Origin of the sequence: Vibrio ostreae (genome assembly GCF_019226825.1) — a bacterium.
In the GTDB taxonomy this organism is placed as follows: Bacteria; Pseudomonadota; Gammaproteobacteria; order Enterobacterales; family Vibrionaceae; genus Vibrio; species Vibrio ostreae.
This window is the reverse complement of the sequence record NZ_CP076642.1, coordinates 345,605-403,275: the sequence shown is the minus strand read 5'-3', so window position 1 is coordinate 403,275 and position 57,671 is coordinate 345,605. Positions and strand designations below refer to the sequence as shown.

Sequence of the window (57,671 nt, the reverse complement as noted above, 5' to 3'; positions counted from 1 at the left end):
TTGGTGATCAGGCCCCGTCGCCGGCCGGTGAATGCGCAGCAGTTTAGTCTGGCGAGTTCGCTCCAGATCGATGGCCGTTTAATCGGCGGCGCCGCACTGTTTGGTCTCGGCTGGGGCTTGGCGGGAGTCTGCCCGGGCCCGGCATTGGCAAGTCTGGCGCTCGGAAACGCTGATGTGTGGGGATTTTTTATCGCCATGCTGGCCGGACTCGGAGCAGGTAATGTATTTATATGGGCCAAAAATGCTCGATAGAGTAAAACGCAGCCCGCTAACCTCGTTACGCTTTGTTGATGCGGATGTCAACGATCATGTCAGTCAGGGGCAGATGTTATTAGAAATCAGTGCAGTGCAGCCAGGGGCAGAGTTTGGCGAAGCTGTCATACAGTCAGCGGCCGTACGGGCCAAGCCCATCATGCTCACTGCATTGGCTGCGATGATCGGCGCGATGTTTATACTCGACGATCCTATCTTTAATGGCTTGGCTATCAGTCTGATTTTCGGAATTTTTATTTCAACAATATTAACCTTGTTGGTTATTCCGGTTCTATACTATGTAGTGATGAGAAAACGCTTGGTACCCGCCGTTAACGATAAGACCGAATGACGCAAGCGTTGACACGATAAATCATAAAAACAGAGTACACTTCTTTTACTTGTGTCTGCCCCGCCATTCTGGCGGGGCTTTTTTTCACTTTAGTATCTCGTCGCTCAGTTTGTTGCGATGCTGAGGGTTAGCTCATTTGCGACTTAGCGGGTTAACACCGCCCGCACCGGACAGTGATCACTGAGCTTGTATGTCAGGACCAGCGGCGGGTCAAACGTGATCTGTTGTGGTTGCGGTAGCGCAAGATCCGGGCTGGCGATGACGTGATCGATCAGTGAGCGGAACTGATGCAGCTTGTTGGTTTGGTTACGTGAGCGCACTTTGCACTCTGCGCGCGTTTGCCTGGTGGTCAGTTGTGGTGCTTGTGGTAGCCCGGCTCCGATTTCCTGCCAAAGCCAGTCACCCTGATAGGCCAGGTTGTGGTTGAAATCACCGACGATCAGGTAACTTTGTTGGAGCCCTGCTCGGGCGCTCAACCATTGATTGAGCGCTTCGCCCTGCTGCCGTACGGTGCGGCAACTGCGGTTCGATGCGGAAAACTTGCCGCTGCAACCGGCTTTGAGGTGCACATTAAGAACATGCAGCGGCTGTTTGCTGTCTGGATACAGCACGATATAAGTAGCAAAGCGTAATTTGTTGTGTTGCTGTGGCGTCAGGTCGATATCGGCCGGATCGGCAAACGGCACACCACGGCGTATTGCAAATCCGGTGTATTGATTGCTATCTGAAAACTGACGCTTCTGATTGCGAGCCAGGCTGCGATCCGACATGACTATCTGGTAATGATTACCGGCGATGCGCTGCATCGCTTGCGCACTGTCGACTTCCTGAAAGGCAACCACGTCGCTGTTGAGTCGTGAAAAATGGCCGGCCAGAGCGTCGAGATCCTGCGCGGTTCGTTTACCACGATTGGCAGAAACGGCCGGGTTAAGCGTCAGCCACTCCAGATTCCAGCTGCTGATCACGGTATTTTCGGCCTGAGCGGTTACTGAGGATCCCAACAATATCAGTGCCAGCAGGCGTGATGTGACAAGTTTTAGTCTCATATCGGTCGGTTATCGGAAGAATGATACGTTGAGTGTTTCACATAAAAGTCACGCAAGGGGGCATAAATTTGCTTTCTTAGCGGTTTTTTTCTCTCTTTGCGATCGGTTCTACAGATCGATTTGTTTCTGCTCATAGACGGATTTTGCTTGATCCAAATCAATACGGATATGTAGGGCATCTCGTTTAATACCGCACTATATATAGTGTTGTTGGTCGCTAGGTTGACCCAATATGGTGTATTTGCAGATAACTCTGTGAGTATGCTGGGTAAGGAGAAAAAGTGAAACCTGTCGTAATCAAGCGTGACGGCTCCAAAGCCCCGTTTAGCCGTGATCGTATCCAGTCTGCAGTAGAAAGCGCTGCACAAGAAGTCAGCAGTGAAATGGCTATATACGCGCTTAATGTGGCGCTGGCCGTCGAGCTGAAGCTGAAAGAGCACCAAGAAGTTCACATTGCCGAGATCCAGACTCTGGTAGAGAACGAGCTAATGCAAGGCCCATATAAAGCATTAGCTCGTTCATACATTGAATACCGCCATGACCGCGATATTGCGCGTGAAAAGCAAAGTAAGCTGACGCACGAAATTGAAGGTTTGATTCAGGAGAGCAACGCCGACTTACTCAATGAAAACGCCAATAAAGATGGTAAGGTGATCCCGACCCAGCGTGACCTGCTGGCCGGTATTGTCGCCAAGCATTATGCCAAAACCCGTATTCTGCCACGCGATGTGGTGCAGGCCCATGAAGAGGGCGATCTGCATTATCACGACCTGGACTACGCACCGTTCTTCCCGATGTTTAACTGCATGCTGATTGATCTGCAGGGCATGCTGACTCACGGTTTCAAGATGGGGAATGCGGAGATTGATACACCGAAATCCATCTCTACTGCCACCGCGGTTACTGCCCAGATCATTGCTCAGGTTGCGAGCCATATTTACGGTGGCACGACTATCAACCGCATTGATGAAGTGCTGGCACCCTATGTCACGGCCAGTTACCTCAAACACCTTAATGTTGCACGTGAGTGGGACATTCACGACCCGCGTGCGTTTGCTAAAGCGCGCACCGAGAAAGAGTGTTTTGATGCCTTTCAATCGCTCGAATATGAAGTGAATACTCTGCATACCGCCAACGGACAAACGCCGTTCGTGACACTGGGCTTTGGCCTGGGAACCAGTTGGGAATCACGCCTGATCCAGACCTCGATTCTGAAAAACCGGATTGCCGGCTTGGGCAAGAACCACAAAACCGCGGTCTTTCCGAAGCTGGTGTTCGCGATTAAAGACGGCCTTAACCATCGCGTCGGGGACCCTAACTACGACATCAAACAACTGGCGCTGGAATGTGCGTCGAAACGCATGTATCCGGATATCCTCAACTACGACAAAGTGGTGGAAGTAACCGGCTCATTCAAAACGCCGATGGGCTGTCGCAGTTTCCTTAATACCTATGAAGAAAACGGCGAGTTAATTCACGAAGGGCGCAATAACCTCGGAGTGGTCAGCCTCAACCTGCCGCGCATTGCGCTCAAGGCTGAAGGTAATCTCGAGCGCTTTTACCAGTTGCTGGATGAAAAGCTCAAGCTGGCACGCCGCGCGCTGGAAACGCGAATTCACCGTCTGGAGAACGTTAAAGCCCGTGTGGCGCCGATCTTATACATGGAAGGGGCCTGTGGCGTAAGGCTGAAAGCCAATGATTCCATTGCCGACATCTTCAAAAACGGCCGCGCGTCGATTTCGCTTGGTTACATCGGCGTGCACGAAACCATTAATGCCCTGTTTGGCGCGCAGCAGCATGTTTATGACAGCAATGAACTGCGTGAGCAGGCGGTGAAAATCATCGCTAAGCTGCGTGAAGCGGTCGATTGCTGGAAAGCGGAAACCGGTTATGCGTTCAGCCTGTATGGCACACCAAGCGAAAACCTGTGTAGCCGTTTTTGCCGGATTGACGCCACCGAGTTTGGCGTGATTGAGGGCGTCACAGACAAAGGCTACTACACCAATAGTTTTCATCTCGATGTCGAAAAGAAGGTCAATCCGTACGACAAGATTGATTTTGAAATGCCGTATCCGGATGTATCGAACGGCGGATTTATCTGTTACGGCGAGTTCCCGAATATGCAGCGCAATGTAGAAGCACTGGAAAATGTCTGGGATTACAGTTACAGCCGGGTGCCTTATTACGGGACTAATACACCGATTGATGAGTGCTACGAATGTGGCTTCAGCGGTGAGTTTGATTGTACCAGTAAAGGATTTACCTGCCCGAAATGCGGTAATCACGACTCCAGTAAGGTATCGGTTACACGCCGTGTGTGCGGCTATCTTGGCAGCCCGGATGCGCGTCCGTTTAACTTCGGTAAGCAGGAAGAGGTCAAACGCCGGGTGAAGCACTTATGATGCACACGAGCCAACCATGAATTATCAGCAATATTATCCGGTCGATGTGGTCAACGGGCCGGGAACACGCTGCACACTGTTTGTTTCCGGCTGCGAACATCAGTGTCGCGGCTGTTACAATCAGAGTACCTGGCGTTTGGACTCTGGTCATCTGTTCACGCCGCAACTCGCAGACCAAATCATTGCTGATTTGAATGACAGCCGTATTTATCGGCGCGGCTTGTCCTTGTCGGGGGGCGATCCGCTGCACCCGGCGAATCTGAGCGGGGTGCTCAAACTGGTAAAGCGAGTGCGTGCCGAGTGCCCGGATAAAGACATCTGGCTATGGAGTGGCTATCAACTGAGTGAGCTGACGGACGCTCAGCGCGACATCGTCAGGCTGGTGGATGTGCTGATTGACGGTAAGTTTGAGCAAGCGCTGGCCGACCCGGCACTCGAGTGGCGTGGCAGTAGTAACCAGGTAATTCATCGCTTTGCACTCTAAGCCGTTCTTCAACAGGCATAATACAGGTATTCGAAAGGCGACAAGTGCCTGACAGGGCCGGATGTTGTCATTGCTGCCGTAAACCCTGCACGAGCAGGCTGGCACAGCAAAAATCCCTTTCGGTTTGAGCCTGATTGGTGTTTACTGAAAGCCACATATGAATTTCAAAGGGTTGTGGCTTTCATGTTATCCCAATTACCAACACCAGTTTTAGATCCCATTCTTTCTCTCTCCGTTGCTTATCGTAACGATCCTCGTCCGGAAAAAAGTCGATCTTGGTATCGGCGTTTACAAAAACAGCGCTGGCGTTACGCCAATTATGCAGGCTGTAAAACAGGCTCAGGATATCGTGGTCGCGACTCAGACCAGCAAATCTTATGTCGGCCTTGCCGGGTGTGAAGAGTTCAATCGTGGCATGCTGAATCTGGTGATGGGTGAGGCTGCCCAACTTGAGCGTACTATTGCGATTCAGACCCCTGGCGCCAGCGGCGCGCTGCGTATGCTGGGCGATCTGATTCAGGTTGCCCAGCCGGGCAGTACCATTTGGCTGACTGACCCGAGCTATGTTAACCACAAGCCAGTAATGGAAGCGGCGGGTCTGACCGTGAAATTCTATTCTTACTTCAGTCGCGACAGCAAAATGGTGGATACCGAGCGCATGCTGGCCGATTTATCCAAGGCAGGGCCAAAGGATGTCGTTTTGCTGCATGGCTGCTGTCATAACCCGACCGGTGCTGATATCGATTTCGCGGCTTGGCAGGCCATTACCGAACTGGCGTTGAAAAATGGTTTCACTCCTTTTGTCGATATTGCTTACCAGGGTTTTGGTGACGGACTGGAACAAGACGCACAAGGCCTGCGTTATATGGCAGATCAGGTAGAAGAAATGCTGGTTACGGCATCGTGTTCGAAGAACTTTGGCCTGTACCGTGAACGCACCGGTGTGGCGATCGTGATGGGCAAAAATGCCCGTGAAGCCGCCAATGCAAAAGGTAAGTTACTGACCCTGGCACGTTCCACGTACACCATGCCGCCTGACCACGGTGCAGCGCTGGTGAAGACCGTGCTGCAGGACCAAACGTTGACCGCTTTATGGAAACAAGAGCTGTCAGAGATGCAACAGCGTTTGTTAAACCTTCGTCAAACCTTATGCAATGAGTTGAGAAATCAACACAATACGGCACAATTTGATTTCATCAAAAGTCACAAAGGGATGTTTACTGTGTTAGGCTTCGCTCCGGAGCAAATGACACGTTTACGTGAAGAGTATGGAATTTATGGAGTTGGCGATGGTCGTATCAATATCGCCGGTCTGACAGAGAAAGATATTCCTTACGTGGCAGATGCGATTGTTAACGTCTCATAAAGTTAGAGCACCCGTTTTTAAACAGAGATCCAGCAAGTTGATTAGGTGAATGCATGAAACAACAATGGAAAATCCTGATTCCTTTAATGCTTAGTGGCGGTATCGTGGCTTGTGCCTCGTCTCCGGCAGATAAGGAAGCCGCGACTCAAGTTGAACAACCTACAAACTCGCAGGAAGCGAATAATAGTGCAAAGGATAGCAACACGCCAAAACAAGACACAGTTGTGCTCAAAGCCACCAAAACATCGGATGGCAAACTGATTCTTGGCTCTCAGGAGTGGGTTTATGTCCCTGGTGTAAAAGAGAATTTCCGTGCCCGGGTTGATACTGGGGCGACCACCTCGTCGATTAGTGCGGTGGATATTGAACCGTTTGAACGCGACGGCAAAGACTGGGTTAAGTTTCGTATCGAGCACGAAGGGATTAAAAGTGAAGAAATGAGTGTACCGGTTGAGCGTTGGGTTAAGATCCGCCAGTCGACCTCAGACACCACTCACCGCCGTCCGGTCATCCTGTCCTGGATTCAAATTGGTGACGTGAAAGAGCAGACCGAGTTTACGCTGGCAGACCGTACTCATCTGAGTTATCCGCTGCTACTGGGACGCAGTTTCTTCAAAGATGTGGCTGTGGTCGATGTTGGTCGTAAATACGTGCAGGAAAAGCACAAAAAGGACTGATTATCCTCGAGGAATGAACATCTTCCGGATACGATCCTTATCCAGGTAATTAACAAAAAGCCAGCACATGCTGGCTTTTACTTTGGCTGCGATTCAACAGCCTGAATCGAAAGTCATATAAAAAAGCCAGTGAGAATACACTCACTGGCAAGAGTCACGGGGGACTTTACGAGGGGAGCCAAGATCGGTAGTTAGCTCCAATTTGCTTTCGCAATTTATTACTTTCGTAATTTACTACTTGAGTAACTTACTACTTGCGTAACTTATGCGGTCACAGCTTGTTTGCTCTGTGCACGTGATTTCAGGAATGCGTAGCTGACACCTGTCACGACAGTACCTACCGCGATAGCAACCAGGTACATCAGTACCGGAGTGATAGCGTTAGGAATCAGCAGTACAAACAGACCGCCGTGTGGCGCCATCAGTTTTGCACCAAACAGCATCGACAGGGCACCAGTCAGTGCACCACCAATCATACAAGACGGGATAACACGCATCGGGTCTTTCGCTGCGAATGGAATCGCACCTTCAGAGATGAAGCACAGGCCCAGTACGAATGATGCTTTACCTGCTTCACGCTCACCTTGTTCAAACTTGTCTTTTGCCAGGAATGTTGCCAGACCCATACCCAGAGCCGGTACCATACCTGCTGCCATGATAGCGGCCATTGGCGCATAAGTTTGCGATGCCAGCAGACCAACACCGAAGGTGTACGCAGCTTTGTTAATCGGACCACCCAGGTCGAAACACATCATAGCGCCCAGGATAACACCCAGCAGAACCGCGTTGGCCGAACCCATGTTGTTAAGGAATTCAGTCATTGCTGACATGATGCCGGCAACCGGGCCACCAACGATGTAAATCATCACCAGGCCAGTGATTAAGCTGGCAACGAATGGAATGATCAGAATCGGTTTTAGTGCTGCCATTGAAGCAGGCAGGGCGACTTTATCGGCAATGAATTTTGCTGAGTAACCGGCAATGAAACCCGCTGCGATACCACCCAGGAAGCCTGAGCCGATTGAGCTTGCCAGCATACCACCGATTAGACCAGGGGCCAGACCCGGACGGTCAGCGATAGAGAACGCGATGTAGCCCGCCAGCACCGGAATCATCAGAGCGAATGCAGAGCCGCCGCCGATAGACATCAGAGCCGCAGCCAGAGTGCCTTCTTCTTTAAATGCTTCAATACCAAATACAAACGACAGCGCGATGATCAGACCACCGGCGACCACCACTGGCAGCATGTGAGATACACCGGTCATCAGATGCTTGTAGACGCCTTTCTTCTCTTCCGTTTCTGCACCGGATTTCTGCGCAGCACCTGAATGTTGGTACACTGAACCCTGAGCGATCGCTTTATCCATCTCTTCTGATGTTTTCTTCAGCGCAGGGCCGGTTTTGGTCCGGTACATTTTTTTACCGTTGAAACGCTCCAGCGGTACTTCAATGTCAGCCGCGATGATAACCAGATCCGCATCGGCGATGTCTTGTTCAGTCAGAGCGTTACCTGCACCGACTGAGCCACGGGTTTCCACTTTGATCTGGTAACCACGACGTTTGCCTTCTTCTTCCAGTGCTTCAGCTGCCATAAAGGTGTGTGCAACACCAGTCGGGCACGCAGTCACAGCAACGACTTTTTTCACGCCGTCTGTGGCTGCGGCTACAGGCGCAGTAAAAGTGGTTGCGGCAGCGGCTGACAGTTCAGTCGCTTGTTCGGTTGCCGCTTTCAGGTAAGCAACCGGATCAGCGGTAAGGGCGGAGATTTCGCTCTGGTAAACTTTTTTACCCACGAAGCGTGTGGTATCAACCGGAGTGTTTGTAGCAACAATCACCACCTCGGCTGCGTTGATTTCAGCGTCAGTCAGGGTTTTACCCGCCAGAACGGATGAGTGGCACTCAACACTGGCCGTCCAGTTTAGTGATTTCGCCGCTTGTTCAAGTAGACCAGCAGCGATAATGCTATTTGCAACGCCGCTTGGGCATGCAGTAATAATGGCAATATTCATAGATGCGACCTTCTGTCCTTATTGGTTAGTTTCTGCGCTAACCGGTTGTAATTGGATTTGTTGTTGTAGGGTGTTTAATTGCTCAATGTCTGGTACGCCGACACCAACCTGCGTGACCGCAAGGGCGGAAAGGGCAGTAGCAAACGTAATCAGTGGTTGTTTATCCATCTCTTGCATGTGGCCCCAGCAAAGTCCGGCCACCAGCGTATCACCGGCACCGACTGTGCTGACCACATTCATACGTGGCGGCTGGGCGTGCAGCCATTCACCGTTATTCAGCCACATGGTGCCTTCGGCACCCATGGATACAACGATGTTCTCAATGCCTTTGTCAGCCAGTTGTTGGGCGGCCTCGCGGCATTGTGCCGGTGAGGTTAATTCGCGTCCGACAAACTGAGACAGCTCTTCATCATTAGGTTTGATCAGCCAAGGCTGGGCATTCAGGCCGGCGGCCAGTGCGTCACGGCTGCTGTCGAACAGCACTTTTTTGCCCAGGCTGTGCAGTTTTTCGATCCAGGACGCACACAGCTCCGGTGACACGCCCGTTGGCAGGCTGCCAGCCAGTACGAAAAATTCATGATCTTCGGCCAGTGCCAGTAGGGTGGCTTCAAACTCTGCAATGTTTGCCGGCGAAACCTGAATGCCCGGGAAGTTGACGTCGCTGACTTCGCCGTTGGCCTCAACCAGCTTTACGTTGATGCGGGTTGCGCCGTCGATGCGGACAAACTTGTCTGTTGCGCCCATGTCAGCAAACAACTGGCAGAACATTTCCTGGTTATCACGGCCCAGAAAGCCGGTAACCGTCACGTCGGCACCTAAGTCACTCAGTACTTTCGCCACGTTGACGCCTTTACCAGCAGCATGCAAATTGCCTTCTTTGACCAGGCTGACTGAGCCAACATTTAACGTGCTCAGGCTGCCGGTCAGATCGAGCGCCGGGTTAAGCGTAATGGTGACAACTTTATTGGTCATATCGCGCTCCTTAACCTTCACCCAGGCCAGCGTTGATCGCTGCACCGATAGATTCCAGAGCTTGCGATGCATCAGGGCCTTCGGCAGTAAACTGCAGTTGGTGACCGTGTTTGACGCCCAGCGCGATAACTTTCATCAGGCTTTTCGCGTTCACAACTTTGCCGTCACCATCCAGATTGGATACCTTGATGCTGGATTCAAATTTCTTCGCTTCAGCAACCAGCATTGCGCCAGGACGTGCGTGCAGGCCGTGTGAGTTTCTGATTTTGAAGACCGCTACGTTACCGTCAGCAGCAGGAGCCTGGGTTTCTTCTTCACCCTGAGTAAACAGATTGACCAAGGCTTGTGCGTCGGCATTAAGCAGTTTGTCTTGCTGTTGGGCAAATATCAGCTCAGAGATCTTAGCGAGGAACGCCTCGTGCGCGCTGTTGCAAGCGGCAAATGCGATCAACGCTTTGACCTTAACGCCGTTGTGTTCACAGTCATTGGCAGTTGAAACAAATGACATACCGGTGCGTTTGACGTTTTTATCGCTGCTGATTAACCACAGGCCTTTACCCAGGTGAGTCGGCTCTTTAGTGACTAAGTCTGCGACAAATTCAGCTTCTGCACAGCCTGTGTTCTTTAGCAGGCCGCCGGCGACGGCACTCATCTGAATCATGTCGCTGGCCGGGAATTGCAGTTGAATCAGTGACGCATCGAAATCGGCATCAAACTGAACTTCGCCGTTCAGCAGGGCGATGATGTCTTTCTCTGCTTTGGCTTCTTTCAGTTTTTGTTCAACACCATCGGCTGACAACACTTTGGTGAGTTGTTTGAGAATACCCAGGTGCTCGTCCGATTTAGCCGCGATACCGATAGCAACGTAAACCGTGTTACCGTCGCCCCAGTCAACGCCGGCAGGAAAGTGGTGAACAGCAACACCGGTTTGTTTCACCAGGTCGCGTGTATCTGTGGTTCCGTGAGGAATTGCGATGCCGTTACCCAAAAAAGTTGAGTTTTGCGCTTCGCGGTTCAGCATACCTTCAACATAGCCTTCATCAACCAGACCTTTGGCAGTCAGGTCGGCAGCAATAGAACGAATCGCATCCAGCTTGTTGGCCTGTGCTTGTTCCAGTTGAATGTCTTGAGTAGTAAGTTGCAGCATGTTTGGCCCCTTTCCAGCCAGCGAGTGGCTTTTTTGTTGTCACCGCACCTCAGGTGCGGCGCAAGGATTTACCCTGCTTTATCGATGAGCTGAATCGTTTCAGCTTTAAGTTTTAAAAAATTCAGCAAAATCGTCGATTGGCGAAATCATCGTTTGCTTGTTTTAAGGTTTAGTCCAAAAAACACGAGTTGGCTATCAATTTGAGACTTTGCTGAATCCTTTCAGCTTCAATACTGAATCGATTCAGCGTATAATTCAACTTCATCAAGGATCGGAAAGTTATTTCTATGATCATACGCACATTACAGAGTAGTTGATATGACACTAGATGAAGTGGCCAAGTTGGCGGGCGTCTCCAAAACAACCGCAAGTTATGTGATCAACGGTAAAGCACATAAATACCGAATTAGTGAGAAAACCCAGCAGAAAGTGATGGCCGTGGTTGATGAACACAACTACCGTCCGGATCATGCGGCCTCGGCACTGCGTGCCGGAAGCAGTCGCTCCTTCGGCTTGATCATCCCTGATTTAGAGAACACCAGTTACGCTCGTCTGGCCAAACTGCTGGAGCAGAATTCGCGTAAAGCGGGATATCAAATTCTGATTGCCTGTTCAGATGATAATCCAGAGACAGAAATGAGCGTGGCGGATGCCTTGGTGTCGCGCCGGATTGAAGCCTTGTTCGTGGCCAGTACCATGCCGGACGCCAATAGCTTCTATCTTAACATTCAGAAAAGCGGCACCCCGGTCATCGCCATAGACCGTCCTTTAGACGACGAGTACTTTGCCTGCGTGATCAGCGAAGACTTCGGCGCCGCTTTTGAGCTGACCGAATCCTTGTTGGATAAATCGGTGAAATCGGTTGGCCTTATCGGTGCGTTACCGGAGCTGAATATTTCCCAGGAGCGTCAGTTGGGTTTTGAATCGGCACTGAAAGAGAAGGGGATTGACGTCAAGGTTGACTATGGTCAGCACTTCCATCGTGATGACGGCCGGGAGGTGTTTGAGCGCTGGGTTGCCGAGAGCAGTGTGCCGGATGCGGTAGTGACCACATCTTATACCTTGTTAGAAGGGATTCTTGACGTGTTGTTAATGCATCCGGAACTCATGAAAACGATCCGTCTGGCTACTTTTGGTGATAACCGTTTGCTTGATTTTATTCCGACGAAAGTGAACTCGCTGCCTCAGCAGTTTGAGTTGATCGCGGACAGTGCGCTGGCTCTGGCACTCAACGCTTCCGCCAAACGTTATCAGTCAGGTGTTGAGCTGATACCACGTCGTTTAAAAGTGCGCTCCTGAGCCTAATGGGAACGACTTGATAAGCCTGATCCGTAAGTAACTAAATTAGCCGCTAATGCCTTAATGGGCACTACCGGCTAATTGTTGACTGATTGGTATCAATCGGTGGAATCTGGCTCGATCTTTTTCCTTCTCACATCGCAATTCCTGGCAAAACGAGTATCATAGTTTCAAAACACTCATAACTATTCGTTCAACAGGCTGGGAATGAAGTTTCTGCATACCTCTGATTGGCACCTGGGACGCCAGTTCCATAACGTGTCTCTTCTCGAAGACCAACGCGCTGTTCTTGATCATCTTATCCAATACCTGACCGAAAACCCGGTGCATGCGCTGGTGGTTGCTGGTGACATCTACGACCGTTCAGTACCGCCGACGATGGCGATTGAGCTACTGGACCAGGTCGTGTCGCGTATTTGTCACGAACTCGACACGCCGGTAATTATGATTCCCGGTAACCATGACGGCGCCAAACGTCTCGGGTTTGCCGCGCGCCAGATGAAAGGTTCCGGACTGCATATCATTAGTGATTTTGACCAGATGCTCGAACCGGTCGTACTGCGCTCTGATGAAGCTGGTGAGGTGGCCTTTTACGGCATGCCTTATAACGATCCTGAGCTGGTGCGTTATCATTATCAGCAGCCGGTTGCGACTCATGATGAAGCACACCAGTTGCTGTGTCAGCGCATCACAGAACAGTTTGATGCGTCACAACGTCACGTTTTGATCAGTCACTGTTTCGTTGACGGTGCGATGGAATCGGAATCGGAACGTCCGCTGTCAATTGGCGGCTCTGACCGGGTCGATCATCAGCACTTTTTGCCGTTTGACTATGTGGCGCTGGGGCATTTGCATCAGCCGCAAATGAAAGGTGAAGAGTTCATTCGTTATTCTGGCTCGCTGATGAAATACAGTTTCTCCGAGCAACATCAGAAGAAAGGCGTCACTCTGGTTGAATTGAATCAGGATGGATTTGTCAGCGCACAACATATCGATTTACCTTGCCCGCATGGCATGCGTATCGTTGAGGGTGAGCTTGAACAGCTGATTGAACAGGGCAAAACCGATCCGAATAACCACGATTATCTGCTGGTGCGATTGCAAGACAAACACGCCATTCTCGACCCGATGGAGAAACTGCGCAAAGTGTATCCGAATGTCCTGCATCTGGAGAAGCCGGGCATGTTGATCGGGGTTGACCAGGAAATGGGTCGTGCTCGCCTGGCGAGAGGCGAAATGGACATGTTCCGCGATTTCTTCTTAGAAGCGAAACAATCTCCGCTCAGCAGTGAACAAGAACAAGTTATGTCAGATGTGATTCAATCGATTAAACAGGCGGAGCAACACTAAATCATGCGTCCGATTCAATTAACAATCCAAGGTTTTGGCCCGTTTGCAACCCGCCAGGTCGTTGATTTTACCGAGCTTGGTCACGCGCCGTTGTTTCTGATTAATGGTCCGACCGGGGCCGGTAAAAGTTCGATTCTGGATGCTATCTGTTACGCCCTTTACGGTGAGACGACGGGCAGTGAGCGAACCGGCGATCAGATGCGTTGTGATTATGCTGATCCCGAACTGTTAACCGAAATCGAATTTCGCTTTGAACTAAATGGTCGTCAGTTTGTGGTGACTCGCAGTCCGGATCAGGAAGTACCGAAAAAACGCGGCGAGGGCACCACCAAGAAAGCTCATTCCGCCACCTTGTGTGAGTGGAGTGACGGTGAAGAAAAGCTGATCGCCAACCGGCCGAATCCGGTTGCTAAAGCTATGGTTGAACTGATTGGTCTGGATGTAAAACAGTTCCGTCAGGTGATGGTGATCCCGCAGGGTAAGTTTCGTGAATTGTTGATTGCTAACTCCAAAGATCGGGAGCAGATCTTCGGTCAACTGTTTCAAACCCATATTTATACCCAGATTGAAAAAGCCCTGTTTGAACGCGCTGCGGGTATTCGCAAAGAAAAAGATGAGTTTGATAACCAGATCAAAGGCGCGTTGGATGTGGTCTCTGTCAGTAGCGAAGAGGAGCTGCAGGCAGAGAAAAACACCTTGTCGCCGCAGCTCACTGAAGCTGAGCAACATTATCAGGCTCAGCTCAAATTGCGGGACGATTTGAAGCAGCAACACAGTGCGGCACTGGAACTGCAAAGCAAATTTGCAGAGAAAAGCCAGCTTGATGCGCAGTTAAAGGTGCAGGTTGCCAAGCAAACAGAAATCGACCAGTTGCGTCAGAAACGTCAGCAGGCGCAACAGGCGTCTCGCCTTGATTTACCCTACAACGAGTGGATCACCGCACAAAAGCAGAGCGCTGAAGCGCACACTGCATTGACAGCAAAAACGGAACAGTTGAGTAAGGCGCAAATACGCCTTAACCAGGCACAGGAACAACACCATCTTAGTGTGAACCGCTACGCACAAACGGAAGCTTTGTCGGCCCAATTACATCAGCTGGAGATGACCGGCAAAAAATTTGCGGCGCTCGACGAACAGGTTAAACAGCTGAAATCGGCGGGTGATACGCTAAAGACGACGACTCTGGCTCTGCAACAGGCGGAGCAGCGGGTGCAACAGCTGGATAGTCAGATTCAGCTCAAGCGAACTGAACGCGAGACGGCACTGCAGCAGATCGCGACGCTGGATGGTAAGCGCCATTCGCTGCTTACCGTTAATGACCAGATTGAGCGCCGCTTAAGTCAGCAAAAGCTGACTGAGCAACTCAACGTTAAAACACGGCAGCTCAAGCAAGCGAGTGACATTTATCAGCAGGCGCAGCAGCAGACACTGGCGGCAAAGCAGCAGGCTGATAAGCTGGAATATGTCTGGCACACCAATCAGGCCGCTGAACTGGCGCGCCTGCTCCAGCCGGGAGACGCCTGTCCGGTGTGCGGCAGTGACGCTCATCCGCAATTAGCGCAATTTTCAGGTGACGTTGTCACCAAAGAGCAGGTTCAGTCTGCCCGTGAGCAGCAGCAACTGGCCAGTCACGCTGAAATTGAGCGGTATAAAGCGCAGCAGGTACTGGAGAGTGACTGCCAGCATGTGCAAGAGGACTTACAACAACTGGCCGCTGAGATTGAGCAAAAATCCTTGCCGCAGTTAGACGAATTACAGCGTCAGCAACAAACACTCAACGATGAAATCACCCGTTTATCGGCCATCAATCCGGCGCAGATTGAGCAGCAGCTTAGTGCACTGGAAGTTCAATCTCAGCAAGCGAAGCTGGACTTAGAGTCCAGACTGTCCGCCAAGCAGGCGTGTGACAAGGCAGTGACAGAGGCTCAGACCCGGGTGGATGATCTGCAGCGGGACATTACCTCCGAATTCAGTCATGTTGATCAGGTCAGACAAAAATACAGTGAAGTGCAAAAGCAGATAAAAGTGCTGACGGATGCTGAATTACAAGCGCGTACAGCGTTAACTGAGGCGCAAAATCAGCATTCATCGGCACAGGCTTCGCTGACCAGTGCGAAAGAGCTGCTCGACTCCTGGCACAAAGAGCATGTACGTAGCGAGCAGCAGTGGCAACAGTCGCTGGCTGAAACCCGCTTCGCGGACAGTGCCGCTTACCTGTCAGCCCGTTTGGATGATAAGGCTTTATCGCTCATTGATGAGCAGATTCGTCTGTATGATGAAGGGCTGGCGACACTGCGTGGCAAACTGGAGAGTGTCACTCAGATTGTGGCCGATAAACAGCAGCCACAACCAGAGCTGACCGAAAAAGCGCTTGCCGAACAGCAACAAGTGGTGACTGACAGCTTTAACCGTCTGGCCGAATTACGTTCACGCATGGACAGCCTCAAGCAAGTGGAACAAAAACTGGCTAAGCTGTATGAGAAAAATGCTCAGCTTGAAAAAGAGTATCAGGTTTACGGTACCTTGAGCGACATCGCCAACGGTCGTACCGGTGCCAAAGTTAGTCTGCACCGTTTCGTGCTCGGGGTGCTGCTGGATGATGTATTGATCCAAGCATCACAACGTTTGCAAAAAATGAGTAAGGGTCGCTATCTGTTAAAGCGAAAAGAAGAGCGCGCCAAAGGTAACGCCGGTTCCGGCCTTGATTTGATGGTTGAAGATGGCTATACCTCAAAAGCACGCGATGTGGCGACGTTGTCGGGGGGGAATCTTTTATGGCGGCACTCTCGCTGGCACTGGGTTTGTCTGATGTAGTGCAGTCTTATAGCGGTGGTATTCGTCTCGATACGCTGTTTATCGATGAAGGGTTCGGCAGCCTGGATCCGGAATCACTCGATCTGGCGATTCAGACCTTAGTTGACTTGCAACAGGGGGGCGCACAATCGGGATCATCTCCCATGTTACTGAGCTCAAAGAACAGATTGCGTTGCGTCTTGATGTCGAAACCGAAGGGCGTGGCAGTAAAATTCGCCTGGTTGCCTGACCTGACGGTAACGTTTTATGTGCAGCCAGTTTTTATCTCACGGTAAAGTTGGATGTCATGGTAAAGCTTGATGTCACCACAAGCTTTACCGTGACAGTAAGATCTGGTGCAACAAAAATGCGTAACGTACGATAAGTGCCTGTCGGAACACCAAATAGTGACGTGGGCAGATTGATACTATTGTGCTACCTATTTAGTAATCGAAATTGATATAAAAAGGTGGCATAAAAGTGATTCAATGAATATCTGTGTATAAATCATTCAATTGTACGTATAATCCTAGGGTCTTTTTTCGGTAAGAGTGCATGGACGTAGTTAAGAAAATATACCAGTATGCTGAGCCAAACCTGACTCTGGTCGGTTGGATGGGGCTTGTCGGCTTTCCGGTGTACTACTACATCTGGGCGTTTTTATTCCCGCAGCCATATGAAAACATCTGGCTGCGGTTGTTCTGTTCCTGTCTGTTTGCCGGTATCGCATTTCGCAACAGTTTGCCCAAACTGATGCAGCGTTATATGCCTTGTTATTATCTGCTCAGCATCAGCTTCTGCTTACCGTTTTTCTTTGCTTACATGTTGCTGATGAACGATTGGTCGACGGTGTGGGCGATGTCGTTTATGGCGTCTATTTTTCTGCATATCCTGCTGGTGCATGAGACCAAGGTGATGCTGCTGCAGGCGTTGTTGTCTGTCCTCGCAGCCTACCTGGTGACGTATTGGGTACGCGATGAGTCTTTGACAGACTGGATCTTATGGCCTTACGTACCGATTTTTCTGTTTACCTATGTGTTTGGTAACCTGTTCTACTTCCGCAATCAGAGTTCGCATGAGTCCAAAGTGTCGATAGCGAAGTCATTTGGCGCGGGGATCGCGCACGAGATGCGTAATCCGTTGAGCGCCTTAAAGTCTTCTGTGGACGTTTTGCGTACCATCTTGCCGGCGCAGTCCACTGACCAACGGCTGGGCGCTCATATTGATGGTCAGGATCTGAGTCTGTTGTACGAGATTCTTAAAAATGCCGACGATGTGATTCATTCGGGTAATGAGACTATTGATTTACTGCTGACATCTATTGATGAGAACCGAGTTTCAACGTCGACGTTTAAAAAGCAGCGCGCAGAGCTAGTGGTCAGCCATGCACTCAAATCGTTTTCGTACAAGCGATCGCTGGATCGTCAGGCGGTGAGCCTGAGCGTTGAGGCAGATTTTGATTTTTTTGGTAGCGATACGTTATTAAAATTCGCGTTATATAACTTACTCAAAAATGCGTTTTATTATCAGAATGGCGAACAGTTTGCGATTGATGTGACCCTGACCCGTGATGCGCAACACAACATGATCAAGGTGCGTGACAACGGAGTGGGTATTGCTCCGGACAGGCTGGAAGAAATTTTTAAAGACTTCTATACCTTTGGCAAAAATGGCAGCTATGGTCTCGGATTACCGTTTTGCCGCAAGGTCATGAAATCGTTTGGCGGTAATATCAGCTGTGAATCTGTGTTGGGCGAGTGGACGGAATTTATCCTCAGTTTTCCTGCCTATCACTCTGAAGTCGTCGGTCATATTAAGCTGGACCTGATGAAAACTAAAACGGTGCTCTACGTAGGCGATGACGGTTTGCTCAGCCGTCATTTAAGTGAACAGTCTTTTTATCAGGGCTTTCGTCTGCATTTATTGACCCTGGCGGAAGCGTTACAACGTGAAGAGTATGAGCTGGAATATGATCTGATTCTGATCGATCTGGAACAGGTCAACGGTCAGTGGCAGTCGATGGTGGAGTTGGAAACTAAGTTACACGCGACTGAAGCCAAAATCGCCTATCTGTACGACAAGCAGAATCGTTATCCAATCAACATAGAACGTCATCTCAAAGTCTTTCCGCTTGAGATACGCCAACTGTTGATGGATACCAATCAGCAGCTTGATCATCTGTTTTTTGAAGCGGAACCGCTGTTGCCGGATCACAATGTGGTGCCGCTGAAAAAAACCAGATGTGAACGTCGTATTCTGGTGGTGGACGATAATCAGTCGCTGCGTACTTTCACCGCCTTGCTGCTGGAAAAGCAGGGCTATGAAGTGATTCAGGCCAATGACGGCCAGCAGGCGCTGGATGAGATGGAACACAATACTTTCGACTTGGTGTTGATGGATATCGAGATGCCGGTTATTGATGGCCTCGCCGCGACCAAAGCGATTCGTGAATCTGATAAACCGTACCGTCATGTGCCGATTGTGGGTCACACCGGTGATAACAGCCCGCTGACGATTGAAAAGATTCAGCAATCCGGTATGAACGATTACATTGTTAAACCGGCTGATAAAGATAAGCTATTGGGTAAACTGGCCAATTGGATCTAGCTCCTTTATCAGGAGCCGGATCCTGTTGTATACCCGTCTGATTAACCGCACCAGGTTAATAAAAATAAACCTGAATAGTGCAACTATTATTTCGTAATGAAACGATTGCTTCTTAATGAAACTGTCGCTTCTTAATGAAACGGTTGCTGGTTAATGAAACAATTCCTGATTAATAGAAATAAACATCCCCGCTTTGTTGCGCCTGATGGCAGACAGACACGATTTTATCGATTTGCTGCTCGGTGACCGAACTGGTGACCGACAAACGGATAATGTTTCTGTTTTTGGCCGTTGCCGGCCGGCAAAATACCGCGCCAAAGATGCCATTTTGCTCCAGATAGTCACGCGCTTTCTCCGTATTACGTTCATCTCCGGTTTCCAGCGCAATAATTTGTGACTGGCTGCGTGTCGTTATCCCGATATTATTCAGCGCCTGGTTTAGCATGCGGGCATTATTAAATAATTGCTCACGCTTTTTGTCGGCACTTTTTATCACGTCCAATGTAGCCTCAAGCGCCGCGATTTCATACGGCAGAATGGTCGAACTGAATATGGCCGGATAACCGACAAAAGGAATACACTGGTTCGCGCAATTGTTGGTCCAGATAACCCCGGCACGGTATGCGAACGTTTTTGCCAGGCTGGCAGTCATAAAATCGACCTGGGAAGAAAGGCCAAGCTCGGCAACTAATCCCGCTCCCTGAATACCGTGTGTGCCGATGGAATGCGATTCGTCGACCAGAATGGCGCACCCGGTTTCCTGCGCAATGGCTACGATATCCACCAAAGGCGCAACAGTGCCGAGGGTGCTGTAGACGGAGTCGACTGCGATCAGCCCTGGCCCGTTGCGCTGTATCAGCTTGCGCAGATGATCGCAGTTATTATGCATAAACGGATGTAGGTTCGCACTGGCGTAACGAGCACCTTCCCACAGTGACATATGAGCAAAAAAATCGATGTAAACGTGGCTGTCTGGTGGACAAATAGTTTGCAATAGCGCTGTGTTGGCGTTCCAGCCGGACTGCGACAACAGACATGAATCAAAATGGACATAATCTGCCAACTGTTGTTCAAGACTGGGTTTGGACGCCTGGTCCTGGAGGAAAATGGCTGACATAAAAACACTGTCCTGTGTCTCATCGATAGCCTTTTTCAGCCGTGCTTTAATCAGAGGGTGGTTAGCCAGGCTGAGATAATCATTGCTTTGCAATACAATATCTCCGTATTGCGGCCTTGTTCCCAATACCAGATGTTTACCGTTCTGGTTGGGATGAATTAAATCTTCAATAAAGAACTCTAACCGACGCTGAATAAAATCAGGCAGGTAATGGATTTTGGCATTGGTGTTCATCATCAATATCCTTGTTATGTGAAAATAATGCCAGCTGACAAGAGATATATGGATGATATTTGCAGCGACGTCACCTACGTAAATTGATTATTTTGGAAGCGATGGCAAACTGAGTTATATTGAGTTGTCTATTAAGAAAGAAACCTTACACTCAGAGAGTGTAAGGTGATTGTTTTCCGTTTCGGGCACAGTGATTTGGCCCTGCCAGACGTAATGGTCGTGGTCATTTTTTACTTAGGTAGACCGTTATTTGATGTGTTGTTCTTCGGCGGGAATAATTCAGGCCAGTACATTCTAACGTAACCGATAGAAACCCATAAAACTAATCCGCTCGCCACACTCAGTTCAAATAACCCAAATTTATGCAGCCAATGCCAGTGTGGAAAGTCGTGCTGAAAAAAAGTCGTCAGGCGGTGCATCGCAATGGCACTGATGACGGAAGGGAAGGTGACCGCTGCGATGGACGGCTGAAATTTCAGTTTCAGCAGGCGGAAGTAACATAAATAGATCAGCAGAGTCATCGTAATTGCTATCCCCGCCAGTGCGCCGGTCAGAATAGGATCCGGATGGGGAAAGTTCACCAGGTAACTCGCCAGCGTCAGGTTGATCGGTGCCGCCATAATGGCCAGTGTTGGCCGGGCGCGCCGCGGCAGCATGCCTTCAAACACCAGTCGGTACAATACCAATGGCAACATGAAGAAATAGATCCCAATACAGACCGACACCAGGGTTTCGGAAAACAGAGTATGACCGAACTGGGTTCCAGCCAGGGAACTGCTTATCAGACCAACCGGATAGAGAAACCAGCTCGGCACAATGTGCGACATTCTGAAATTGAGCAGTTGGAAGCTGAAAAACAGCACCATCATGGTCAGGTGCAGTAGCAATGCAATAGCCCAGATAGGATAGGCGATCAGCGGTGAAATCAATGCCAGATAATCGCACAGAATCAACAGCGCCATACTCATAGGTGCCATCAGGCTGCCGGAAAGCGGATCGCGGATATCGCGCATGAATGTCGAATAACTGGTCAGGTATCGCGCCAGTACCGGCAGCAACAGAATGGCACCGGCAACTACCATGTAGGGGCGTAATACTGAGCCGATTTGTGGCAGATACAAATCCCATGCCTGGCCAAGCCCTATAAGTCCTAATGCCAGGGCCGCTTGGGAAGGAGGAACACTTTGTACCTGAATCAGCCTTTTCCAGTTCAACGCCAGACTCCGTTTAATTAAGGTCAAGTTGCGGCGAACGTGGAAGGAATGAAAAAATCGCCGCACAGCAAAGATTTAATGCGCGGCGATTCTATCAATTTTTAGCAATCAGTGTGTAACAATAGATGTATAACTGTCACAAAACCGTGAACAAGTAGCAATGAGTGGCATTATTACCTGAACCAATTTTTGTCTGAACCACTTTTATCTGAAAGCATTTAGTCATAGTCGTATATCATGCTGATTCTGTGGCGGCTTCTTTTACCGGAGTTGCTTGTTGTGGTGGTAAGTCTTGCTGACGTAGTTTGTCGTTTTTCAGTGTGCGGTGCAGCAGTTGGCTGTAAATTGGCTGTCCGCCAAATAGCTGTGCGAAGGTACCTGCACCCAGACAAGTAATGATCAGTGGCAAAATCAGGTAGTAGTTATTGGTCATTTCAATCACCAGCAGGATACCAGTGATCGGCGCCCGCACCGTTGCTGCGAACAGTGCACCCATACCAGCAATCGCAAACATACCTGGCTCAATCCCAAGTTCCGGCAGCATGCTTTGCACGATAAGACCGAACGCATAACCGAACAGTGTACCCAGTGCTAGCATCGGCGCGAAGATACCGCCCGGAGCGCCGGAGCCGAAACAGATCAGAGTGGTCAGAATACGGCCCAGGAACAACAATAACAGCAGGCCAGCACCGTAACCGCCGTTAGTAATGGTCGGGATGAGTGCAATACCGCCGCCGGTCAGTTCAGGAATATACAGCAGAGTTAACCCAAAACATCCGCCCAGCAGTGAGCCGGTAATCAGATAGCGGCTACGGGTATTTTTATGAATTTTAACAAAAATATCCTGGGCTGTGGTGATCAGCTTATTGAACAGCACACCAAAAATGCCAAACAGAACACCAAGTAGTAAAAACAAACCTAACAAAGGTAAGTCCGGTGCGTGGTATTGCGGCATGGTGATCACGGCATCCTGGCTGTTGACGCTGCGAAAGACAATGTTGGCTGCGACCGACGAAATAATGACCGCACGCACGGATATCAGGGTATAGCGAAATTGCGGACGCATCTCTTCCATCACAAACATAATGCCAGCTAAAGGTGCGTTAAATGCCGCGGACAGACCACCGGCTGCGCCGGAAGCCAGCAGAGAATGGCGCGTATCGTCATTTTTGATGCGGAAAATGTCCGACACCATGCGACCGATGCAGCCACCCATCTGCACAGTTGGCCCTTCACGGCCAAGAACCATACCTGAACCCAGCGCGCCCATACCACCAAAGAACTTGACCGGCAGCACTCGCCACCAGCGTACAGGGCGCATGCCATCCATCGCACCTTCGATTTCCGGGATACCAGAGCCGGCAGCTTCTGGAGCAAAACGGTGCACGAGAAAATAGCCGATAAAGGCCAGAGCAGCACTGATCAAAAAGGCGGCCAGCCACAACGGCAACATGTTACCAATTTCACTGCGCAGCCAGTCGGTACGGGTTTCCGAGACAAAATGAACCGCTTGTTCGAAATAAGTACCGACGATGCCTGAAAGAATACCAACGATAAGGGAGAGGAACAGGACGGAAGCGGGGGTTTTTTCTTTAGAGAGAAATTGATTAATTGCATCTTTTGGAACTTTGGAAAGTAAACTGTACTTCAACTTCTCACTCTTCGTCATGAAAATAAGGCCTCAAGGGTTGGGAATTCAGGGGGTGGCCTTGAATTATACTCGCCACATCATTCAACTATAGCGACAAGAATGCAATATTGATTTTCATATATGATTGATTTCGCTAAAATTCTAAAAACCATGCAATGATCATCAAAAATATGCGAAAAAACTTGTCTTTTCAGCGTAATGAACCATATTTAAAGGGTAAGGCAGATTTGATTATTTCGAAATGGAGGAATTGAAAGGCCTTACCTACAATTTGGATGGATTCAAAAAGTACTTCAAATCAAATGTCCTCGCCAATGGTCAGTTTGGTACACAGAACAGACTGACTCGCAGACTCACGATTGAGTTCCGGGGAAAAGAGGCGCGCTATAGTCAGTGCGCCTTTTGCTATTTACGGTATCTGTTTCTATCTGACTCGTCGGTTTCTGTTACGGTATCTGTTTCTGGTTATTTCATTAGTACCTGAATTTTTTGCCGCTTGCTATTCACTCTGTTTGTCTGTTTTATCTATGCACAGTCGCCAGCCTGCCTGAGAAATATTGATAAGGTGTATCAATATTTTGTTTTGATGTCGAAAATTGAGTGGATATAAAAAGCGCGGCTAACTCGTTTATCTAGCAATAGTTTTTATCTCGTAATAGTTTTTTACTCGCAGCTGGTTTGAACGTTATACTATTACAAAAGGGAGTATAACCATGACTGCAAAAGTTCCGACCAACATAATTACCGGGTTTCTCGGTGTAGGTAAAACCACCAGCATACTTAACCTGCTTCGTACTAAACCCAGCGATGAAAAGTGGGCGGTACTGGTTAACGAGTTTGGTGAAATTGGTATCGACGGCGCTATGATGTCCGAGCAAGGGGCGCTGATAAAAGAAGTGCCGGGCGGCTGCATGTGTTGCACTGCCGGTGTGCCAATGTCCGTGGGAATCAACGCACTGCTGCGGCAAAAGCCGGATCGTTTGCTGATTGAACCGACCGGGCTCGGCCACCCGAAACAAGTGATTGCCACTCTGACGTCCGAGCAGTATCTGCCATATGTGGATTTGAAAGCGACGATTGCGCTGGTTGACCCGCGCAATCTGCGTAACGAAAAATACATCAGCAACCAGAACTTTAATGATCAGCTTGGCAGCGCCGAGGTGATCATTGGTAATAAAGTTGATGAATGCGATGTGGATGATATCGATGCGTTTAACGATTGGGTTACCGACCAGTCTCCGTCCAAAATCTTCCATAAGTTGGTATCGCGCGGGCAACTGCCGCTGGAAATACTGGATATTGAACGTTTGGTGCCGGAGCAAGTGGACGCGCGTGATGCCCATCATCACCATCACGCAGAGATGGAGCCACAGTTTGAACTGGATCCGAAGCAACCTTATGTACGCCGTGAAAATCAGGGGCAGGGCTATTTCAGTTGTGGCTGGCTGTTTGGCGCTGAATTTGCGTTTGGCTTTGATGAGCTGTTCTCTCTGTTCAGCGATCTTAAAGCGGAACGGATTAAGGCTGTGGTGAATACAGACCGTGGCTGCTATGCGTTCAATGTGTCTCAGGGTGTGGTTTCCGTCAATGAAATGAGCCTGGAAGGTTTTGAGTCGCGGATTGAATTGATTGACTCACAGCTGATGCCCTGGCAACAACTGGAAGATATTTTGGTGAAATTGGCGGGAATTAATCGCTAATGGGGAGATCTTCAGGAGTGAATGAGTTTTTAGCTTCCTGGCTGTGAACTGAATCAGTCTGTCAATCTCATTGATACCAATACGAAAAGGGCGCTTAGATAGCGCCCTTTGTCTTACAAAGTCAGTGTCATAAAAAAGTCAGTCACAGGGATGGATAGCGCCATCTCTGCATGCGCGCTTAACGTTTGTTACGTAGGTAACGCTTGCGACGCTCTTCTTTGCGCTTTGCTTTCTCTTCTGCTTTACGAGCTTCTTCGATTTCAACCTCAATCAGCTCTTGCGTGATCATTTCCGGTAATTCGAGCGTGATTTGGCCAATCACTCCCTGGCGAAGTTCATGCAGCAGAATTTCTGATGCTTTATGCAGGTCAACACGGCCACCGGCACGCAAGGCGCCACGCTTACGGCCAATCGCTTCCATCCATTCAACATCTGACTCAGGCGACTCATCGATTTGGTAACGCTCTTTGAGTTTTTCCGGATAGTGAGCGGCGAGATACTCCACCGTATAGAACGCCACTTCGTCATATTCCATCGCGGTATCTTTCACTGCACCTGTTGCGGCAAGGCGGAAACCGCTGTGCGGGTTTTCAACTTTTGGCCACAGAATTCCCGGAGTATCAGACAGTACGACGCCATTTTGCAGGTTGATACGCTGCTGACGGCGGGTTACCGCAGGCTGATTACCCGTTTGCGCAATCACACGTCCGGCCAGGGTATTGATGATGGTGGACTTACCCACGTTGGGGATGCCCATGATCATGGTACGAATGTTCTTGCCGATCTCTTCACGGTGCGGTGCCAGCTTACGGCACAATTCAAGAATTTTATGCACTTCCTGCACGTTGGAGGTGGTGACCGCCATGGCTTTAACGCCTTGCTCTTTTTCCAGATGCTCAATCCAAAGTTGCGTCATTTCCGGGTCGGCCAGATCGCGTTTGTTAAGCACTTTAACGACCGGTTTATCACCACGCAGACGTGAAATCACCGGGTTCTCACTACTGAACGGGATACGTGCGTCCAGTACCTCGATGATGACGTCTACCTGAGGGATCGCTTCTTCGATTTCCTTGCTTGCTTTATGCATGTGGCCAGGAAACCATTGGATATTGTTGTTAACCATTTGAAAATATTGCCTTTTAATTTAATGGTTTTGTCTGTGGTAAAAAGCTGGAAATAACAGACGATTGGATGAGAATCGCAGGCCTGCCAAAAGAACAACCTGTGCTTACCCGCCGCCACAGCACGTTTTAATCTGGCAATATTACCACTTAATTGACCCTGCTGGAATCCGCTCTCCGCTTATGGGCGAGACTGTGATGACATTTGAGCGGTTTAGCATAGAGTGACTTTGTTCAAGCATCGACTTCGTCTTGTTTTAAGACACATTGAGCCGCGTGAAATTTAAACACGCTTTGACAAAGCCCAATCTGCCCAGGCAAAAATAAAAACGCCGCGTGGGATACACGGCGTTAAAGGAGTTTTGGCTAATCTCTAAATTCTTCTCATCACCTAGCTTTGCCAAATAACTAGATGGGAACTGGATTAGCGGCGCGGAACAATCAGCACTGTTTTAAAACAACGGCTTGCAGACGGTTGCCCAGCACGCCACCGATCAACAATACAATCAGGAAAACCCAGCCTGAAAGAGAGAAGTTGACGATAGGCGTAAACAAAGCGCCGACGTTACAGCCATTGGCAAAACGGGTACCAAAGCCCATCAGCAGGCCACCCAGTGCAAATAACGCATAGTGGCGAACGGAGTAATTGGTTTTCAGCGACAGGGAAAATTTACCCAGAAATAGCACTGCAACTAAAGTACCGATCATGATCGCCAGGTTCTGCACGCTGACGCCGTGTTCGAGAAACGGCAGGTTAAACAGCGCTTCCGGACGGTGAGTAAACGCAGCAATATCCGCTGAACTGACACCAAACACCATCAGCAGTTTACCAAACCAGATACCGAATGGCGTTGACGCCCCCCAGCCAGATCCGGTTGAGACCATCATGACACCAAACACCAGTGCGATAACCAGAGCAGAGGTATTCATTTGCCAAACATTACCTAACCAGCGCTGGTAGTTTTCTTTGCTGAAAAGCGTCGCGTTAGTGCTTGGTTTTGGCTGTTGCGCGCTCTGTTCACGCAGCATTTCACCGTCTACACCATAGAAGGTACCGGCTTGCTCACGGCGCGCCTGATATTTACGCGCAGCCAGAATCACGATTGAAGCAAAAACAATGGTTACGACTACTGACATAAAGTAGCCATTCAGCGGATCCCAACTGAACAGATCTGGCAGGAATACCCCTTTACCGGCGTAGCTCGGGCTCGATATTACGGTGTGTGTAATCCATTCCTGAGTGGATTGCAGCGGGAATCCGAAGAAAACACCAGCACCGAAAAACAGCAGGGTAATCAGTGCGCGAGGGATGTCACCGACCATCTCGACCATTACCCCAGTGGCGCAGCAACTTGATAAGCTCATGCCAGCGCCGAACATGACGCCGCCAACCAGCAGACCGATGTTGATTGGGTTAACCCAGAGGCGGTAGTCGCCAGCATCAGCATTAAACAGAATGCCTGCGTTGACCACAGCGGTAACCACAAACATAAACATCAGCGTTTGCAAAAGCTGGGTTGAGCCGCGGCGATAAGCACGATTGACACTGCCCGCAAACCCCAGTGAACCTTTGGTCAGGGCGAAGCCCAGCGCCAGACCCATGAGCAGGCGCATAAACAGCGATGCGTCTTTAAGCAGAGTTGCGCCAAGCAGCAGAGCTACGAAGGCAATCGCTGCTCCCCACCATGCTTGTACTTTATTCATATGTAAAACCTTACTTACCAACAAGTTGGAAATTGGAACAGAAAAGGCACGTAGACTAACATGGCGTGGTTTTGTGACGCAGGTCTATAATTAGAATGAATCGTTATAAGATAAACGATGATTAATAGGATTGTTACTATCTTGTCGCCGCAATTTACCCAACTGACCGGGCGCAGTCGTCAGGCCTGCATAGTCAGCGGACAGACGCAAGTGGTCATGGTAGACACTTCATCCTGATAACAAAATAGAGAGCAGAACCTGGTGTTCTGCTCTCTGTCTGCTCTTGTTCCTGACTCGTTTATTGTTAAGTGACCTCTCCGTGAGTTCAAACCTGCTCGCGGTTGATCTCCGGCGTTAAGATCCACTCCGCGCTGTCATTAAGCACATCCATCTTGGTGATTTTACCATTCTTCACCTCAAAGCGGTCAGTATAGCGGTTGCCATTAAAGTGGCGGCCATCCGGCCATTGTCCGTACAGATAACCAATCGAATAGACGACGCAGTGATCGGCTTTCTGCACCGCGTCATACTGCACAATATCTTTCTTTATCCATTGATAGCGCTGTTGATTGAAGGCGGTGATGGCCTGTGCGTTGGCCATTTCTCTGCGCCCGGTAAAAGTGATCTTGACCTGCTCATCCATAAAAGTAGCGGCGGTTTCCGGATCCGGCTTCATTGAGGCCTCCAAAAACTGGCTGACGATTTCTACTGCTTTGTCTGTTTCTGACATGGCGTCTCTCCTTGGTTGGTTATTAATGGTGCAAACGAATCTGATTTGGATCTTTTTGTGCAGATTTCTTGGCAAATTCCACGAAATTCGGTACTTTTCGTCTGGCACTCAAATTGCTAGCAATAATTATGCAATGGCTAGCAATTAATGAAAAGAGGGATCTTATGAAACGTTCAACAATCAACAAACTGGTTAAACACGGACTTTCGGTGGGTGTCACGGCAGCACTGTCCATGAGTACGTTGGCTGCATATGCTGCCGAACCGATCAAGGTCGGATTGGTCGCGGCGCTGTCAGGCCAGTCTGCCAAATCGGGTGAGGCGATTACCCGTGGTTTGGTTATCGCTATTGATGAAATTAATCAGGCAGGCGGGGTGTTGGGGCGCCCGCTGGAGCTGGTACGGCGTGATGATGAAAGCAATCCGTCGAAAGGGTTGCTGGCTGCCCGCGAGCTGATCCAGAAAGAAGATGTCGCTGTGCTGTTTGGCGGTTTGGATACGCCGGTTTCCCTTGCCATCGTGCCTGTTGCTAACCGAATGAAAATGCCGTTTATGGGGGGTTGGGCGGCGGGTACGCCTATCACCCAGAATGGCGCCAAAGAGAATTATGTATTCCGTGTTTCGGCGGTGGATGAAGTGGTTGATGAAGCGCTGGTGCAATATGGCATTGACAACTATGCCATGAAAAAGCCGGGTATGTTGCTGATTAATAACCCTTGGGGAGAGTCAAACGAGAAGGGATTCCGCAAGGCATTGCTGGCGCGCGGTCTGGAATACAGCGGGATAGAACGTATTGAGTCTGGTGATGTTGACTTAGTGCCACAACTCACCCGGCTGAAAGAAAAAGGTACCGATACCTTGCTGATGGTGGCTAACGTGGCACCTTCAGCACAAGTGGTGAAATCACTGGAGCGTATGGGTTGGGACGTACCTGTTGTTTCTCACTGGGGCCCGGCGGGCGGCCGGTTTGGTGAGCTGGCCGGACCGACGGCGGATCGGGTGCATTTTATTCAGACCTTTACGTTTACCGATACTCAATCGGGGAAAGGCGGTGAAGTGTTTGGTAAATTGCAGGCGAAATTCCCAGAAATCAAAAGTGTGGCTGATGTGACACCGGCCGTGGGCATTGCCAATGCGTACGATGCGATGCATTTGACCGCGCTGGCGATACAAAATGCAGGTTCTACTCAAGGCAGTGCCATTCGTGACGGTTTCTATCGTATCGATGATTATCAGGGCTTGATTAAAGATTTTAAACGGCCTTTCACCCAAACCCAACATGATGCGATTGGTGCCAAAGATTATGTTTTCACTCATTTCGTCAATGACCAAATCGTACCGGTTCAGTAACTCGCACTGAACGGTGGTCAGTCAATACAAATATTTGGTCAGTCAATACGGATAGGAGAGCGTTACATCATGTTAACCGCTGCCATTATTACCGGGCTGGGTCTGGGGAGCATGTATGCTCTCCTTGCCCTCGGGTTTCATATTACTTATATCGTCAGCAAAACCGTTAATTTCTCCCAGGGCAGTGCCATGATGCTCGGGGCGGTGCTGGCTTACTCTTTTTGCATCACGTGGGGCATGCCTTACTGGGGTGCCTTCTGTGTCACTTTGCTGCTCAGTGCGTTATATGGCTTAGCGATAGAACGCTTTCTGGTACGCCCGTTTGCCAATAAAGGCTCTGATGCCTGGCTGATGGCAACGGTTGCGGGAGGGATCTTAATCGATAATGCGGTGTTGTTTACTTTCGGTAAAGAGCCGCGTCAGTTTAGCAACGAATTTGCTACCACCAGTGTCGACTTGTTCGGCAGCGGAGTGTATGCACTGCAGGTCATGATTCCCGTAGTCGGTGTGATTATCGCGCTGTTACTGGCAATGCTGGTGCGCCGTACCCGTTTAGGCAAAGTGCTGCTGGCCTGTGTACAGAACCCTGATTCGGCCCGTCTGATGGGCATCAATGTCAGTCGTGTTGTCGCAGTCAGTTTTGCCATGTCGACGGTGCTCGCTGCGATCGCTGGTATTCTGATCGCGCCACTGTTTGCGGTGCATTCGGATATGGGCACGCTGTTCGGACTCAAAGCCTTTGCGGTCGCCATTCTGGGCGGTATCACCAGTGCGTCCGGCGTGTTCAGTGCCGGGCTGATTTTTGGTTTAGCGGAGGCGATAGTCACCGTTTATTTTGGCTCCGCGTTCACTCAGATCATTACCTTCTCTCTGGTCATATTGGCATTAGCGGTCAAACCCAATGGCCTGTTTGTAAAAGGACAGGAGGTCAAAGTATGAGTATCACTCAGTCAAAATCCTGGTTGTGGATTACGCTTTTTACCCTGGCAGGTTCCGTGCTCTGTTTTCTGCTCGACAGTTATTCGTTACTGGTGTTTACCCTCTGTGCTATCACGGCACTGGTTGGCGTTGGTCTTAACATTCTGATGGGGATGAGCGGCCAGATCAGTTTTGGCCATATCGCTTTTTATGCGATTGGCGCTTATGTCAGCGGGTTGTTGCTGTTGAATGGCGTTCCTTTCGGGCTGGCCGTTGTGGCTGCCGCGCTGGTGTGCGGCGCCGTGGGTGGCTTGTTGGCTATCCCGGCCATGCGGGTTAGCGGGCCTTATCTGGCAATGGTGACCATCGCGTTCTCTTTCGTCGTCCATCACGGCTTGATGGAGTGGCGTGACGTAACTGGTGGTGCCAATGGGTTGATGGGGATCCCGATGCCGGAATTGGGCGAATTGGAACCGGAACGTCTGCTTGCGCTTATCGGTATGATGAGCCTCGGCGCGGCGCTAATTATGTATCAGCAGGTCTATTACAGTGGCTGGGGCAAAGCAATGCGTGCGGTAAAATCGAGTCCGGTTGCAGCGCGTTCACTCGGATTTAATCCACTGCATACACAAACCCTGGCTTTTACTTTATCAGCGGCGTTTGCGGGGCTTGCCGGTGCAATGATCCCGCCACTGATGATGTACATCAGCCCAAGCACGTTTCCGTTTACTCAGTCGATTTTGTTTGTGCTGGTGGTGATCCTGGGCGGAACAGGCACATTATGGGGACCGGTTCTGGGAGCCACGGTGGTAGTTTTATTGCCTGAGCTGCTGGCGCCGCTGGCGGAATACCGCCTGCTGATTTTTGCGGTATTGCTGCTCGCCGTGCTGTGGGGCGCTCCGCGCGGCCTGATCGGCGAAATGACCACACGATTGCGTAAAACGAGCATTGAGTTACCGCCCAAATCGGTCAACCGGCATCTGATTGCGACGTTTTACGATCGTGCGGATAACGGCCTCAGTGCACTAAAGGTCGACAATATCGGTATTACTTTTGGTGGTGTGGTCGCAGCGCAAGGGGTCAGTTTTGAAGCGCCGCTTGGCAAAGTGACCAGTATTATCGGCCCTAACGGGGCGGGTAAAACCACGGTGCTGAATATGATTAGTGGTTTTTATACCCCGGATCAGGGCAGGGTCAGCCTGAATGAAGAGCTTGTTGGCCTCAATGCTCATAGTATCGCCCGCTGCGGCATTTCACGCACCTATCAGACCAGCCAGTTGTTTGATGATATGTCAGTACTGGAAAATCTGTTGACGGCGATGCAGCAAGGCAGTATCGGCCATCCGTTTTACGCCCGGCAGCCAGGGCAGCGCGAACTGGCGCTGAATCTGCTGGCACTGGTCGGTTATCAGGGATCCATCAATACTCCCGCACAGGACCTACCCCATGTTGATCGCCGTCTGGTCGAGATAGCACGTTCGCTGGCCACTTGTCCGTGGGTTTTGTTGCTGGATGAGCCAGCGGCAGGTCTGAGCCGTGAGGATACCGATCAATTAGCCGGTTTAATCAAGACCATCGCCGGATTTGGTATTGCGGTCATTCTGGTTGAGCATGATATGAAACTGGTGATGGGTGTCAGTGATCAGGTGCTGGTGCTGGATGCCGGTAAACCGATCGCTCTGGGTGAACCACTACAGATTCAACAGGATCCGGCGGTCATTGCTGCCTATCTGGGCGCGACCAGTTATAACGCCCCGCCACGGGCCAAGCAGTGGACTGCTGCCAAACAGTCAGTCCTGTTTACCAAACAACTGACCATAGACTACGGGGCGTCCCCTGTGGTGCATGAGGTTGATATTGAGGTTAATCCGGGCGAATGTGTCGCCATTTTAGGGGCCAATGGTGCCGGGAAAAGCAGCATCCTGCGCTGTCTGGCGGGGCTTAAGAAGCCCGCCGGCGGGACGATTGGCCTTGATGACAGCTACATCCATCACATGAATGCTGATCAGATTGCCGAACGTGGCCTGGCTTTGGTTCCCGAAGGGCGTCAGCTATTCGGTGATCTGTCTGTCAGAGACAACCTGCTGCTCGGCGCGTATTCACGTCAGGATGATGTCGATGAGGTAAACGAAATTGAAGCGATTTTACAGCGCTTTCCGCGCCTGCGCGATCGGATAGAGAGTCAGGCCGGACTGCTGTCTGGCGGAGAGCAGCAAATGGTCGCGGTCGGACGGGCGTTAATGGCCAAACCACGCATCCTGTTACTCGATGAACCGTCGCTGGGCTTAGCGCCGTCGATGATTGCTGAGCTCTATGATGCCTTGGCACAGCTCAGAGACGACGGCGTGACCATACTGCTCGTCGATCAAATGGCCAATCTTGCGCTGCAGGTTGCTGATCGGGCTTATGTACTCGAAACCGGCAAGATAGTGCAGGCAGGTACGGCACAACAATTATTATCCGATTCGGAGTTAGAAAAAGCCTATATGGGAGCAAGTTAATGCAAGCAGATACCGTAGTGATAAATTGTCGTTTAGAAGGGCAGTCAACGCTTAGCTGCGCGTTTATCCGCGAGGGATATTTCACCGCTTTTGAGCCGCAAAACGAGACAGATGTGAGCTCATTTAGTGCAGCAACTGTGATTGATGCCCAAGGGCAACTCATGCTGCCAGGCCTGGTCGAAACTCATGTTCATCTCGATAAAGCGTGTACGGTGTCACGTTGCCGGCTGCAGCACAGCACACTGCAAGAAGCGATTGAACAGACATCACAGCTGAAGAAAAGCTTTACCTACCAGGATGTGTACCAGCGAGGTAAACGGGTACTGGAAAAGGCCATCACCCAGGGCACCAGCTATATGCGGACCCATGTCGAGATAGACCCTGTCGTCGGCCTCACCGGGTTCGAGGCTATAAAGCAGCTCAAACAGGATTATGCCTGGGCGCTGAGCCTCGAGCTGTGTGTATTTCCTCAGGAGGGGCTGCATAATAATCCGGGGACTTACGAGTTGCTGGTGCAGGCGCTGGAGCAGGGCGCCGATTTGCTCGGTGGTTGCCCCTATACCGACAGTGATCCTGAGCAGCAAGTCAGAACGCTGTTTAGCCTGGCCACTCAGTATGATGTCGATCTCGATTTTCATCTCGATTTTGACCTCGACAGTTCAACCATGACACTACCATATGTGATGGAAATGACGCGTGAATTTGGTTATCAGGGCCGGGTAACGGTGGGCCATGTGACTAAGCTGTCGGCAGTCAAACCGGCTGAGTTACAAGAGCTGGCGCAGGAAATGGCACAAGCAGGCGTCCGGTTAACGGCGTTGCCGAGCACCGATTTATTTCTCAACGGACGCGAGTTTGACCATTTGGTGCCGCGTGGTGTTGCACCGCTGTTACCGCTGAGTAAGCAGGGCGTGTGCTGTTCCATTTCGACCAATAACGTTGAGAACCCGTTTACGCCTTACGGTGATGCTTCTCAGGTCAGGCAGGCGAATCTGTATGCCAATGTCGCTCAGTTGGCGACACCCGCGGAGCTGAGTCAGTGTTTTGAATGGATTTCAGGGGATTCGGCAAAGCTGATGAAACTGCAACACTACGGGATCGGAGTCGGTAAGGTGGCCGATGCGGTCTTTTTTGACGCGCTCAGTCAAGCGGATGTGGTCGCAACTGTACAAGCACCCGTTATGGCGATCAAACGCGGCCGGATAACGTTTACTAGGCCGCAGGTGAACTTACATCATCCGCTTTAAATGTGTAGGGAGGAGAAACAGCGGGGAATAGCATTTTCCCCGCTGTTTCTCTTTATCGGCTGCTTAATCTGGCGTTACAGGCGCTTGGCTGAGTGCGTCACCAAGGTCAAGTTCTTGGTCATTACCCGGGCTCAACACCAATTCCGCTTCCAGATGATCAAGGTGCGCCAGCATAACAGCGACAGCCTGTGATTGATTACCAGCTTTTAATGCATCAATAAGCTGCTGGTGTTCATTGTGCTGACACGCCGGAACATCGTTCCGCTGATAAAGCGCAACAATCAGTGAACTGCGTACCATCAAATTGTCAAACATCTCCATCAGGACACGATTCCCGCACAGGTTAGCCAGCAGGCGGTGAAAATCACACAAGGCACCGACAATGGCGCGGCGGTCGTTGGTCTGCACCGCGGCTTGTTCAGCTTGCATGTGCGCCTCAATTTGCGGCCAGTGTTCGGCCATTTTCTGCGCCGTAATATCTTCAACAATACCGCGTTCGATTACCCGTCTGGCAGCAAAAACTTCGCGCGCTTCTTGTGCCGTCGGTTGAGAAACCATCGCGCCGCGATTGGGTTCGATGGTGACAATGTGCTGCAGCGCAAGACGCTGCAGAGCTGTCTGCACATGGTTACGGTTGGCTTGCAGAGCAGTAACGATCTGCGCTTCGACCAGACGCTGACCCGGTTTAAGTTTGTGCTGGGCTATTGCGGCCGAAAGGGCGGCCATAATGCGTTGTACTTCTTGTTGTTTATGCGTCGATGCGGTTGGGCGCGGCGTAACCATTGCTGAGAAAACCTTATATTTCTTATTGCTAGCACTCAGTTTACCCTTGATAGACTCAGTGAGACAACAACAAAGGGACAGATGAAAGCGCGGCAATATAGCGCCTGGCCTGGCGCATGAGGTATTGAACAAAGTTCGACCATAAAAAAAGCGACCATATGTGGCCGCTTGGAGAGTTGTACTGATGTTACCTACACCCGGTACAGCGAGAGCTGATGGTGCAGATTATCGGCCAGTTGCTTAAGCGTCTGACAGGCTTGCTGAGTTTCGCTGTTCAGGTTTAGATTCTGATCACTGGCTTCACGGATCTGATTGATGTTTTTACTCACATCTTCTGCGACATACCGCTGTTGTTCCACAGCACTGGCGATTTCGGCATTAAGCTGCGAAATGTTGGCTACTGATGCAAGCACGGTTTTCAGGACATCATCAGCAATCTGTGCCTGCTGGACATTATCTGCGGCGATGCGGCTGCTCAATGTCATCTGCTCTGAGGCTTCTTCACCGCTGGTCTGCAAACGCGCCACCATCGCGCGGATTTCTTCTGTTGATTTCTGGGTTCTGCTCGCCAGTAAACGGACCTCATCAGCGACTACGGCAAAGCCGCGTCCCTGTTCGCCAGCTCGAGCTGCTTCAATAGCGGCATTCAGTGCCAGCAGGTTGGTTTGATCAGCGATGTCATTAATCACTCCCAGCACGTTGCCAATGCTGTGGCTCGCATCAACCAGTTCTCCTACCACCGCAGTGGATTTTTGAATCGTATCCGCCTGATGCTGGATACTGTTAATGGTCTGAGTCAAAGTCTCACCGACGCGACTCACGTCTTGATTCGCCTGGTTAGCGTTGTGTTCCGCATTGGTGGTATTTTTCGCAATATCTTGCGCCGAAAGGCTCATTTCATGCGATGCTGCAGCAACCTGTTCGGTATCCTTATTCTGCGCTTCTGACGCTGCATAAGATTGGGTTGCGATAGCCATCAACTGAGCGGCAGACTGATTGACAGCTTCTGCAGCGCTTTTTGACTGTTTGATTGTGGTATGGATGCGATCCAACAACTTATTAAAACCCTTAGCCATGGTGGCGAGTTCATCATTACCACGCAGCTCGAAACGTTGCGTGAGATCACCTTCGCCATCCGCCAGGTTATGAATTGCATCAACATAAACGGCTAACGGTCTGCCCACGATGCGTCTTACCAGCAGAGTAATAAACCCTATCATGACTAAACTGATCACCAATACAGTCGCGGCTCCCTGGATGGAAATTTTCCAGATCATGGCTGAGATTTCAGCTTTCGGGTAAGCGGTTACGATCTGATAGTTCCACGGTGCATAGTCTGAACGTGTAATCACCCAATCATCAGGCTGGTCGAGCGCGGCTTTGATTTGGGCGTCACTGAGGTTGTCAGAATGCATACGCAATTGGCCTGTACCGTCGTATAACGCGACGAATCCCTGATTGAGAATGCGCGACTGTGCAATGGAGTCAGTGACAATGCTCATGTTAGCGGGGTATCCCACATACCAGATGCCAAGGGTCTGATTATCCTCAATGATTGGCTCGTAGGCAGAAATATAAGGGTGGCCGAGGATATCAACCATGCCGTAATAGCTTTGACCGCTGGTGATCGCCGCCATCGCCTTACCATTGCGTGACAGTAAAGTGCCTACGGCGCGTTGATTGTCTTTTTTGACGTTGGTGGACACTCGAATAAAGTCGTTACCACTGCGCGCAAACAGCGTTGCCGTTCCGCCCATAATACCGGTAAGCCTGTCGACAAGATCGTAATTGTTCGATTGTTTAGTGTCACCAAAGTAGAGCGCCGGTGCGTTTTGACCTGCGACTGCTTCTTGTCCTTGCAATTGTGCAGGGCCTAACAGTTTGCTGCGCTCCTTGAGTAACTTCATGCTGCTCTCGACCCGCTGCATCATGATGTCATTGGTGGTGTTCAGTAAGCGAGTCGTCTCCTGAATCGCTTGCTCTTTTTGTCGGCTGGCCTGTCCGTTCACCTGGTTAATGCTGGTTTGGATCTCATAACCAACCAAAACCAAAGCGATCAAGCATATTAAAACGGTAATGGTCAAAATGAATTTACGGTTAATGCTCATATAAATACCTTAAAAAGTGAGGTTCTGGTATCCGTCGATGATTATCAGATTGGTAAACGGATTGGTTCAGAAAAACAGGCAGCACTATTGTTGTGGACTCTTTACACCGCCTCTCAGTTGTACATTTTGTGGTATAAATTGATCTAAATCAAATTAACTACCATTAACAGTGATTTATGTATCATTAGTGTTGGAGTGTTATCGACGATGCATCTTCATTGTTATTGAGTTGCTGCCTTTCTGTTATAGCTCATATTGAAAGAGTTGGAGGTGGTAATTGTTGTGTGGTTGAACTGGAAGAGTCATCGCTGACTGAGGACGGTGAAATATCTATAAAAAGAGAAAAAGTTTCCCATATGTCGCAAATCGACCCCGTCGAGGCGTTAGCAAACAGCATGCACTTACCGACGCTGGCTAACATCATGTTCAACAAGGACGAGTTAATCATCGGCTTTTATACTGCTGACCGCAAAGGCGGCCAGTCGAGCAAGGTAGTATTTAACCAAGCAGTATTTTACTAAGCAACAAGGTATGTGGCAGCCCGCTGAGCCTGTCATGTGCCTCTCACCAGCGGAAACGCTCAGCACCCTCTCAATTTGTCCTTAACGGTGCAAACGGTACAGATTAACGGGCTTTCTGTATTGTCGTAGCACCACTTGTGAAGTGATCCACTCACTCTTTCTTCACTCAATTCGGGAACCATCTGGTTCCCTTTTTTGCATCTTTTGTATACAATGTTTGCGCTAACTCACAATCATAAAAATAGCTAAAAACGACGCTTTTTTAATCTTGCGATTACAGCACAAAGTGTTAACATCTTTTCAACAATCACCAGTTTGGTTTCCCTCTCTTAGTGCTTGTGAACCAATGCAGTGCAGGGTGTCTGCACCGTTTTAAACGTGAGTTATTTATCATCGTATAAGAAAAATAAATTTTTAAAGGCAAAGTCACAAAAATAAGCGACATTTTCTGCAGATAACTTAGCAGTTTGCGACATGGTCGGTTGTTTGGATCATAGAAGATTTATTTTTGGGTACGGTTGTTGCTACTTTGTTACTGCTAAATGGGACAGTTAGCAAAGTGTTAAAATCTCCACAACGATGATTAGATATAATTGGAGTGCGCAATGTCGGTTTTACAAAACTCGCTCAGACAAGGATACGCGCAGAAAGAAGTCGGCCGAATCGGTTTTTTACTGCTGAATAACTTCACTATGCTTGCGCTGGCTTCAGCGGTTGAACCACTAAGAATGGCTAACCAGCTTAGCGGCAAAGAGCTGTACGATTGGTACACCATCACGGAAGACGGCGAGCCGGTTTCTGCCAGTGACGGTATCAAGATTACTCCCGATGCATCAATGAGTTCAGCGCCCAAGCTGGATACCTTGATCGTAGTCGGGGGGTAAACATTACCCGCAGTTTCACTCGACGTCAGGTGAACTGGGTGCAATCTCTGGCACGTAAGCAATTGCGTTTGGGTGGCCTGTGTACTGGTCCGTACCTGTTGGCGGAAGCAGGCGTTTTGGATGGATACGAATGTGCGGCACACTGGGAGTGTATTGCGGCTTTACAGGAAGCCTACCCACGAGTTGTATGCTCAAACCATCTGTTCGTGATTGACCGCGATCGTATGACGTGTACCGGAGGTTCTGTACCGCTGGACATGATGATCAACATGATCAAACGGGACTACGGCCATGAGTTAGCGGCGAGCATTTCTGAAATGTTCATTTGCGACAGAATTCGTGGCGAAAATGATTTCCAGCGTGTACCTCTGCGTCACGTGCTGGGCACTGCTCAGCCGAAGCTGGTCGAAGCGATTACTTTGATGGAAGCAAACATTGAAGAGACCATCGAATTGGATGAGCTGGCTATGTACGTCGGTTTGTCGCGTCGTCAGTTAGAGCGCCTGTTCCAGAAATATCTGCAATGCCCGCCGTCAAAATATTACCTGAAGCTGCGCTTGTTCCGAGCACGTCAGTTACTGCGCCAGACCTCGATGTCGATTATCGACATCGCGACCGCATGTGGCTTTGTATCTTCTCCGCATTTCAGTAAATGTTATCGTATTCACATCGGCATTTCTCCGCGTGCAGAGCGCTTAGGCCACTACGATAATGAGCTGAATACAACCCTGTTGAGTGCCGAGTTGGAAGATGATCCAACCCAGGCAGATCTTGCCGCTCTGGCAGCGTCAGATCTGCAGTCGTCACGCTCGCTGTATGAGGCACAATATGAACCTACGTATGGGTCTGTAATGGTCTAATAAACCTCCAAATTCTCCTCAGCCGCTGCTTCTCTCGCAGCGGCTTTTTTTTTATCAAAAAACGACGTACACAGTTACGCAAAAGGTGTTTGGAGTGACGTTTTCAGAACACTACTCAATGACCGGAATACCTATTCTGAGCATACGCCCATAGAACAAATAACCAGGTGAGAAGATGAACGCAAAGGAACTGCATGATGACGCTATCGTCATTGACGGACTCGTGATTGCTAAATGGGATCGCGAGCTTTTTGAAGATATGCGTAAAGGCGGACTGACCGCTGCTAACTGCACGGTCTCAGTGTGGGAAGGTTTCCAGAACACTGTAAATAACATCGTTGAAATGAACAATCTGATCGAAGCGAACAACGACATCGTGACGAAAGTGAAAACGACCAGCGATATCCGCCGTGCAAAGCAGGAAGGTAAAACCGGCATCATGATGGGGTTCCAGAACGCGCACGCGTTCGAAGACCAATTAGGCTATGTACAAGTATTTAAAGACCTTGGCGTCGGTGTGGTACAGATGTGTTACAACACCCAGAACCTGGTCGGTACCGGTTGTTACGAGCGCGATGGCGGCTTGTCTGGCTTTGGCCATGAGATCGTGGCAGAAATGAACCGCGTCGGCATCATGTGTGACCTGTCACACGTCGGTGAAAAAACGTCACGTGAAGTGATTGAAGCGTCGAAAAAACCAGTTTGTTACTCCCACTGTCTGCCAAGCGGACTAAAAGATCATCCACGCAACAAATCCGATGAAGAATTGAAATTCATTGCCGATCACGGCGGCTTTGTTGGCGTCACTATGTTTGCCCCTTTCCTGAAGAACGGCATCAACTCAACAATCGAAGATTACGTCGAAGCAATCGACTACATATTTAATTTGGTTGGCGAAGACCAAATCGGTATCGGGACCGATTTTACTCAAGGTCATGGCCAGCCGTTTTTTGAATGGCTTACTCACGATAAAGGCTATGCACGCCGGTTGACGAACTTTGGCAAGATCATCAACCCGGAAGGCATCCGTACGTTGGGTGAGTTCCCTAACCTGACAGATGCACTGTTACGACACGGCTTCTCTGAAACTCAGGTTCGTAAAATCATGGGCGAGAACTGGCTTCGCGTCTTAGGTGACGTGTGGGGCGAATAAGCTCACACACTACATACAATCGATAACTGATCAAATTTTAAAATAACGGAGTATTTGAAATGAGTGTACATGCACCTGAAATGCCAATCCTGGTCGACGACGAAACCGGCGTTTGGACCACCGACGCTCTGCCGATGCTATATGTTCCTCGCCATTTCTTTGTCAATAACCACATGGCGATCGAAGAAGAGCTGGGTCCGGACCGCTACGCAGAGATTCTGTATAAAGCCGGTTACAAATCAGCTTACTACTGGTGTGAAAAAGAAGCTGAAGAGCATGGCCTGGTTGGTGAAGAGATCTTCGCTCACTACATGAAACGTCTGTCTCAGCGCGGTTGGGGTATCTTCACTACGGAAGAGCTGGATATCGCCGCAGGTGTTGCAAAAGTTCGTCTCGACAACTCAGCATTTGTATATCAGTACGGCAAAGTGAACCGCAAGGTTGACTATATGTTTACTGGTTGGTTCGCTGGCGCAATGGATCAAATTGCGCAAAGTCTTGGCTACGACGTTAAGACCAAAGCAGTTCAAACACAGAGTGCGGCAGAAGAAGGCTGTGACTTTGGTATGTTTGAAACAACGCCAGTGGCGTAACACATTACAATTACAACGATTAGTAAAAGCACAGTCAAGGAAGACAGTCATACTCTCTAGGGGAGTATGACTGGTACAGAGGTGAAGCATGTCCCAGTTCGATGTTCTGTTCCAACCATTAAAAATCAATAAGCTGACGATTCGTAACCGCATCGTTAGTACCGCTCACGCAGAAGTTTATGCCACTGATGGTGGTATGACGACCGACCGTTACGTTAAATATTACGAAGAAAAAGCCAAAGGTGGCTGTGGTCTTTGTATTTGTGGCGGCTCAAGTGTGGTCTCAATCGACAGCCCACAAAGCTGGTGGAGTTCGGTTAACCTTTCTACCGACCGTATTATCCCGCACTTCCAGAATCTTGCTGATGCTGTGCACAAGCACGGCGGTAAGATCATGATTCAGATTACTCACATGGGACGTCGTTCTCGATGGGATGGTGAAAACTGGCCAAGCCTGATGTCCCCGTCTGGCATTCGTGAGCCGGTTCACCGCGCAACTTGTAAAACGATTGAAGAAGAAGAAATTTGGCGCGTTATCGGCGATTTCGCGAAAGCAGCCGTACGTGCAAAAGAAGGTGGCCTGGACGGTGTAGAACTGTCAGCAGTGCACCAGCACATGATTGACCAGTTCTGGTCTCCTCGTGTAAATAAACGTACTGACCAATGGGGTGGCACGTTTGAAAACCGCATGCGTTTTGGTATGGAAGTACTGAAAGCAGTGCGTGAAGCTGTTGGCCCGGACTTTGTTGTTGGTATGCGTATTACCGGTGACGAATTCCATCCGGACGGTCTGGCGCACGAAGACATGAAGCAAATCGCGGCTTATTATGACGCAACAGGTCTTATCGACTACTTCGGCGTAGTAGGTTCAGGTTGTGATACTCACAACACACTGGCCAACGTTATTCCGAACATGAGCTATCCGCCAGAACCATTCCTGCACCTGGCTGCAGGTATCAAAGAAGTGGTTTCTGTGCCGGTTATCCACGCTCAGAACATTAAAGATCCAAACCAGGCTAAACGTATCCTGGAAAATGGTTATGTCGATTTCGTCGGTATGACTCGTGCACACATCGCCGATCCTCACATCATCGCTAAGATCAAGCTGAACCAGACTGACCAAATCCGTCAGTGTGTTGGTGCGAACTACTGTATCGACCGTCAGTACATGGGGCTTGATGTTCTGTGTATCCAGAATGCGGCAACTTCACGTGAATACATGGGGCTGCCTCACATCATTGAAAAGACAACTGGTCCGGTACGTAATGTCGTGGTTGTCGGTGGTGGCCCTGGTGGTCTGGAAGCGGCGCGTGTTGCGGCAGAACGTGGCCATAAAGTGACTCTGATTGAAAAAGCCGGTGAGCTGGGTGGTCAGGTAAGTATTGCAGCCAAAGCCCCACAACGTGACCAGATGGCGGGTATTACTCGTTGGCTGGCGATGGAACTGGATCGTCTGGGTGTGGAAGTGATCCTAAATACTGCAGCAAGCGCAGATTCAATTCGTGAGCTTAAGCCTGACGTTTGTATTCTGGCGACCGGCGGTACGCCGTTTATCGAACAGAATCCAGAGTGGGGCGCGGATGAAGGTCTGGTTGTTTCTTCCTGGGACGTACTGAACGGTACGGTTGAACCCGGTAAAAACGTCCTGATTTACGACACGATTTGTGAATTCTCCGGTATGTCTGCCGCTGATTACCTGACGTCGAAAGGCGCGATGGTTGAAATCGTCACTGACGACATCAAACCAGGTGTCGGTATCGGTGGTACAACGTTCCCGACTTACTACCGTAGCCTGTATGAGAAAGAAGTCATCATGACCTCTGACTTACTACTGGAAAAAGTTTACCGTGAAGGCGACAACCTGGTGGCTGTCCTGGAAAACGAATATACCGGTCAGAAAGAAGAGCGCGTAGTAGATCAGATCGTGGTCGAGAACGGTGTTCGTCCGAACGAAGCACTGTACTACGAACTGAAAGCAGAATCTGTCAACAAAGGTCAGATCGACAACGAAACGCTGTTTGCTGCCAAGCCTCAGCCAGTTCTGTCTGAATCGAACGATGGCATGATCCTGTGGCGTCTGGGCGATTGCGTTTCTCAGCGCAACGTACACGCAGCCATCTACGACGCATTGCGTTTGTGCAAAGATCTCTGATCTGAGGAGGTGCCCATGAACCTGGAGTTCCTTAATCTGGAGTTGTTACTTCCGGTTTTAGTCTCAGCCGCCAGTGTCCTGGCGGTTATCGGGATGCTACGTCGGGTGCAGCTATGGCGTCAGGGACAGAAAGAGCCAGTGGCGATCATCGCTGGCTTAAAAGCGATGCCAAAACGCTACCTGGTGGATCTGCACCACGTTGTTGCCCGTGACAAAACTATGTCAAACACGCACGTTGCCACCGCCGGCGGCTTCGTGCTCTCCGTTGTTTTAATCTTTGCTGTTCACGTCTTCGGCCTGGCACCTCAGATTCTGTCTTGGGTGTTGCTGGGTTCGCTGGCGCTGATGCTGACTGGAGCGGCGTTTGTATGGCGTCGCCGCCTGAATCCGCCTTCGCGTCTGTCGAAAGGTCCTTGGATGCGTCTGCCAAAAAGCCTGTTTGCTTTTGCGATCAGCTTTTTCCTGGTGACTCTGCCGGTTTCTGGCATTCTGCCTGAAGCGTTTGGTGGTGTGGCACTGGCGGTGATTCTGATCGCCGGCATCATCTGGGGTCTGGGTGAAATGTTCTTTGGTATGGGTTGGGGTGGTCCGATGAAGCACGCTTTCGCTGGTGCGCTTCACCTGGCATTCCACCGTCGTCCGGAGCGTTTTGGCGGCGGCCGTTCAACGGGTCTGAAGCTGGTTGATCTCGATGCTGAAAAACTCGGTGTAGAGAAGCCATCTGACTTTAAATGGAATCAGCTGCTTGGCTTTGATGCCTGTGTGCAGTGCGGTAAATGTGAAGCAATGTGCCCCGCGTTTGCAGCGGGACAACCCCTGAACCCGAAAAAACTGATCCAGGATATGGTGGTGGGCCTGGCTGGCGGTAGCGATAAAAAGTACGCCGGTAGCCCGTACCCGGGTAAAGAAGTTGGCTGTGCTCAGGGTGGCGCGCACAACCCGATCGTTAATGGTCTGGTGAATGCCGAAACACTGTGGTCATGTACCACTTGTCGTGCCTGTGTGGAAGAGTGTCCGATGATGATCGAACACGTTGATGCCATCGTTGATATGCGTCGCTTCCTGACGCTGGAAAAAGGCCAAACGCCAGAGAAGGGTGTCGAGGTACTGGAAAACCTTATCTATACCGATAACCCGAATGGCTATGCGCCGCAGCGCCGTTCACACTGGGCTGCTGACCAAGAGCTTAACCAGATGGCAGACGTGAAACGCGCGGATGTGCTGTTCTGGGTCTCCGATGGTGCGTTTGACATGCGTAGCCAACGCATTCTGAAAGCGTTCGTCAAAGTTCTGAAAGCTGCCAACATCGATGTCGCGATTCTCGGTGACGAAGAGCTCGACTGTGGTGATGTGGCGCGCCGTCTTGGTGATGATGCGACCTTCCAGCGTCTTGCTCGCCGTAACATTGAAACGTTGAGCAAATATGAGTTCAACTGCATTGTGACCACAGACCCGCACGCGTTTCATGTACTGAAGAATGAGTATCCGGATCTGTACCCTGAAGGCGAGAAGCCTCAGTACCAGGTTTGGCACCATACAACGTTCATTAACCAGTTAGCAGAAAAAGGACTGATCCAATTGCGTGCCCATCAGGGTGGCAAAGTGACGTACCACGATCCTTGTTATCTGGGCCGTTACAACGGTGAATACGATTCTCCTCGATCACTGCTCAAGCAGTTGGGAATCGAACTGGCTGAAATGGAACGTTCCGGATTCCGCTCACGTTGTTGTGGCGGTGGTGGTGCGGCTCCAATCACCGATATTCCGGGCGAACGCCGTATCGCAGATATGCGTATGGATGACATCCGTGAAACCGGTGCTGAGTTGGTGGCTGTGGGTTGTCAGCAATGCACAGCGATGCTGGAAGGTGTGGTTGAACCACGCCCTGAAGTGAAAGATATCGCCGAGATTGTTGCCGAAGCATTGCTTGAAGGTGAGGCCGGATCCAGCGATAACGCTGCCCAGGTCTGGACACCTGACGCTGTTGCAGAAACCGTGTAGGAGATCAGCATGAGTGAATTTATTGTCCGACGTGACCGTCGTGCAGAATGGATTATGCGCAACCGACTGCATCCCCAGCACGACAGTTACATTACTTTACCGACCGAAGAACGCGGACCGAGCGGCCTGATTCGCCGCTACCCGCACCGGGTAGGATTTATCGGCCCGAATGGCATCAAACGTATTGACCGCCTGAACGGTACCAATGTGTCAGCTATGGGCGCTCGCAGTAAAGGCGCTGCTCAAGAAGTTGAGCTGCCACTGCATCAGGTGGCTAACCCGGACTTTTACGTTCTGGTGGTGCCGGATATGGCTGGTGGTCGTCTCTCGAGTCATGATCGTGATGTTCTGGGACAGGCGCACCAGTTAGTGAAACAACATGGTGGTAATGGCGCAGTGATGGCGGTTGTCCTGGGCTCACATCGTGAGACTCAGTTCGACACGGCGGGTGCCGACCGTCTTCTGCATCTGGATGATGAACGTTTCGACGCTTACTGTCCGGAGCTGAAGGCTGATGTACTGGCTCAGATTGATGGTCAGTTTGCGCCAAAACATTGGTTGTTCCCCGACAGCATTGCCGGCGGTTTTGAACTGGGCGCGCGCCTTGCCGCACTGATTCACGAACGTCCGGCTACTCAGGCGTGGCAGGTCAACAGTGAAGAAAGTGTTTGCCGTGCAGCCGGTGGCCGTCGCGATATTAAACGTAAAACACCACGCCTTCTGCTCCTGGCTGAAGAGTGTGCGGCTCAAATCGACGAAACGCGTCACGAAGCTCAGGCTGTGGAATTCAGCGCTGATCTTAAGCTCAAGGCGCAAATCGAAGACCTTGGTCCGATCGCGGTCGATCCGCAGGCGGTTCCTCTGGGCGAAGCGGAATTCATTCTGTCGGCGGGTAACGGTATCCACGATTGGGAGCAGTTCCATAAAGCAGCCGAAGTGCTCGGTGCAACAGAAGGCGCCAGCCGTGTGGCGGTCGATGATGGCTTTATGCCACGTAGCCGTCAGGTTGGTGCAACCGGTAGCTGGGTGACTGCCCGTGTGTATGTCGCGGTAGGTATCAGCGGTGCAGTACAGCACCTGCAGGGTATCGGTGGCTGTGAAAAAGTGATTGCGGTCAACACAGACTCTGGCTGTGACATGGTCAAACGCGCTGACTTGAGCGTGATTGTCGACAGTAACGAACTGCTGGCAGAACTGATCACGCTGATGGAGAACTACCAAAAGGAGGAGTTGAAGGATGCAGCTTAGAACTTCTGAATCATTAAATATCAGCACTCTGGTTTCGATTGGTGCGCATCCTGATTCCGGTCGCGCACGTCGGGCTATGACTGACTCGAGAGCTGTTGAGCTGGCGATGAATCTGGCGAACAGCAAACTGGAAGTCATCCATGCTGGTGACCCGCGCGATCCCGCGCTGGGTTACTACAGCGGCATGGGCCTAAGCCAAATCCGCGTACTGGCTCAGGAATCTAACGCTGATGCCATTGATACTCTGACCGAATATTTTACCGACAACATGCCCGACATCCTGTTGACAGGAACGCGCGCTGAAAGTGGTGAATCATCCGGTTTGTTGCCTTTCATTCTGGCTCAGCGTCTGCAGTGTCCGGTTGTAACCGGCATTGCGGAAATCATCAAAGTTGAAGACGGAATCGCGGAAGTGCTGCAGGCACTGCCGCGAGGTCAGCGCCGTGCGCTTAAAGTGACGTTACCTTTTGTTGCAACAGTGGATGTTGCCGCTAAAGCGCCACGACAAAGTGCATTTGGTATTGCCCGTCGTGCAGAAATCGATGTCAGCAACAGCACTGCAAACACGATTGATGAAGAGCGAATCAGTTGGGAGGAAACTCCCGCTAAACCTAAAGCTAAACGAATGAAAGTCGTAAAAGCAAAAACAGCAGCGGACCGCTTTAAAGCGGCGACTGCAAAAGCGGCCTCTTCAGGCGGTCAGGTTATGAAAGATCAGCCTGTCAGTGAAATGGCGAAGGCGGTCTTCGACCTACTGTTAGAAGAAGGTGTTATACGCCAAAAATAACGGTTCATTCGCGGTCACAGGAAGTACCGAATGAATTGGCCTTTGGGCGTGTTTAGAAGATTGATTAAATTCAAAGAGGGATCGAATGAAAACAATAGCAGGCTCTGCACCTAAGGGCCGCGCTAGTGTGTCGCGTGTCAAATATGACACTGACTACTGCGCGGGCCAGGACAATGTGAAGATCTGGGGAATGGATATTCACAACCCGGTGTTTGGTATCAGTGTCGGATTAATTTTGCTGTTCATTATTCTGACACTTGCTTTCCCGGAAGGCGCAAAAGACGTGCTGACTGTGGCACGCAACTGGTCAATCGAGAACTTTGACTGGTTGTTCATGGTTGGTTGTAACCTGTTTGTCGTGTTTTGTCTGGCACTACTGGTTTTACCTGTCGGCAAAATCCGTATCGGTGGTGTGGATGCTCGTCCGGAGTTTTCTACACTTTCCTGGTTCAGCATGCTGTTTGCTGCCGGTATGGGTATTGGCCTGATGTTCTGGAGTGTGGCGGAACCGGTTGCTTACTACACCGATTGGTATGGTACGCCGCTGAACGCCGCACCACTGACAGAGCAGGGTAAAGAGCTGGCTCTGAGTGCAACTATGTACCACTGGGGTCTGCATCCTTGGGCGATTTACGCTGTAGTCGGTCTGGCTTTGGCGTTTTTTGCTTATAACAAAGGGCTGCCTTTAACCATCCGCTCGGTATTTTACCCAATTCTGGGTGAGCGTTGCTGGGGACCTATCGGTAACTTTATCGATATCCTGGCGGTTCTGGCGACGATTTTCGGTCTGGCGACATCATTGGGCCTGGGTGCGCAGCAAGCCGCTGGCGGTCTGAGCTACCTGATGGGGACCGAAAACAGTATTGAACTCCAGATAGGCTTCATCGTTGTGGTTACCCTGATAGCCATTATTTCGGTATCACGCGGATTGGACGGTGGCATCAAAATCCTGAGTAACATGAATATGTTACTTGCGGTTGCTTTGATTGCTCTGCTGATCGCGATCGGCCCGACACTGGCTATCGGCGACACTATCGGCACTATCGTCACCGGTTACGCAGATAACTTCCTGCCGCTATCGAACTGGATTGGTCGTGAAGATGATACCTGGTTCCATGGCTGGACGGTGTTCTACTGGGCTTGGTGGGTTTCATGGTCACCATTTGTCGGTATGTTCATTGCCCGCGTGTCTAAAGGTCGTACTGTGCGTGAGTTCATTACTGCGGTACTGCTGGTCCCAACCCTGTTGACCGTTATCTGGATGGGCGTGATGGGGGGGCTGCACTCGACCAGGTGACTCATGGAGTCGGTGAACTGTCGAATGGTATTTCAGATGTGTCACAAGCTATGTTCCAGATGTTTGATAACTTACCGTTAACAACGTTATTATCAGTAATGGCGATTGTATTGGTTCTGTTGTTCTTCGTGACCTCATCTGACTCAGGCTCATTAGTCATCGACAGTATTACCGCTGGCGGTAAAACCGATGTACCGGTTGCGCAGCGAGTGTTGTGGGCATCTCTGGAAGGGGTGATTGCAATAGCACTGTTGCTGGGTGGCGGTTCTGAGGCGTTAACGGCATTGCAGGCCGGCGCTATCACAACAGGGTTACCGTTTACTGTCGTACTGATCATTATGTGCTGGAGCTTGTACCGTGGCCTGTGTACAGAAAAACACCTGTACTAAACTGCTATAACTTAATTAAGCTGGCCGCAAGGCCAGCTTTTGATTCACCAGGGAGAGAAAAATCAATGATGTATGCAGAACTGATCGATATGGATGATTTTATGTTGGTGATGACCAGACTAGGAATTACCACAGATGAACGACGTGACTTTGAGTACGTTACTTCCCGTATTGAGCAATGGCTGAATGAAGCCAGTGAAAAAGACTCACGCGAATTTTGGCAAACGATCGACGATATTGAAGAAGATGGCATCCTGTTGCCTGACGTCGAGAACATTATCCTTTGGAGTCGTAAATTGCCGATGGCCAGCTAATACCTTTTTGCTTGCTAATACACTATTGCCAGCGAATAGACGCTGTACGGAAAGTTAAGCCACGTTCTTGTCTGAGAGCGTGGCTTTTTAGTGACTAACGTTCGCCGTTCACTTCTGCCTGTTGGTTACGTGACGGTTTTCGAGACTTTGCGCTCATACCTGTTTTCTGCCACGTCGCTTTATGTCGTGCTTTCCCCTCATCCCATTTCCTTATCAACCGTGACCTTGTAAAACACGCCACAACTGTTTTTTATCCAGTGATAACCTTGAGTAAATAGCGCTGAGGGAACAGAGCTGGGGCATATAGTTGGGTGTCTGTGCTGCTGGTTTTGGCGGGCTTTAAAAAGCTGCAGATAAAACAAGGCCTCGCATAGCGAGGCCTCAATATTATCCTGACAAGCTAGGTTTATTTGCCATCCAGGTTGGTCAGGATGCGGTCTGAATACCAGTTCAGGAAGTCGATAACGCCAAACTCGTAAGTTTTCGAGTAAGGACCTGGCTGGTAACTCAGAGAGTTGATACCACGTTGGTTTTCTTCGCCCAGAATACGGTCCTGGTCATTGGTTGCATCCCAAACCTGGCGCAGACGCTCTGGATCGTAATCCACGCCTTCTACTGCATCTTTATGCACGAACCATTTGGTGGTAACCATAGATTCCTGAGCAGAGATAGGCAGTACGCGGAATACGATGAAGTGGTCGCTCTGCATGTGGTTCCATGAGTTAGGAAGGTGCAGAATACGCAGTGAACCAAGGTGACGGTTCTGGATACGACCCAGGGTCTTAGCACTACCCTGAGAGCCGTCGATGGTCATGACTTGAGTGCCTTCTTTCAGTGGCATACGGACCAAACGGTTGCGTTTACCAAAGTTTTTATGCTCGTGCGGAATGTTTTCGTCATCCCACTCTTTAGCCATGCGGGCACAGTAGTCAAGGAACTCTTGAGATGCTCGTGGGTCAGTCGTGTCATCCCACTCCAGCAGTGTGTTCAGCAGCTCAGGGTGGCTACCGGCACAGTGGTAACATTCGCGATTATTCTCGAGAACCAGTTTCCAGTTCGCTTTTTCATACATGTTAGACTCAACAGCCAGTTTGGTGTTTTCAACGTCGTAAGGAGCCATGTATTCGTCAAGCGTTGCCAGGAATTCATCGAAGTCTGAATCCGGAGCGTTTTCGCCCAGACAAACGAAGATGAAGCCGCCTGCGGTTTTACAGTGAACTGAACGCAGTTTGTGGTCGCCGATGTTAAAGTCGTCGCCCATTTCTGTACCTGCGTACAGAAGGTTACCTTTGGTATTGTAAGTCCATTGGTGATAAGGACATACCAAGTTGGCAACTTTGCCACGGTGTTCTGTACAGATACGAGAACCACGGTGACGACACGAGTTATGGAAGGCGTTTACTGAACCATCAGCATCACGCACAATCAGAACTGGGCTTTGAGCAATTTCAACGGTGAAGTAATCGCCTTTTCCTGGAATTTCGCTTGTCATACCGACAAACAGCCACTCTTTGTGGAAGATTTCTTCAACATCAATACGGAACAAGAACGGGTCGTTATACAACGGACGTGGGAGTGAGTAATCCGGTTTACGGTCACTCAGTAGCTTGGTCATTTCAGTGCGAGCCATGTCCAGGTTCGCGTAGCTGATATTTAATAAGTCGTTTTGTGTCATTGCTACTGTCTTCTTCTCGGAATTGTGGGTAATACGCCCGAGTAGGGCTTCCTTGCTAATGACCCAACTCCAGCCCAAAACAACAGGGAGCGAGTATGTGTCTGACCGTATCCTGCATCAATGTAAAAACCAGCAATAGTCTATTCACGACATTAAATGATGCTGTTTGAGACAAGCCTGAAAAAAAGCCGAAATTGGTGACTTTTTTAGACAACCCAGTGTCGTAAACGGATAACTGCCTATTACGTTATGGCTAAACAATACAGCCAACCCCAAGGAGGGATAATAACTATTCAAACCGTTGCGGAGATGCCGGACATGACTACTACGAATAATGCACTCGCCACCAATGGCGCTTTTATACCCGTTACGACACAGACTTGGAGCAACGGCCGACACGTCGTCAGGTGTGTAAAGACGATTCAGGAGACGTGGGATACTAAAACCTTCTGTTTCATGGCTGAACAGCCAATTATGTTCTTCTTCAAACCAGGTCAGTTCGTGACGCTGGAATTAGAGATTGGCGGAGAGCAAATCTTCCGCTCTTATACGATCTCCAGTTCACCATCCGTACCTTACAGCTTCTCAATCACAGTAAAACGTGTTCCGGGTGGTTTCGTTTCAAACTGGATTCATGACAACATGGATGTGGGCACTGAGCTTGCAGTGCATGGTCCGGTTGGTGCGTTTAACAGTATTGATTTCCCGTCAGAAAAAGTTCTGCTTCTATCTGGTGGTGTCGGTATTACCCCTTTGATGTCGATGGCTCGCTGGGCTTACGACACCAATACCGATGTTGATGTTGCTTTCGTACACAGTGCACGTACTCCACGTGACCTGATCTTCCATCGTGAACTGGAGTTCATGTCATCTCGTATCTCTAACTTCCATTTGCATTTGATTTGTGAGCGTCTGGAATCTGGCCAAAACTGGTCGGGTTACCGCGGTTATCTTGATGAAGCAAAACTGAAGATGATGGCTCCGGATTTTATGGAGCGCGAAGTGTTCTGTTGTGGTCCGACACCGTACATGAGAGCGGTCAAGAGCATGCTGGAAAACCTGGGTTTTGACATGGATCGCTACCATGAAGAAGCGTTCGGTCCAACTCCTGAGGCCGTCGAAGAGCAGGTTGTTCACGATGCAGAAATGGCGGCTGAAGAGGCGGATGCTATTCTGCCAAGTGACATGATTGAAGTCGTGTTTACTAATAGCGACAAATGTGTACAAATCGCCCCGGGTGAAACGGTTCACGCAGCTGCCGCTAAAGCGGGCCTTACTATCCCGAAAGCGTGTGGTATGGGTATCTGTGGTACCTGTAAAGTTAAAAAGGTCAGTGGTAGCGTCGAAATGGCCCACAACGGTGGTATCACCGATGAGGATGTCGAAGACGGATACATCTTGTCTTGCTGTAGTATTCCAAACGACAACGTTGTTGTTGAATACTAAGCAAAGTCATAGACACTGAGTCATGATAAACACCCGGTTGCAGCAATGCAGCTGGGTGTTTCAATAATGAAATGTTAATTTATAATTATGACCTTCATTGCATACTTAGTGCTAATGTGACGCAATCTGCACCGATATAGCTAAAATAACGTGAAATATTAATATAAAACAACATGATCGCAGAATATGGGTGACTTGACCCGATTTAGGGTGAAGAGTAATTTCAGCTATCTGTGTCATATACAGTTCTCGCTCTTAACCATTAGTCCATTAACCATTAGTCCACGGGTATGAATACCTGATTGTTTTGTCCGGGGATTCGTGTTTAGAGTTTATCGACAGCAACCTGCGGACTATGGTTACGTACGGACTATGGTTAAAAGACGTTGACCAGTAATTAGAATCATGCCGGAAAAAACTGCCAATTCATCTCGTCGCACATCGTCGGATGGAATAAGTCGTGTTTATCGCCAGCGTTTCGATCATGAAACCGGACTGCACATCGAACACGATCCTCTTGCTATCGAAGAACCATTGCAGATCAGTTTGCAGTGGCAGGATCCTGACTCGAAAAAACGGCATATTGAAGAGTGGAGTGTCACTATGCGCACGCCGGGTGACGACGCTCATTTAATCCGTGGTTTGCTGTACTCACAGCAGGTGATTATGCATTTTGATCAGATTCTGGCGATCGAGCTGGCCGATGATGAGGCGTGTAATGCTGAAAATCACTGGTTAGTAACGCTGGATCATGCTCAGGCTCACGCGATGGATAATCAGACCCGGCGTTATATCAGCCAGTCGAGTTGTGGTGTTTGCGGGGTAACTTCAATGCGGGCGCTCAGTCTGCAAAGAGAAATCAGCGTAGACAACAGCGTTGAATGGCTTGATGTTGCCACGGTTAGCGCCATGCCGGAACTACTGTCTGCTCAGCAGCCTTTATTTGCGGCAACAGGCGCGGTGCATGGTGCCGGTTACTTCGCTGACGGTAAGCTGATTGCTGTCGCTGAAGATGTCGGCAGACATAATGCGGTGGATAAACTGATCGGCAGACTGATGCATCAACAGCTGTTGCAGCCGCAGGGGATTCTGGTTTTGAGTGGTCGGGTCAGCTTTGAACTCATGCAAAAGGCTGCCATAGCGGGCATCGCTGTGGTAGTGGCAGTGGGCGCACCGTCACGTTTAGCGGTTGATATGGCGCGCCAATTTGATATGACACTTATCGGCTTTACCAAACGCCACCGGTTCAATATTTACCACGGGCATACCCGGTTGCGGTCAGTGAAATAGTGAGAAGAATACTATGAGCATTAAACAATACACAGGATCAGCCGGCGGATGGGGCGCTTTGAAAAGTACTGCGCAACATCTGTTTAAAAGTAATAACGTCGCAAAAAACATCTCTAACTTGCTCAAGACTAATCAGGATCACGGATTCGACTGTCCCGGATGTGCCTGGGGAGAAAAACATGAACCGGGCCGCTTTCGTTTCTGTGAAAACGGAGCTAAGGCGGTCAACTGGGAAGCGACTTCGCGCCGTGTCGGCGCTGATTTCTTCCAGCAATATTCAGTGAGCTGGCTCAATAAACAGAGCGATTATTTCCTCGAATATCAGGGGCGCCTGGCAGAGCCGATGCGCTACAATGCGCAGACCGATCACTATGAACCTGTCAGCTGGGATGAAGCGTTTGAGTTAATTGCCCGCCATCTCAACAGCCTGGATGACCCAAACCAGGCTGAGTTCTACACTTCAGGTCGTGCCAGTAACGAAGCCGCCTTCTTATACCAGTTATTTGCCCGACGTTTCGGTACCAATAATTTCCCGGACTGTTCCAACATGTGTCATGAAGCGACCGGTGTTGCTTTGTCACGCACCATAGGTATCGGTAAAGGGACCGTAACCATTGATGACTTTGAAAAAGCCGATGCGATCTTCCTGTTTGGTCAAAACCCGGGAACGAACCACCCGCGTATGCTGGAAACCCTGGCCGCTGCGTATAAGCGTGGCGCTCGCGTGGTGGCATTCAATAATCTCAAAGAGCGTGGCCTGGAGCGTTTTACCAATCCGCAAAGTCCGTTTGAAATGCTGAGTAACGGTTCAACGCCGACCACCAGCCACTATTTTATGCCTAAATTGGGCGGTGATATGGCCGTGGTTCGCGGTTTGGTCAAGATCCTGCTGGCCCGTCATGAACAGGCCCAGACCCGCGGCGAGTCCTTGTTTGATCTCGATTTCATCGCTCAGCATACCGAAGGGATGGATGCTTATCTTGAAATGGTAAAAGCGACTCCATGGGAGACGATCCTGGAGCAATCCGGTCTGACCCAGAACGATCTCGAAGCGGCGGCTGATATTTATCAGGGAGCCAAGCGCGTTATCGTGACCTGGGCCATGGGGGTTACCCAGCATAAGCATTCGGTTGCGACCATTCAGGAGCTGGTGAATCTGCAACTGCTGTTTGGTCATTTAGGCGAGAACGGGGCAGGTTTGTGTCCGGTGCGCGGCCACTCGAATGTTCAGGGTGACCGCACTGTGGGGATTAACGAGAAACCACCTGCGTTGCTGCTGGAGAATATCGAAAAAGTGTTCGGCTTTGTACCACCGAAAGAGCATGGTCACAATGTTGTTAATGCTTTGCAGGCATTACATCGTGGTGACAGCAAGGTCTTTATTGGGCTGGGAGGTAACCTGGTTGCTGCCGCTCCTGACACCGACCGAGTGGCCGAAGCGATGCGTAACAGCAATTTGACGGTAAATATTGCCACCAAGCTTAACCGCAGCCACGTTAATCCGGGTAAAGACTCTCTGATTCTGCCTTGTCTTGGCCGCACGGATATCGACATGCAAGCCGCTGGCCCGCAGAAAGTGACCGTTGAGGACTCGTTCTCTATGGTGCATGCATCATCAGGTCGTGTGGATATGGCCGGCGAACAGATGCGATCTGAGCCTGCGATCATCGCCGGTATCGCTAAGGCTACGCTGGGTGAAAATAATCCGGTAAACTGGCAGTCGATGGCGGACAATTACGACAATATCCGTGATCTGATTGAGCGTGTTATTCCCGGCTTCCAAGACTTCAACCAGCGCATTGAAGGCCCGGGAGGGTTCTATCTCGGTAACTCGGCTCGTGACCATAACTGGAAAACGCCGAGTGGCAAAGCTCAAATCAGCACCAATGCGTTGCCGCAGTCGATTGTTCCGTTAAACACGGCGGCAATGACTAAGAAGCCGGTATTCGTGTTGCAGACCATGCGTTCACACGATCAGTACAACACGACAGTGTATGGTATGAATGACCGTTACCGTGGCGTATATGGTGAACGTAATATTATCTTTATGAATGAGAAAGACATTGAACAACAGGGCTTTAAAGCCGGTGACTTGGTTGATGTTCAAACCTTGTGGACTGACAACACCAAACGGGAAATTTTTGGCTTCAAGATTGTTGCTTACAACATTCCGCAAGGTAACGTGGCGGCTTATTTCCCTGAAGCGAATGCGTTGATTCCGCTCGACAGTAAGGGGGATTTCAGTGATACCCCGACCTCAAAATCAATCGCAGTGCTGATAACACCAACCAAAGTCGCGCCGTTACTGGCCACCGCACAGTAAATCGTCAGATGATAAAACCCACTTCACCGTGGGTTTTATTTTTTCCTGCGACACCCTTCCTACTGGAAGCTGTAGCGGTGTTGGCTGCATTCGTTCACCCCAATCACCGCATTCACATCGTCTATTATGCTCATGAGGATTCACTCATTTACCGCCACCTGTAACTCCAGGTAGTTTGGGTATATGCTGAGTAAATGCCAGCCTTTTCAGTAAGGTTGCTACTCGAAGTCCGCATCTGGAGATCTTGATGAACATTTTTGCAGATATTCCCGACCAACTACCTGAAGAGCAATTTACCAACTTATGCCGCGGGCAAAATATGCGTATTGAGCGTATTGTTTCTCACGGCCACACTTCACCCACGCAAGGCTGGTACGATCAGGATGCAGATGAATGGGTGATCGTCCTGTCCGGACATGCCAGGCTCGAATTTGAAAATGGTGGTATGCAGGAGTTAAGTGCCGGTGATTACATCAATATTCCTACTCATGTTCGTCATCGGGTCGCTTATACTGACCCCGATGAAATCACTGTATGGCTGGCGGTATTTTATCTGGCCGTCGAGTCGTGAATCTTTACCGGTTTGGTAGAGCGTGATACGGATTAAGTGACATTGTCACGCAATGCGTACTATGATTTTCATGCCAGAGTAACCGTTGGGGCTGGAATGCCGAGGGAATCTGTTTATAGTATGTTATGCGACTAAAATTCACCAATTGGCGGTGAAAGTGTGCTTAAAAGATGCGAAATAGCGAAGATAGCCAATAAAATCATATCGGTTTTATCGTATGAGCCGATATAATGATGCCTCATGACTCATATAACTCGTTAGATCTGGACCATAAGCCGTGATCGCTTTATTACCGCATCAAACTTTTTACACAGCATTATCAACCCTTTGGTACCCGGACTCTGTCCACCACCAACAGGGCATTAACGCGTGTTCGCAGCCTGGCAAGTTACTGGTCAGATTAATGACCTGCCTGCTGTTGCTCGTCTGCACACCTCTGTTTGCTCACTCTCATTTAGTGTTACAGGACAGCAGTGCCAGATCGATAAACCTGAGTGGTAAAGCGCAATATTTTTACGATGCCTCAGGGCTGCTTTCAATTGATCAGATTCGCCAGATACCGCAACAGTTTATCGATACCAGGGATACTCAGGAAATGAATTTTGGTTATCTCACCGGAGCAGTATGGATCAAACTAGAGGTTCAATCGGAGTTAAGCCGACAAGAAAACTGGGTGTTTGAGTTTCAGCATGCCTATTTAAACAATGTCGATGCTTATTACGTGACGAACGGCAAAGTGCAGTCTTTCCATGCCGGACGTTATGTGCCTATTGACCAATGGCCTTTGGCGGATCGCAAACCGGCTTTTCCGATTATCTTTACTCCGCAACAAAACGTCACTATCTATATGCGCGGTAAAGGCAACGCAGCGTTGGCAATGGGCGTCGAACTGGTTGATCAGCAGGCTTACGCCAGATCCAGTAATCTCAATCTGATATTGTTGTCGCTCTACTATGGAGCCTTGGTTGCGCTTGGCTGTTACAACCTGCTGTTATTTTTCGGAATGCGACAGCGTATCTTTCTGCTTTACGCCA

The 57,671-nt window shown here is 49.9% G+C and carries 40 protein-coding genes and 4 pseudogenes (2 of these 44 running past the window's edge); 31 read left to right on the top strand and 13 right to left on the bottom strand.

The genetic code is table 11. The annotated features are described in order from the left end of the window. Together KNV97_RS01805 and KNV97_RS01800 are read left to right on the top strand one after the other, a co-directional pair. Positions 1–252: the 3' portion of a YeeE/YedE family protein gene (locus KNV97_RS01805; RefSeq protein WP_218561963.1), read on the top strand. Its footprint begins 204 nt before the window's first position; the window shows 252 of its 456 coding nt (coding positions 205–456); its start codon lies beyond the left edge, outside the window; its stop codon occupies positions 250–252. Between the two features lie 109 nt (positions 253–361). Continuing rightward, positions 362–604 (top strand): annotated as a pseudogene (locus tag KNV97_RS01800) (efflux RND transporter permease subunit); the annotation flags it as partial. A 143-nt stretch (positions 605–747) separates the two neighbouring features. On the opposite strand, the gene KNV97_RS01795 reads toward KNV97_RS01800, so the two are convergent. Further along, positions 748–1,650: an endonuclease/exonuclease/phosphatase family protein gene (locus tag KNV97_RS01795; protein WP_218561962.1), complete on the bottom strand. Its 903-nt coding sequence runs from the start codon at positions 1,648–1,650 to the stop codon at positions 748–750. Between the two features lie 281 nt (positions 1,651–1,931). On the opposite strand from KNV97_RS01795, the gene nrdD reads away from it, so the two are divergent. From nrdD to KNV97_RS01775, 4 genes and pseudogenes are all read left to right on the top strand, one after another. Beyond that, positions 1,932–4,052: an anaerobic ribonucleoside-triphosphate reductase gene (gene nrdD / locus KNV97_RS01790; protein WP_218561961.1), complete on the top strand. Its 2,121-nt coding sequence runs from the start codon at positions 1,932–1,934 to the stop codon at positions 4,050–4,052. A gap of 16 nt (positions 4,053–4,068) precedes the next feature. Further along, positions 4,069–4,536: an anaerobic ribonucleoside-triphosphate reductase-activating protein gene (gene nrdG / locus KNV97_RS01785; RefSeq protein ID WP_136485643.1), complete on the top strand. Its 468-nt coding sequence runs from the start codon at positions 4,069–4,071 to the stop codon at positions 4,534–4,536. 183 nt (positions 4,537–4,719) lie between these two features. Next, positions 4,720–5,902, top strand: a pseudogene (locus KNV97_RS01780) (amino acid aminotransferase). 53 nt (positions 5,903–5,955) lie between these two features. Continuing rightward, a complete protein-coding gene (locus KNV97_RS01775; protein WP_136485647.1) occupies positions 5,956–6,579 on the top strand; it encodes an ATP-dependent zinc protease family protein in 624 nt (207 codons plus the stop codon). A gap of 263 nt (positions 6,580–6,842) precedes the next feature. Here KNV97_RS01775 and fruA read toward each other — a convergent pair whose 3' ends face one another. From fruA to fruB, 3 genes are read right to left on the bottom strand one after another with little or no spacing between them, the layout of a single operon-like run. Continuing rightward, positions 6,843–8,588: a PTS fructose transporter subunit IIBC gene (fruA, locus tag KNV97_RS01770; protein ID WP_218561960.1), complete on the bottom strand. Its 1,746-nt coding sequence runs from the start codon at positions 8,586–8,588 to the stop codon at positions 6,843–6,845. 18 nt (positions 8,589–8,606) lie between these two features. Further along, on the bottom strand, positions 8,607–9,560 hold the full coding sequence (gene pfkB, locus KNV97_RS01765; protein WP_218561959.1) for a 1-phosphofructokinase: 954 nt from the start codon (positions 9,558–9,560) through the stop codon (positions 8,607–8,609). Positions 9,561–9,570: 10 nt separating this feature from the next. Next, positions 9,571–10,707, bottom strand: coding sequence for a fused PTS fructose transporter subunit IIA/HPr protein (gene fruB, locus KNV97_RS01760; protein WP_218561958.1), 1,137 nt, complete (start codon positions 10,705–10,707; stop codon positions 9,571–9,573). Between the two features lie 318 nt (positions 10,708–11,025). Here fruB and cra point away from each other — a divergent pair, with 318 nt between their 5' ends. From cra to KNV97_RS01740, 4 genes and pseudogenes are all read left to right on the top strand, one after another. After that, on the top strand, positions 11,026–12,006 hold the full coding sequence (cra, locus tag KNV97_RS01755) for a catabolite repressor/activator (protein ID WP_136485655.1): 981 nt from the start codon (positions 11,026–11,028) through the stop codon (positions 12,004–12,006). A gap of 207 nt (positions 12,007–12,213) precedes the next feature. Next, positions 12,214–13,356 (top strand): exonuclease SbcCD subunit D, encoded by a 1,143-nt coding sequence (locus KNV97_RS01750; protein ID WP_136485657.1) that lies wholly within the window; start codon positions 12,214–12,216, stop codon positions 13,354–13,356. Positions 13,357–13,359: 3 nt separating this feature from the next. Beyond that, positions 13,360–16,399 (top strand): annotated as a pseudogene (locus KNV97_RS01745) (AAA family ATPase). Positions 16,400–16,704: 305 nt separating this feature from the next. After that, positions 16,705–18,756: an ATP-binding response regulator gene (locus KNV97_RS01740; RefSeq protein ID WP_218561957.1), complete on the top strand. Its 2,052-nt coding sequence runs from the start codon at positions 16,705–16,707 to the stop codon at positions 18,754–18,756. 169 nt (positions 18,757–18,925) lie between these two features. Here KNV97_RS01740 and cqsA read toward each other — a convergent pair whose 3' ends face one another. From cqsA to clcA, 3 genes are all read right to left on the bottom strand, one after another. Next, complete coding sequence (gene cqsA, locus KNV97_RS01735) at positions 18,926–20,107, bottom strand: alpha-hydroxyketone-type quorum-sensing autoinducer synthase (RefSeq protein WP_218562110.1); 1,182 nt, start codon at positions 20,105–20,107, stop codon at positions 18,926–18,928. 230 nt (positions 20,108–20,337) lie between these two features. Then, positions 20,338–21,321: a TDT family transporter gene (locus KNV97_RS01730; protein ID WP_136485663.1), complete on the bottom strand. Its 984-nt coding sequence runs from the start codon at positions 21,319–21,321 to the stop codon at positions 20,338–20,340. A gap of 235 nt (positions 21,322–21,556) precedes the next feature. After that, positions 21,557–22,990 carry a H(+)/Cl(-) exchange transporter ClcA gene (gene clcA / locus KNV97_RS01725; RefSeq protein ID WP_136485665.1) on the bottom strand — a complete coding sequence of 478 codons (1,434 nt, stop codon included), beginning with the start codon at positions 22,988–22,990 and terminating at the stop codon, positions 21,557–21,559. Between the two features lie 695 nt (positions 22,991–23,685). On the opposite strand from clcA, the gene KNV97_RS01720 reads away from it, so the two are divergent. Then, positions 23,686–24,672 carry a CobW family GTP-binding protein gene (locus KNV97_RS01720; RefSeq protein ID WP_136485667.1) on the top strand — a complete coding sequence of 329 codons (987 nt, stop codon included), beginning with the start codon at positions 23,686–23,688 and terminating at the stop codon, positions 24,670–24,672. A 178-nt stretch (positions 24,673–24,850) separates the two neighbouring features. On the opposite strand, the gene ylqF is transcribed toward KNV97_RS01720, so the two are convergent. From ylqF to KNV97_RS01705, 3 genes are all read right to left on the bottom strand, one after another. Next, the gene (gene ylqF, locus KNV97_RS01715; RefSeq protein WP_136485669.1) at positions 24,851–25,795 is read right to left on the bottom strand and encodes a ribosome biogenesis GTPase YlqF; all 945 of its coding nucleotides are present in this window, start codon (positions 25,793–25,795) and stop codon (positions 24,851–24,853) included. A 439-nt stretch (positions 25,796–26,234) separates the two neighbouring features. Continuing rightward, a complete protein-coding gene (locus tag KNV97_RS01710; protein WP_136485671.1) occupies positions 26,235–27,497 on the bottom strand; it encodes a YeeE/YedE family protein in 1,263 nt (420 codons plus the stop codon). A gap of 325 nt (positions 27,498–27,822) precedes the next feature. Further along, on the bottom strand, positions 27,823–28,227 hold the full coding sequence (locus KNV97_RS01705) for a nuclear transport factor 2 family protein (RefSeq protein WP_218561956.1): 405 nt from the start codon (positions 28,225–28,227) through the stop codon (positions 27,823–27,825). A 164-nt stretch (positions 28,228–28,391) separates the two neighbouring features. On the opposite strand from KNV97_RS01705, the gene KNV97_RS01700 reads away from it, so the two are divergent. From KNV97_RS01700 to KNV97_RS01685, 4 genes are all read left to right on the top strand, one after another. Further along, the gene (locus tag KNV97_RS01700; protein ID WP_218561955.1) at positions 28,392–29,576 is read left to right on the top strand and encodes an ABC transporter substrate-binding protein; all 1,185 of its coding nucleotides are present in this window, start codon (positions 28,392–28,394) and stop codon (positions 29,574–29,576) included. Positions 29,577–29,645: 69 nt separating this feature from the next. Then, positions 29,646–30,515, top strand: coding sequence for a branched-chain amino acid ABC transporter permease (locus KNV97_RS01695; protein ID WP_218561954.1), 870 nt, complete (start codon positions 29,646–29,648; stop codon positions 30,513–30,515). After that, positions 30,512–32,995, top strand: coding sequence for a branched-chain amino acid ABC transporter ATP-binding protein/permease (locus tag KNV97_RS01690; protein ID WP_218561953.1), 2,484 nt, complete (start codon positions 30,512–30,514; stop codon positions 32,993–32,995). Before KNV97_RS01695 ends, KNV97_RS01690 begins: the two co-directional genes overlap by 4 nt. A 113-nt stretch (positions 32,996–33,108) precedes the next feature. After that, on the top strand, positions 33,109–34,242 hold the full coding sequence (locus KNV97_RS01685; RefSeq protein ID WP_256611765.1) for an amidohydrolase family protein: 1,134 nt from the start codon (positions 33,109–33,111) through the stop codon (positions 34,240–34,242). Between the two features lie 63 nt (positions 34,243–34,305). Here the strand turns inward: KNV97_RS01685 and KNV97_RS01680 are convergent, their stop codons facing one another. Continuing rightward, positions 34,306–35,025 (bottom strand): GntR family transcriptional regulator, encoded by a 720-nt coding sequence (locus KNV97_RS01680; protein ID WP_136485683.1) that lies wholly within the window; start codon positions 35,023–35,025, stop codon positions 34,306–34,308. A gap of 191 nt (positions 35,026–35,216) precedes the next feature. Next, positions 35,217–37,133, bottom strand: coding sequence for a methyl-accepting chemotaxis protein (locus KNV97_RS01675; RefSeq protein WP_218561951.1), 1,917 nt, complete (start codon positions 37,131–37,133; stop codon positions 35,217–35,219). 284 nt (positions 37,134–37,417) lie between these two features. Here KNV97_RS01675 and KNV97_RS01670 point away from each other — a divergent pair, with 284 nt between their 5' ends. The 11 genes and pseudogenes from KNV97_RS01670 (at position 37,418) to KNV97_RS01625 (ending at position 49,332) form a co-directional block, all read left to right on the top strand. Further along, positions 37,418–37,654, top strand: a complete 237-nt coding sequence (locus KNV97_RS01670) for a hypothetical protein (RefSeq protein ID WP_136485687.1) — start codon at positions 37,418–37,420, stop codon at positions 37,652–37,654. A gap of 605 nt (positions 37,655–38,259) precedes the next feature. Further along, positions 38,260–38,538 (top strand): type 1 glutamine amidotransferase family protein, encoded by a 279-nt coding sequence (locus KNV97_RS21825; RefSeq protein ID WP_256611763.1) that lies wholly within the window; start codon positions 38,260–38,262, stop codon positions 38,536–38,538. A 38-nt stretch (positions 38,539–38,576) separates the two neighbouring features. Continuing rightward, the gene (locus KNV97_RS01665) at positions 38,577–39,398 is read left to right on the top strand and encodes a GlxA family transcriptional regulator (protein ID WP_256611761.1); all 822 of its coding nucleotides are present in this window, start codon (positions 38,577–38,579) and stop codon (positions 39,396–39,398) included. 175 nt (positions 39,399–39,573) lie between these two features. After that, positions 39,574–40,551, top strand: a complete 978-nt coding sequence (locus tag KNV97_RS01660; RefSeq protein WP_136485691.1) for a dipeptidase — start codon at positions 39,574–39,576, stop codon at positions 40,549–40,551. A 59-nt stretch (positions 40,552–40,610) separates the two neighbouring features. Beyond that, the gene (locus KNV97_RS01655) at positions 40,611–41,144 is read left to right on the top strand and encodes a DUF5943 domain-containing protein (protein WP_136485693.1); all 534 of its coding nucleotides are present in this window, start codon (positions 40,611–40,613) and stop codon (positions 41,142–41,144) included. 88 nt (positions 41,145–41,232) lie between these two features. Continuing rightward, the gene (gene dgcA / locus KNV97_RS01650) at positions 41,233–43,296 is read left to right on the top strand and encodes a dimethylglycine demethylation protein DgcA (protein ID WP_218561950.1); all 2,064 of its coding nucleotides are present in this window, start codon (positions 41,233–41,235) and stop codon (positions 43,294–43,296) included. Positions 43,297–43,311: 15 nt separating this feature from the next. Next, on the top strand, positions 43,312–45,297 hold the full coding sequence (locus KNV97_RS01645; protein ID WP_218561949.1) for a (Fe-S)-binding protein: 1,986 nt from the start codon (positions 43,312–43,314) through the stop codon (positions 45,295–45,297). A 9-nt stretch (positions 45,298–45,306) separates the two neighbouring features. Continuing rightward, positions 45,307–46,545, top strand: a complete 1,239-nt coding sequence (gene etfA / locus KNV97_RS01640) for an electron transfer flavoprotein subunit alpha (protein WP_136485700.1) — start codon at positions 45,307–45,309, stop codon at positions 46,543–46,545. After that, on the top strand, positions 46,535–47,332 hold the full coding sequence (gene etfB, locus KNV97_RS01635) for an electron transfer flavoprotein subunit beta (protein WP_136485702.1): 798 nt from the start codon (positions 46,535–46,537) through the stop codon (positions 47,330–47,332). The genes etfA and etfB overlap by 11 nt, the downstream gene beginning before the upstream one ends. Before the next feature lie 85 nt (positions 47,333–47,417). Further along, positions 47,418–49,018: pseudogene (locus KNV97_RS01630) on the top strand (BCCT family transporter). Between the two features lie 65 nt (positions 49,019–49,083). After that, positions 49,084–49,332, top strand: a complete 249-nt coding sequence (locus KNV97_RS01625; protein ID WP_136485706.1) for a hypothetical protein — start codon at positions 49,084–49,086, stop codon at positions 49,330–49,332. A 406-nt stretch (positions 49,333–49,738) separates the two neighbouring features. Here KNV97_RS01625 and KNV97_RS01620 read toward each other — a convergent pair whose 3' ends face one another. Further along, entirely contained in the window at positions 49,739–51,007 is a 1,269-nt protein-coding gene (locus KNV97_RS01620) for an aromatic ring-hydroxylating oxygenase subunit alpha (protein WP_136485708.1), read from the bottom strand. Between the two features lie 456 nt (positions 51,008–51,463). Here KNV97_RS01620 and KNV97_RS01615 point away from each other — a divergent pair, with 456 nt between their 5' ends. From KNV97_RS01615 to KNV97_RS01595, 5 genes are all read left to right on the top strand, one after another. Further along, complete coding sequence (locus KNV97_RS01615; protein WP_407701877.1) at positions 51,464–52,453, top strand: 2Fe-2S iron-sulfur cluster-binding protein; 990 nt, start codon at positions 51,464–51,466, stop codon at positions 52,451–52,453. Between the two features lie 405 nt (positions 52,454–52,858). Further along, positions 52,859–53,743, top strand: a complete 885-nt coding sequence (locus KNV97_RS01610) for a formate dehydrogenase accessory sulfurtransferase FdhD (protein WP_218561948.1) — start codon at positions 52,859–52,861, stop codon at positions 53,741–53,743. Positions 53,744–53,756: 13 nt separating this feature from the next. Beyond that, complete coding sequence (locus tag KNV97_RS01605) at positions 53,757–56,066, top strand: FdhF/YdeP family oxidoreductase (protein WP_218561947.1); 2,310 nt, start codon at positions 53,757–53,759, stop codon at positions 56,064–56,066. A 244-nt stretch (positions 56,067–56,310) separates the two neighbouring features. Continuing rightward, the gene (locus tag KNV97_RS01600) at positions 56,311–56,637 is read left to right on the top strand and encodes a cupin domain-containing protein (protein ID WP_218561946.1); all 327 of its coding nucleotides are present in this window, start codon (positions 56,311–56,313) and stop codon (positions 56,635–56,637) included. A gap of 403 nt (positions 56,638–57,040) precedes the next feature. Beyond that, positions 57,041–57,671 carry the start of a diguanylate cyclase gene (locus tag KNV97_RS01595; protein WP_218561945.1) on the top strand. Its footprint extends 1,193 nt past the window's final position, so the window shows 631 of its 1,824 coding nt (coding positions 1–631); its start codon is at positions 57,041–57,043; its stop codon lies beyond the right edge, outside the window.

Excerpts from the sequence above, each read along its gene's own strand:
- KNV97_RS01620 (WP_136485708.1), bottom strand. The coding sequence starts at position 51,007 with ATGACACAAAACGACTTATTAAATATCAGCTACGCGAACCTGGACATG.
- KNV97_RS01615 (WP_407701877.1), top strand. The coding sequence starts at position 51,464 with ATGGCTGAACAGCCAATTATGTTCTTCTTCAAACCAGGTCAGTTCGTG.
- ylqF (WP_136485669.1), bottom strand. The coding sequence starts at position 25,795 with ATGGTTAACAACAATATCCAATGGTTTCCTGGCCACATGCATAAAGCA.
- KNV97_RS21825 (WP_256611763.1), top strand. The coding sequence starts at position 38,260 with ATGTCGGTTTTACAAAACTCGCTCAGACAAGGATACGCGCAGAAAGAA.
- cra (WP_136485655.1), top strand. The coding sequence starts at position 11,026 with ATGACACTAGATGAAGTGGCCAAGTTGGCGGGCGTCTCCAAAACAACC.
- fruA (WP_218561960.1), bottom strand. The coding sequence starts at position 8,588 with ATGAATATTGCCATTATTACTGCATGCCCAAGCGGCGTTGCAAATAGC.
- KNV97_RS01690 (WP_218561953.1), top strand. The coding sequence starts at position 30,512 with ATGAGTATCACTCAGTCAAAATCCTGGTTGTGGATTACGCTTTTTACC.
- KNV97_RS01700 (WP_218561955.1), top strand. The coding sequence starts at position 28,392 with ATGAAACGTTCAACAATCAACAAACTGGTTAAACACGGACTTTCGGTG.
- cqsA (WP_218562110.1), bottom strand. The coding sequence starts at position 20,107 with ATGAACACCAATGCCAAAATCCATTACCTGCCTGATTTTATTCAGCGT.
- KNV97_RS01695 (WP_218561954.1), top strand. The coding sequence starts at position 29,646 with ATGTTAACCGCTGCCATTATTACCGGGCTGGGTCTGGGGAGCATGTAT.
- KNV97_RS01645 (WP_218561949.1), top strand. The coding sequence starts at position 43,312 with ATGAACCTGGAGTTCCTTAATCTGGAGTTGTTACTTCCGGTTTTAGTC.
- etfA (WP_136485700.1), top strand. The coding sequence starts at position 45,307 with ATGAGTGAATTTATTGTCCGACGTGACCGTCGTGCAGAATGGATTATG.
- fruB (WP_218561958.1), bottom strand. The coding sequence starts at position 10,707 with ATGCTGCAACTTACTACTCAAGACATTCAACTGGAACAAGCACAGGCC.
- KNV97_RS01625 (WP_136485706.1), top strand. The coding sequence starts at position 49,084 with ATGATGTATGCAGAACTGATCGATATGGATGATTTTATGTTGGTGATG.
- KNV97_RS01795 (WP_218561962.1), bottom strand. The coding sequence starts at position 1,650 with ATGAGACTAAAACTTGTCACATCACGCCTGCTGGCACTGATATTGTTG.
- KNV97_RS01610 (WP_218561948.1), top strand. The coding sequence starts at position 52,859 with ATGCCGGAAAAAACTGCCAATTCATCTCGTCGCACATCGTCGGATGGA.
- etfB (WP_136485702.1), top strand. The coding sequence starts at position 46,535 with ATGCAGCTTAGAACTTCTGAATCATTAAATATCAGCACTCTGGTTTCG.
- clcA (WP_136485665.1), bottom strand. The coding sequence starts at position 22,990 with ATGACGAAGAGTGAGAAGTTGAAGTACAGTTTACTTTCCAAAGTTCCA.
- KNV97_RS01740 (WP_218561957.1), top strand. The coding sequence starts at position 16,705 with ATGGACGTAGTTAAGAAAATATACCAGTATGCTGAGCCAAACCTGACT.
- pfkB (WP_218561959.1), bottom strand. The coding sequence starts at position 9,560 with ATGACCAATAAAGTTGTCACCATTACGCTTAACCCGGCGCTCGATCTG.
- KNV97_RS01680 (WP_136485683.1), bottom strand. The coding sequence starts at position 35,025 with ATGGTTACGCCGCGCCCAACCGCATCGACGCATAAACAACAAGAAGTA.
- KNV97_RS01705 (WP_218561956.1), bottom strand. The coding sequence starts at position 28,227 with ATGTCAGAAACAGACAAAGCAGTAGAAATCGTCAGCCAGTTTTTGGAG.
- KNV97_RS01675 (WP_218561951.1), bottom strand. The coding sequence starts at position 37,133 with ATGAGCATTAACCGTAAATTCATTTTGACCATTACCGTTTTAATATGC.
- KNV97_RS01660 (WP_136485691.1), top strand. The coding sequence starts at position 39,574 with ATGAACGCAAAGGAACTGCATGATGACGCTATCGTCATTGACGGACTC.
- KNV97_RS01775 (WP_136485647.1), top strand. The coding sequence starts at position 5,956 with ATGAAACAACAATGGAAAATCCTGATTCCTTTAATGCTTAGTGGCGGT.
- KNV97_RS01605 (WP_218561947.1), top strand. The coding sequence starts at position 53,757 with ATGAGCATTAAACAATACACAGGATCAGCCGGCGGATGGGGCGCTTTG.
- KNV97_RS01720 (WP_136485667.1), top strand. The coding sequence starts at position 23,686 with ATGACTGCAAAAGTTCCGACCAACATAATTACCGGGTTTCTCGGTGTA.
- KNV97_RS01655 (WP_136485693.1), top strand. The coding sequence starts at position 40,611 with ATGAGTGTACATGCACCTGAAATGCCAATCCTGGTCGACGACGAAACC.
- nrdG (WP_136485643.1), top strand. The coding sequence starts at position 4,069 with ATGAATTATCAGCAATATTATCCGGTCGATGTGGTCAACGGGCCGGGA.
- KNV97_RS01710 (WP_136485671.1), bottom strand. The coding sequence starts at position 27,497 with ATGAATAAAGTACAAGCATGGTGGGGAGCAGCGATTGCCTTCGTAGCT.
- dgcA (WP_218561950.1), top strand. The coding sequence starts at position 41,233 with ATGTCCCAGTTCGATGTTCTGTTCCAACCATTAAAAATCAATAAGCTG.
- KNV97_RS01750 (WP_136485657.1), top strand. The coding sequence starts at position 12,214 with ATGAAGTTTCTGCATACCTCTGATTGGCACCTGGGACGCCAGTTCCAT.